52 protein-coding genes (2 of these 52 only partly in view) are annotated in these 57035 nt (G+C 63.4%); 18 read left to right on the plus strand and 34 right to left on the minus strand.

The features are described from left to right. The 7 genes from FH061_RS00515 to mnmC form a co-directional block, all read right to left on the minus strand. On the minus strand, positions 1-1040 hold the 5' portion of the coding sequence (locus tag FH061_RS00515; RefSeq protein ID WP_151631915.1) for an NAD(P)/FAD-dependent oxidoreductase. It extends 619 nt beyond the left edge of the window; 1040 of the gene's 1659 nt are visible here — the first part of the coding sequence; its start codon is at positions 1038-1040; its stop codon lies off the left edge, out of view. A gap of 382 nt (positions 1041-1422) precedes the next feature. After that, positions 1423-1869, minus strand: coding sequence for a PA2169 family four-helix-bundle protein (locus FH061_RS00520; protein ID WP_151631917.1), 447 nt, complete (start codon positions 1867-1869; stop codon positions 1423-1425). 97 nt (positions 1870-1966) lie between these two features. Then, on the minus strand, positions 1967-2746 hold the full coding sequence (locus FH061_RS00525) for a DUF4142 domain-containing protein (protein WP_151631919.1): 780 nt from the start codon (positions 2744-2746) through the stop codon (positions 1967-1969). Positions 2747-3189: 443 nt separating this feature from the next. Continuing rightward, positions 3190-4788, minus strand: coding sequence for a SpoVR family protein (locus FH061_RS00530; protein ID WP_151631921.1), 1599 nt, complete (start codon positions 4786-4788; stop codon positions 3190-3192). Beyond that, complete coding sequence (locus tag FH061_RS00535) at positions 4785-6053, minus strand: YeaH/YhbH family protein (protein WP_151631923.1); 1269 nt, start codon at positions 6051-6053, stop codon at positions 4785-4787. The genes FH061_RS00530 and FH061_RS00535 overlap by 4 nt, the downstream gene beginning before the upstream one ends. Positions 6054-6234: 181 nt before the next feature. Beyond that, positions 6235-8157, minus strand: coding sequence for a PrkA family serine protein kinase (locus FH061_RS00540; protein WP_151631925.1), 1923 nt, complete (start codon positions 8155-8157; stop codon positions 6235-6237). Between the two features lie 726 nt (positions 8158-8883). Further along, positions 8884-10791 (minus strand): bifunctional tRNA (5-methylaminomethyl-2-thiouridine)(34)-methyltransferase MnmD/FAD-dependent 5-carboxymethylaminomethyl-2-thiouridine(34) oxidoreductase MnmC, encoded by a 1908-nt coding sequence (gene mnmC, locus FH061_RS00545; RefSeq protein WP_151631927.1) that lies wholly within the window; start codon positions 10789-10791, stop codon positions 8884-8886. Positions 10792-11112: 321 nt separating this feature from the next. Here mnmC and FH061_RS00550 point away from each other — a divergent pair, with 321 nt between their 5' ends. After that, a complete protein-coding gene (locus FH061_RS00550; protein WP_151631929.1) occupies positions 11113-11610 on the plus strand; it encodes an SET domain-containing protein in 498 nt (165 codons plus the stop codon). A gap of 76 nt (positions 11611-11686) precedes the next feature. On the opposite strand, the gene sugE is transcribed toward FH061_RS00550, so the two are convergent. The 9 genes from sugE to FH061_RS00595 all read right to left on the minus strand — a co-directional run bounded on the left by sugE (position 11687) and on the right by FH061_RS00595 (position 19264). After that, positions 11687-12001, minus strand: coding sequence for a quaternary ammonium compound efflux SMR transporter SugE (gene sugE, locus FH061_RS00555; protein ID WP_151631931.1), 315 nt, complete (start codon positions 11999-12001; stop codon positions 11687-11689). Positions 12002-12182: 181 nt separating this feature from the next. Next, positions 12183-12968, minus strand: a complete 786-nt coding sequence (gene siaD, locus FH061_RS00560) for a biofilm regulation diguanylate cyclase SiaD (RefSeq protein ID WP_151631933.1) — start codon at positions 12966-12968, stop codon at positions 12183-12185. A 2-nt stretch (positions 12969-12970) separates the two neighbouring features. Then, positions 12971-13351 carry a biofilm regulation phosphoprotein SiaC gene (gene siaC, locus FH061_RS00565; RefSeq protein ID WP_151631935.1) on the minus strand — a complete coding sequence of 127 codons (381 nt, stop codon included), beginning with the start codon at positions 13349-13351 and terminating at the stop codon, positions 12971-12973. 18 nt (positions 13352-13369) lie between these two features. Continuing rightward, positions 13370-13909, minus strand: coding sequence for a biofilm regulation protein kinase SiaB (gene siaB, locus FH061_RS00570; protein WP_151631937.1), 540 nt, complete (start codon positions 13907-13909; stop codon positions 13370-13372). 21 nt (positions 13910-13930) lie between these two features. Beyond that, complete coding sequence (gene siaA, locus FH061_RS00575) at positions 13931-15940, minus strand: biofilm regulation protein phosphatase SiaA (protein WP_151631939.1); 2010 nt, start codon at positions 15938-15940, stop codon at positions 13931-13933. Positions 15941-16055: 115 nt separating this feature from the next. After that, positions 16056-16382 (minus strand): AzlD domain-containing protein, encoded by a 327-nt coding sequence (locus FH061_RS00580; RefSeq protein ID WP_151631941.1) that lies wholly within the window; start codon positions 16380-16382, stop codon positions 16056-16058. Beyond that, complete coding sequence (locus FH061_RS00585; RefSeq protein ID WP_151631943.1) at positions 16379-17122, minus strand: AzlC family ABC transporter permease; 744 nt, start codon at positions 17120-17122, stop codon at positions 16379-16381. The genes FH061_RS00580 and FH061_RS00585 overlap by 4 nt, the downstream gene beginning before the upstream one ends. 469 nt (positions 17123-17591) lie before the next feature. Then, positions 17592-18161, minus strand: coding sequence for a hypothetical protein (locus tag FH061_RS00590; protein ID WP_151631945.1), 570 nt, complete (start codon positions 18159-18161; stop codon positions 17592-17594). Between the two features lie 209 nt (positions 18162-18370). Beyond that, positions 18371-19264, minus strand: a complete 894-nt coding sequence (locus tag FH061_RS00595) for a LysR family transcriptional regulator (RefSeq protein WP_151631947.1) — start codon at positions 19262-19264, stop codon at positions 18371-18373. Between the two features lie 74 nt (positions 19265-19338). Between FH061_RS00595 and FH061_RS00600 the strand changes: the two genes are divergently transcribed. The 3 genes from FH061_RS00600 to FH061_RS00610 are packed head-to-tail and all read left to right on the plus strand — an operon-like array spanning position 19339 to position 21214. After that, entirely contained in the window at positions 19339-19764 is a 426-nt protein-coding gene (locus FH061_RS00600) for a DoxX family protein (RefSeq protein ID WP_151631949.1), read from the plus strand. Positions 19765-19815: 51 nt separating this feature from the next. Next, positions 19816-20424, plus strand: a complete 609-nt coding sequence (gstA, locus tag FH061_RS00605; protein ID WP_151631951.1) for a glutathione transferase GstA — start codon at positions 19816-19818, stop codon at positions 20422-20424. A gap of 58 nt (positions 20425-20482) precedes the next feature. Next, complete coding sequence (locus tag FH061_RS00610; protein ID WP_151631953.1) at positions 20483-21214, plus strand: glutathione S-transferase family protein; 732 nt, start codon at positions 20483-20485, stop codon at positions 21212-21214. Here FH061_RS00610 and FH061_RS00615 read toward each other — a convergent pair. The 5 genes from FH061_RS00615 to FH061_RS00635 all read right to left on the minus strand — a co-directional run bounded on the left by FH061_RS00615 (position 21196) and on the right by FH061_RS00635 (position 26232). Next, on the minus strand, positions 21196-21786 hold the full coding sequence (locus FH061_RS00615) for a DNA-3-methyladenine glycosylase I (protein WP_151631955.1): 591 nt from the start codon (positions 21784-21786) through the stop codon (positions 21196-21198). The two genes, FH061_RS00610 and FH061_RS00615, sit on opposite strands and share 19 nt — an antisense overlap. Before the next feature lie 31 nt (positions 21787-21817). Continuing rightward, a complete protein-coding gene (locus tag FH061_RS00620; protein ID WP_225984423.1) occupies positions 21818-22780 on the minus strand; it encodes an NAD(P)H-hydrate dehydratase in 963 nt (320 codons plus the stop codon). 7 nt (positions 22781-22787) lie between these two features. Next, positions 22788-23558: a histidine phosphatase family protein gene (locus FH061_RS00625; RefSeq protein ID WP_151631957.1), complete on the minus strand. Its 771-nt coding sequence runs from the start codon at positions 23556-23558 to the stop codon at positions 22788-22790. A 121-nt stretch (positions 23559-23679) separates the two neighbouring features. Next, complete coding sequence (locus FH061_RS00630; RefSeq protein ID WP_151631959.1) at positions 23680-24930, minus strand: Hsp70 family protein; 1251 nt, start codon at positions 24928-24930, stop codon at positions 23680-23682. Positions 24931-24972: 42 nt separating this feature from the next. Next, a complete protein-coding gene (locus tag FH061_RS00635; RefSeq protein WP_151631961.1) occupies positions 24973-26232 on the minus strand; it encodes a dienelactone hydrolase family protein in 1260 nt (419 codons plus the stop codon). A gap of 346 nt (positions 26233-26578) precedes the next feature. On the opposite strand from FH061_RS00635, the gene FH061_RS00640 reads away from it, so the two are divergent. Then, positions 26579-26830 (plus strand): DUF6139 family protein, encoded by a 252-nt coding sequence (locus tag FH061_RS00640; protein ID WP_151631963.1) that lies wholly within the window; start codon positions 26579-26581, stop codon positions 26828-26830. 258 nt (positions 26831-27088) lie between these two features. On the opposite strand, the gene FH061_RS00645 is transcribed toward FH061_RS00640, so the two are convergent. Further along, the gene (locus tag FH061_RS00645) at positions 27089-27949 is read right to left on the minus strand and encodes a DUF429 domain-containing protein (protein ID WP_225984424.1); all 861 of its coding nucleotides are present in this window, start codon (positions 27947-27949) and stop codon (positions 27089-27091) included. Positions 27950-28037: 88 nt separating this feature from the next. Between FH061_RS00645 and cls the strand changes: the two genes are divergently transcribed. Both cls and FH061_RS00655 read left to right on the plus strand, forming a co-directional pair. Then, positions 28038-29468: a cardiolipin synthase gene (gene cls, locus FH061_RS00650; RefSeq protein ID WP_151631965.1), complete on the plus strand. Its 1431-nt coding sequence runs from the start codon at positions 28038-28040 to the stop codon at positions 29466-29468. Between the two features lie 199 nt (positions 29469-29667). Further along, positions 29668-31071: a PQQ-dependent sugar dehydrogenase gene (locus tag FH061_RS00655; RefSeq protein WP_192804835.1), complete on the plus strand. Its 1404-nt coding sequence runs from the start codon at positions 29668-29670 to the stop codon at positions 31069-31071. Positions 31072-31175: 104 nt separating this feature from the next. Here FH061_RS00655 and FH061_RS00660 read toward each other — a convergent pair whose 3' ends face one another. The 5 genes from FH061_RS00660 to FH061_RS00680 form a co-directional block, all read right to left on the minus strand. After that, positions 31176-31757: a CHRD domain-containing protein gene (locus FH061_RS00660; protein WP_151631969.1), complete on the minus strand. Its 582-nt coding sequence runs from the start codon at positions 31755-31757 to the stop codon at positions 31176-31178. Between the two features lie 156 nt (positions 31758-31913). After that, positions 31914-32348 carry a 4-carboxymuconolactone decarboxylase gene (pcaC, locus tag FH061_RS00665; protein ID WP_151631971.1) on the minus strand — a complete coding sequence of 145 codons (435 nt, stop codon included), beginning with the start codon at positions 32346-32348 and terminating at the stop codon, positions 31914-31916. Positions 32349-32417: 69 nt separating this feature from the next. Further along, positions 32418-33725: a family 1 glycosylhydrolase gene (locus FH061_RS00670; protein WP_225984425.1), complete on the minus strand. Its 1308-nt coding sequence runs from the start codon at positions 33723-33725 to the stop codon at positions 32418-32420. Between the two features lie 61 nt (positions 33726-33786). Next, entirely contained in the window at positions 33787-35025 is a 1239-nt protein-coding gene (locus FH061_RS00675; RefSeq protein ID WP_225984426.1) for an MFS transporter, read from the minus strand. Positions 35026-35092: 67 nt separating this feature from the next. After that, positions 35093-35977: an HTH-type transcriptional regulator ArgP gene (locus tag FH061_RS00680; protein WP_151631973.1), complete on the minus strand. Its 885-nt coding sequence runs from the start codon at positions 35975-35977 to the stop codon at positions 35093-35095. A gap of 148 nt (positions 35978-36125) precedes the next feature. Between FH061_RS00680 and FH061_RS00685 the strand changes: the two genes are divergently transcribed. Continuing rightward, positions 36126-36734: a LysE/ArgO family amino acid transporter gene (locus FH061_RS00685; RefSeq protein WP_151631975.1), complete on the plus strand. Its 609-nt coding sequence runs from the start codon at positions 36126-36128 to the stop codon at positions 36732-36734. A gap of 70 nt (positions 36735-36804) precedes the next feature. Here FH061_RS00685 and nhaR read toward each other — a convergent pair whose 3' ends face one another. Beyond that, positions 36805-37716, minus strand: coding sequence for a transcriptional activator NhaR (nhaR, locus tag FH061_RS00690; RefSeq protein WP_151631977.1), 912 nt, complete (start codon positions 37714-37716; stop codon positions 36805-36807). Between the two features lie 179 nt (positions 37717-37895). On the opposite strand from nhaR, the gene FH061_RS00695 reads away from it, so the two are divergent. The 5 genes from FH061_RS00695 to FH061_RS00715 all read left to right on the plus strand — a co-directional run bounded on the left by FH061_RS00695 (position 37896) and on the right by FH061_RS00715 (position 43214). Continuing rightward, complete coding sequence (locus FH061_RS00695) at positions 37896-38585, plus strand: Bax inhibitor-1/YccA family protein (protein WP_151631979.1); 690 nt, start codon at positions 37896-37898, stop codon at positions 38583-38585. 138 nt (positions 38586-38723) lie between these two features. Continuing rightward, positions 38724-39488, plus strand: coding sequence for a TerC family protein (locus tag FH061_RS00700; RefSeq protein WP_151631981.1), 765 nt, complete (start codon positions 38724-38726; stop codon positions 39486-39488). 227 nt (positions 39489-39715) lie between these two features. Further along, positions 39716-40609, plus strand: coding sequence for a helix-turn-helix transcriptional regulator (locus FH061_RS00705; RefSeq protein ID WP_192804836.1), 894 nt, complete (start codon positions 39716-39718; stop codon positions 40607-40609). A 69-nt stretch (positions 40610-40678) separates the two neighbouring features. Continuing rightward, positions 40679-41929 (plus strand): metal-dependent hydrolase, encoded by a 1251-nt coding sequence (locus FH061_RS00710; protein WP_151631985.1) that lies wholly within the window; start codon positions 40679-40681, stop codon positions 41927-41929. A 127-nt stretch (positions 41930-42056) separates the two neighbouring features. Next, positions 42057-43214, plus strand: coding sequence for a hypothetical protein (locus FH061_RS00715; protein WP_151631987.1), 1158 nt, complete (start codon positions 42057-42059; stop codon positions 43212-43214). A 32-nt stretch (positions 43215-43246) separates the two neighbouring features. Here FH061_RS00715 and pdeM read toward each other — a convergent pair whose 3' ends face one another. The 5 genes from pdeM to FH061_RS00740 form a co-directional block, all read right to left on the minus strand. Next, a complete protein-coding gene (gene pdeM, locus FH061_RS00720) occupies positions 43247-43906 on the minus strand; it encodes a ligase-associated DNA damage response endonuclease PdeM (RefSeq protein WP_151631989.1) in 660 nt (219 codons plus the stop codon). Beyond that, a complete protein-coding gene (locus tag FH061_RS00725) occupies positions 43903-46404 on the minus strand; it encodes a ligase-associated DNA damage response DEXH box helicase (RefSeq protein ID WP_404822414.1) in 2502 nt (833 codons plus the stop codon). Before FH061_RS00725 ends, pdeM begins: the two co-directional genes overlap by 4 nt. Positions 46405-46436: 32 nt before the next feature. After that, positions 46437-48056, minus strand: coding sequence for an ATP-dependent DNA ligase (locus tag FH061_RS00730; RefSeq protein WP_151631991.1), 1620 nt, complete (start codon positions 48054-48056; stop codon positions 46437-46439). After that, a complete protein-coding gene (locus FH061_RS00735) occupies positions 48049-49086 on the minus strand; it encodes a ligase-associated DNA damage response exonuclease (RefSeq protein ID WP_151631993.1) in 1038 nt (345 codons plus the stop codon). The genes FH061_RS00730 and FH061_RS00735 overlap by 8 nt, the downstream gene beginning before the upstream one ends. Before the next feature lie 186 nt (positions 49087-49272). Next, the gene (locus tag FH061_RS00740; protein WP_225984428.1) at positions 49273-49836 is read right to left on the minus strand and encodes a septal ring lytic transglycosylase RlpA family protein; all 564 of its coding nucleotides are present in this window, start codon (positions 49834-49836) and stop codon (positions 49273-49275) included. Between the two features lie 413 nt (positions 49837-50249). Here FH061_RS00740 and FH061_RS00745 point away from each other — a divergent pair, with 413 nt between their 5' ends. From FH061_RS00745 to FH061_RS00755, 3 genes are all read left to right on the plus strand, one after another. Next, positions 50250-51407: a GGDEF domain-containing protein gene (locus FH061_RS00745; RefSeq protein ID WP_151631995.1), complete on the plus strand. Its 1158-nt coding sequence runs from the start codon at positions 50250-50252 to the stop codon at positions 51405-51407. 177 nt (positions 51408-51584) lie between these two features. Continuing rightward, on the plus strand, positions 51585-53474 hold the full coding sequence (locus FH061_RS00750) for a putative bifunctional diguanylate cyclase/phosphodiesterase (RefSeq protein WP_192804837.1): 1890 nt from the start codon (positions 51585-51587) through the stop codon (positions 53472-53474). Between the two features lie 504 nt (positions 53475-53978). Next, a complete protein-coding gene (locus FH061_RS00755; RefSeq protein WP_151632000.1) occupies positions 53979-54395 on the plus strand; it encodes a hypothetical protein in 417 nt (138 codons plus the stop codon). A 126-nt stretch (positions 54396-54521) separates the two neighbouring features. Here FH061_RS00755 and FH061_RS00760 read toward each other — a convergent pair whose 3' ends face one another. Next, positions 54522-55751: an NHL domain-containing protein gene (locus tag FH061_RS00760; protein ID WP_192804838.1), complete on the minus strand. Its 1230-nt coding sequence runs from the start codon at positions 55749-55751 to the stop codon at positions 54522-54524. A 250-nt stretch (positions 55752-56001) separates the two neighbouring features. On the opposite strand from FH061_RS00760, the gene FH061_RS00770 reads away from it, so the two are divergent. Next, entirely contained in the window at positions 56002-57024 is a 1023-nt protein-coding gene (locus FH061_RS00770; protein WP_151632004.1) for a MerR family transcriptional regulator, read from the plus strand. 9 nt (positions 57025-57033) lie between these two features. After that, positions 57034-57035 carry a 2-nt sliver of an MFS transporter gene (locus tag FH061_RS00775; protein ID WP_151632006.1) on the plus strand. It continues 1318 nt past the right edge of the window, so just 2 of its 1320 coding nucleotides fall inside the window; the start codon is cut by the window's right edge — 2 of its three bases fall inside, at positions 57034-57035; its stop codon lies off the right edge, out of view.

Raw genomic sequence — 57035 nt, forward strand, 5'->3', positions numbered from 1 at the left:
GGCTCGGAAGTCGCCGCCACCACGGTGCCGCCCGGGCACATGCAGAAGCTGTAGACCGAGCGGCCGTTCTTCGCATGATGAACCAGCTTGTAATCGGCCGCGCCAAGCAATGGATGGCCGGCGAATTTGCCGAAGCGGGCGCGATCGATCAGCGATTGCGGATGTTCGGCGCGGAAGCCGACCGAGAAGGGCTTGGCTTCGATGTACACGCCGCGGTCGTACAGCATCTGGAAGGTGTCGCGCGCGCTGTGGCCGACCGCCAGCACCACATGGTCGGAAGCCAGGCGCTCGCCGTTTTCCAGGATCACCGCGCGCAATTTGCCGTTGTCGATCTCGAGGTCGGTGACCTTGGCCTCGAAGCGGAATTCGCCGCCGAGCGACTCGATGGTGTCGCGCATGGCTTCGATCATCTTGACCAGGCGGAAGGTGCCGATGTGCGGCTTGCTGACGAACAGGATTTCTTCCGGCGCGTAAGCCTTGACGAACTCGGTGAGCACCTTGCGGCCGTAATGCTTCGGATCCTTGATCTGGCTGTGCAGCTTGCCGTCGGAGAAGGTGCCGGCGCCGCCTTCGCCGAACTGCACGTTGGACTCGGGCTTGAGATCCCTCTTGCGCCACAGGCCCCAGGTGTCCTTGGTGCGTTCCCGCACCACCTTGCCGCGTTCGAGAATGATGGGTCGAAAACCCATCTGCGCCAGGATCAGAGCGGCGAACAGGCCGCAAGGGCCGAAGCCGATGATGACGGGCCGCGTCGGCACGTTGGCCGGCGCCTGCGCAACGAACTTGTAGCTGGTGTCGGGGCTGGGGCCGACGTTCGGCGTGCCCTGCAGGCGGGCCAGCACCGCGGCTTCCTCGGCGACATCCGCATCGAGCGTGTAGACCAGCGTGATGGCGCTGCGCCGGCGCGCATCGTAGCCGCGCCGGAAGACGGTAAACCCCTTCAGGTCGGCATCCGGTATCTGCAGGCGGTCGAGAACGGCGGCCCTGAGGTCGGCTTCGGGATGGTCGAGCGGAAGAATAACGTTGGTCAGTCGCAGCATGCGGGCAATCCGGAAAAATGTGGGTCGGGCTGTCGCAATACATGCAGTTCGCCCGTGGCGTGCAAGGCCTAGAGTCCTTGCAGCGGGTCGACGCGTTGGCAATCTGACAGCAATCCGCTGCCGGCGGGGATGAGAGGGGTTCACCGGCAGGCCGGTATTTTACTCCATGGGGTTGGCGTGAAAGGACTGCGCCATGCAAAAGCGGACAAGCCGGTCGCCGCCGGCTTGTCCGCCTTCCTGATTCCGGAATTTCCTCCGGGCCGCCCGATCATGGGTCCGGCCCGAACATAGGTTGGGCCGTATCCCCTCACCCCGGCCCTCTCCCAGAGGTAGAGGGGGAGATCAGCGACCCGAAAAATGCGCCATTTTTCGGGCCGGATTACTAGCTGCGGTACTGGTCGCGCAGGCTCTTGACCTGGTCGTGGTTCTGCAGCACCCCTTGGTACTGGCGCTCGACCACGGCGCGCACTTCGACCGGCAGGTTCTTTTCGAGCGCGCGGCGATAGCTCGACACCGCCACATCCTCGCCGCGTTCGCATTCCTTGAGCACCGCCTTGTCATCCTTGCCGGTGACCAGCGACTTGATGTCGACCCAGCGGCGGTGCAGCGCGCCGCCCAGCCCGCTGGTGGTCTCGGGGTCGCCGCCATAGGAGCGCACCAGGCTCTGCAATTCGAGCACCGCCGCGGCGCAGCTTTGCGCGCGGTTGGAGAAAAAGGTTTTCAGGGTCGGGTCGCTGGCGTCTTCCGCGCAGGTGCGGAAGCCTTCCTCGCCGTCCTTGCTGGTTTCGATCAGGTCATTGAGGGTGGAGACTACGTCGTCGCTATTCATGCATCACTCCTGTAGGGTGAATTCGGCGGGCCGGTTCGGAAAGCAGGCATGCGCATGCGGCGCCATAGCTGGCCGCATGCGCTGCCGCTCTGACGGATTACTTCGAGCCGGAACCGCTGCCGGAAGACGAGGAGCTGCCGCCGCTGGAGCCGGAGGCCGCGGTGGCGCTGCTCTTGTCGGAGCCGCCGGAGTTGCTGGACTTGCTGGAGCTACCGGAGCTGCCCGAGCTGCTGCCTTTCTTGCCGGTATGTTCCTGCGCCGAGCTCAGGTGAGCGTCGACGGTCGGGGTCATTTTGGCGGCCAGCGCCTTCAGGTCCGGATCCTTGGAGTCCTTCTGCGCCTTGCTCAGCAGGCGGTGAGTGTTCTTGTGATCCAGCACGCCGACCTGGTTCATGTACATCTTGTCGAACTTCTCGCCTTCGAGCGCGCTCAGGGCCTTGGCTGCGGCCTTGTGCTTCATGTCGGTTTCGGTGGGCAGCGTCACGCCCTTCTGCTGGGCCAGCTGCTCAAGTTCCTTCTGCGCCTGGGTGTGATCGTCGATCATCTTCTGCGCATACGCCTTGACCTGGTCGCTCTGCGACTTTTGCAATGCCAGCTTGCCGGTCTCGATTTCGGCGAAATTGGCCTCGGCCAGATTTTTCATCATGCGCTGGTCGGCCTTGCTGACGCTGCTGCTGCTGCTGCTGTTGCCGCTGCCGGAACCGCCCTTGCTGGCGCTGGCCGAAGAACCGGTCGCACTCGATTGAGCGCTGCTGCTGCCGCTGCCCTGGGTAGCCGAGGTGGCGCCGGTCGATTGCGCATAGACGGAGCTGCCGCCGAACAGCATTGCCAGTGCGGCAATCCCGAGCATGCGATTGAGGTTTTTACGTTGTTGCATCTGGAATCTCCTGGAAACGTGATGGCAATAGCCAACGGATGACATCGCCTGATGTGGAAATCTCGTTAACGCAAGGCGCATGCCAATCATCGATGCTTCCCCGTTTGCCCCTTGTTGCATGAATTGAAATGCCGTGGCGAAACGAAAACCTTGGAAGAGAGTACAGAGTAGTGGAAGAAATTACAGATACATAAGAGTTGCCGATTCGAGCCGCCAATCATGGTTGCGCATCGGCATGGCCAGCTTCGTAATGTCAATCGCCCATAAAAAAATGCCAAGGCTTTCACCTTGGCATCAAGTCTTGCCGGATTGCTCCGGCAAGCGCCCATGAAAAGAGCGGCGGTCGCCTGCACCGCGATGCGGGTTCACAACGCAGTGCCTTCATCCCGGAATCCGTCGCAGCGCCAAGCGCCCCCTTTCTTGCGGCGGTCCCGGAACCTGAATCAGCTACCGCGTTGCCTCTTTTCGCATTTGCATTCCATCGTTTCCAAAACCTTGCCTTCAGGATCGACGGTTTCCAGAATCACGTCGAAACCCCAGAGGCGTGCCACATGCTTCATGACCTCGCCGGTCTGGTTGTTGAGCGGACGGCGCAGGTACTGGTTATGGCGCAAGGTCAGCGCGCGGTGTCCGTGCGTATCGACCGACCACACCTGGATGTTCGGCTCGCGGTTGCCGAGGTTGTACTGCCCGGCAAGCTGCTCGCGCAGATAGCGGTAGCCGGCCTCGTCGTGAATCGCGGAGATGGCCAGCTTGTCCTTCTTGTCGTCGTCCAGTACCGAGAAGAAATGGAAATCGCGGATCACCTTCGGCGACAGGTACTGCGAGATGAAGCTTTCATCCTTGAAGTTGCGCATCGCGAAGTCGAGCGTCTTCTTCCAGTCGCTGCCGGCAATGTCCGGGAACCAGTAGCGGTCCTCGTCGGTCGGGTTTTCGCAGATGCGGCGGATGTCCTGCATCATCGCAAAGCCCAGCGCATACGGATTGATGCCGTTGAAATAGCGGCTGGTGACCGGCGGCTGATAGACGACATTGGTATGGCTTTGCAGGAATTCCATCATGAAGCCGTTGCCTACCACGCCTTCGTCGTAGAGCTGGTTCAGGATGGTGTAATGCCAGAACGTCGCCCAGCCTTCGTTCATCACCTGCGTCTGGCGCTGCGGATAGAAATACTGGGAAATCTTGCGCACGATGCGCACGATCTCGCGCTGCCAGGGTTCGAGCAGCGGCGCCGATTTCTCGATGAAGTACAGCAGGTTTTCCTGCGGCTCGGCCGGATAGCGCGACGGCCCGGCTTCCTGCACCACTTCCTGCTTGCGCGGCACGGTGCGCCACAGGTCGTTCACCTGCGACTGCAGATAACGCTCGCGCTCTTCCTGGCGCTCGCGCTCTTCCGCCAGCGACAGCTTGGCCGGACGCTTGTAGCGGTCCACGCCGTAGTTCTGCAGCGCATGGCAGGAATCGAGCAGCAGTTCCACCGCCTCGATGCCGTAGCGCTGCTCGCAGTCGGCGATGTAATTCTTCGCGAACACCATGTAATCGATGATGGCTTCGGCATCGGTCCAGGTGCGGAACAGGTAGTTGTTCTTGAAGAAGGAATTGTGGCCGTAGGAGGCGTGCGCGATCACCAGCGCCTGCATCATCAGGCTGTTCTCTTCCATCAGGTAGGCGATGCAGGGATTGGAGTTGATGACGATTTCATACGCCAGTCCCATCTGCCCGCGCTTGTAGCTCTTCTCGGTCGACAGGAACTGCTTGCCGAACGACCAGTGCGCATAGGACACCGGCATGCCGACCGATGCATAGGCATCCATCATCTGTTCGGCGGTGATGATCTCCAGCTGGTTCGGATAGGTGTCGAGGCCGAAGCCTTCGGCCACGCGTCGGATTTCCTCATGGATCTGCTCGATCAGCTCGAACGTCCACTCGGACTGCTCCGGCAGGCGGAAGGGCTTGGCGGCCTTCTTGCGCGAGCCCCTGGCTGCAGCCTTGCGCGCGGGCTTCCTGATCGTCGGTTCGGTCGCAATGGTCTCGGTAGTCATTTCGGTTGCTTCTTGAACAGTTCACGGAACACCGGATAGATATCGGCCGGCGACTCGATTTTCTGCATGGCGAAGTGCGGACAGAGATCGGGGATCTGGGTGTACTCGTGCCACAGATTCTGCGGCTCGCCGTCGGTGATCTCGACGTAGGCGTAGTACTGCACCAGCGGCATGATCTTGTTGATCAGCAGCTCGCGGCAGGTCACCGAATCGTTGTCCCAGTTGTCGCCGTCGGAGGCTTGCGCGACATACACGTTCCAGTCGCTGCTGGCGTAGCGCTCGCGGATCACCTTGTCGAGCAGCACCAGCGCGGACGACACCACGGTGCCGCCGGATTCGCGCGAGTTGAAGAACTCGTCCTCGGTCACTTCGGTCGCCTGGGTATGGTGGCGGATGAACACGACTTCGATCTTTTCATACGCCCGCTCCAGGAACATGTAGAGCAGGATGAAGAAACGCTTGGCCGCATCCTTCTTGGCCTGGTCCATCGAGCCGGAGACGTCCATCACGCAGAACATCACCGCGCTGCTGGACGGCTTCGGCACCTTGATGCGGTTGCTGTAGCGCAGGTCGATCGGATCGAGGAAGGGAATCGCATGCAGACGGGTGCGCAGGTGATGGATTTCCTTGCGCAGCGCGAGGATGCGATGGTCGTCCTCGAACGCGGTCTTCATCAATGCCTCGAGTTCCTCTTCCGCTTCCTTGAGCCGCTTGCGCGACTTGGCGCCGACGGCGATGCGGCGTCCGAGCGCGCCGCGCAGCGAGCGCAGCACATGGATGTTGGACGGCGTGCCGGACACGGTATAGCCGGCCCGCTGCTGCTTGAACTCGGTGATGGACTTGAGCTGGGTCTTGATCAGGTTGGGCAGTTCGAGGTCTTCGAAGAAATAGTTCATGAACTCTTCGCGCGTCAGTTCGAACGCGAAATCGTCTTCGGTGATTTCCTCGCTGTTGCCCGCCTTGCCCTTGCCGGCGCCACCGCCTCCGCTCTTGGGACGCTGGATCTGGTCGCCCTTCTGGTATTCCTTGTTGCCGGGACGGACAACTTCCCACACGCCGCCATGCGAATGGCCGAACGAGGGTTCGTTGATGTCCTTGACGGGAATGGATACTTTTTCGCCTTTCTCGATATCTTTGATCGAGCGGCCTTTGATGGCGCGTGCTACCGCGTCCTTGATCTGGCCCTTGTAACGCCGAAGAAAGCGTTCGCGATTGCCAGCGGACTTGTTCTTGCCTTGCAGACGCCGGTCGATGAGGTGAGCCAAGATGCCTCCTGAAACTGGTATGGGCGTTTGTTTCTTATGTCCTTCTCCATTATCGAAAGATTCACGGAAGAAGGATTGGGGTGAAGAACGGCGACGGCTAGCCGCATCGTGCGGACGCAGGGCGCCGCGCCGCGTCCCTCACCCCGGCCTCTCCCGCGCCTGCGGGAGAGGTTGCAACCGATTACGACGACTTGCGAACGCGCAGGTACCACTCGCACAGCAGGCGGACCTGCTTGGCGGTGTAACCCTTGGCGACCATGCGGGCGACGAACTCCTGGTGCTTGTTGGCGTCGTCGGCGCTGGCCTTGGCGTTGAACGAGATCACCGGCAGCAGTTCCTCGGTGTTCGAGAACATCTTCTTCTCGATCACGGTGCGCAGCTTTTCATAGCTGGTCCATGCCGGGTTCTTGCCGTTGTTCTGCGCGCGGGCACGCAATACGAAGTTGACGATCTCGTTGCGGAAATCCTTCGGATTGGAAATGCCCGCGGGCTTCTCGATCTTTTCCAGTTCGTTGTTGAGCGAATCGCGGTCGAAGCTCTCGCCGGTGTCCGGATCGCGGAATTCCTGGTCCTGGATCCAGAAGTCGGCGAAGGTCACGTAACGGTCGAAGATGTTCTGGCCGTACTCGGAATAGCTCTCCAGGTAAGCGGTCTGGATCTCCTTGCCGATGAATTCGACGTAACGCTGCGCCAGGTATTCCTTGATGTAGGACATGTAGCGCTGCTCGACTTCCGGCGCGAACTGCTCGCGCTCGATCTGCTGTTCCAGCACGTACAGCAGGTGCACCGGATTGGCCGCGACTTCGGTGTTGTCGAAGTTGAAGACCTTGGACAGGATCTTGTAGGCGAAGCGGGTGGACAGGCCGTTCATGCCTTCGTCGACGCCGGCGTAATCGGTGTACTCCTGGCGCGATTTCGCCTTAGGATCGGTGTCCTTCAGGTTTTCGCCGTCATAGACCTGCATCTTGCTGAAGATGCTGGAGTTTTCCGGATCCTTGATGCGCGACAGCACCGCGAACTGCGCCATCATCTTCAGGGTGCCGGGGGCGCAGGGCGCCTTCGACAGCGAGGAACTCTGGATCAGCTTGTCGTAGATCTTGATCTCTTCCGACACGCGCAGGCAGTACGGCACCTTCACGATGTAGATACGGTCGAGGAACGCTTCATTGTTCTTGTTGTTGCGGAATGCCTTCCACTCGGATTCGTTCGAGTGCGCCAGCACCACGCCGTCGAAGGGAATCGCGCCGAAGCCTTCGGTGCCCTTGTAGTTGCCTTCCTGCGTTGCGGTCAGCAGCGGATGCAGCACCTTGATCGGGGCCTTGAACATCTCGACGAATTCCATCAGGCCCTGGTTCGACAGGCACAGGCCGCCGGAGTAGCTGTAGGCGTCCGGATCATCCTGGGAATAATCCTCGAGCTTGCGGATGTCGACCTTGCCGACCAGCGACGAGATGTCCTGGTTGTTTTCATCGCCCGGCTCGGTCTTGGAAATCGCGACCTGCTTGAGGATCGACGGATAGCGCTTGACCACGCGGAACTGGTTGATGTCGCCGTTGAATTCATGCAGGCGCTTGACTGCCCACGGGCTGGGGATGGTCTTGAGATAGCGGCGCGGGATGCCGTAATCTTCTTCGAGAATGTCGCCATCCTCGAGTTCATTGAACAGGCCGAGCGGCGATTCATTGACGGGCGAACCCTTGATCGCATAGAAGGGCACCTGCTCCATCAGCGACTTGAGCTTTTCCGCGATGGAGGATTTGCCGCCGCCGACGGGACCGAGCAGATAGAGAACCTGCTTGCGTTCTTCAAGGCCCTGAGCCGCATGACGGAAGTAGGACACCACCTGCTCGATCACCTCTTCCATGCCGTAGAACTCACGGAAGGCGGGATAGATCTTGATAACCTTGTTGGCGAAGACGCGTGACAGGCGCGAGTCGTGGCGCGTGTCGATCATTTCCGGCTCGCCGATGGCTTCGAGCATGCGCTCGGCAGCGGTGGCGTAAGCGAGGCGATCTTGCTTGCACAGTTCCAGATATTCCTGCAGGGAGTATTCCTCTTCCCGAGTCCGCTCATACCGTGCTGCGTAGTTGTCAAAGATTTTCATGGGGGTTCCTTTGATATAAATGCCGGTCACTTTGGGGTCGGATTCAAGACTGAATTTCCACTCCGCAATTTCATACTACGCCCGATTTTCACTGGTCGCTAGGAAATTTTCGGCTTTTTTTTGTAAGCGCTGACTCTTAAAAAAATGCCTTTTCAAATACTCTTTTCAAACGATTATTTATCGCGATATTTTTTGATTTTCCGATTCGATTGCACAAAACTTTTTAACGCAGCCATGGTCACGCAAGGCGATTTTTTGATGAATTTTTAAGATTCAGTTGAAGACCCGCGCTGCATAAATGCGACAGCCCTGTACACGCATTGCACAGGCTTTGCGCATGCGGGAAGGGCAATCGATGGAATTGGCGGGCAAAGGCGGCGCAGTTCCCGCCTTGGGCCTGATGGAAAAAGCGCATCATCGAATATGAAGGCGCGATGGCGCTCGATGGCGTTCGTCTTCATGGATTGCCATGCGCATGAATGACCGCAATGAATGACCGCATTTCGGCGTGCAGTAATGACAGGCATGACCATGCGCCGGGCAAATGAACGAAGCCGTTTGATCATTCACTGGTGAAGGCAGACCTGTTTCGTAAGGCGCAGCGCGGGGCGAAGCTTGGAAATGAAGGGGATGGCAAAACCTTCTGCGGCCGATACAGCCGCCCTCACCCCTGCCACTCTCCCGCCTGCGGGAGAGTGGAATGTATGGAAACGTCAGCTTTTCCCCTTACCCCCGCCGATACGCCTTCAATGCGAACCGCGCGGGATCAAGCACATCAAACAGGCTGCGCTCGATCGGCAGAGGCTCGCCCTCCAGCACCGATGCCAGCAGCTCCGCCGCGAACGGCGCCCAGATCAATCCGCGCGAGCCGTATCCCATCAATCCATACAGGCCCGGATGCCGCGGCACATCGCGCAAGCGGCTGCCGGTGATGGGGAGGTCCGCATCCGGCAGCGCGCCCACGAGCGGCATGCGGTCCGGCGTCACGCAGCGAAAGCCAACCCGCCCGCGCAGTTCCGCAGCCGGTGCATCGTCAGCCTGGACGGCCGGCAGCAGCTGCGCCAGCCGCCGCAGGTTTTCCTCCTGGCTGTCACGACGCAGGGCCGTTTCAGCATCGACATCGTAGGTGGCGCCGACCGTGCACAAGCCCTGCACTTCCGGCGTCACGTAACCGTCGCCGCAGATCACCAGCGGCGGAGCGTTTTCGGAGCCAAGATCCAGGTGGGTGACCTGCCCGCGCACCGCATCGAGCGGCAGGTTCCGCGTCTGGTGCAGCCGATGCGCATCAATGCCGCCGGCGACAACCACAACCGGAGCGTTTGCAATTTCTGCGCCAGCCGCATCGCGCACCATCCAGGTGCCATCGCGGCGTTCCAGCGCGGCAGCGCCCCGGCCGAACAGGCGCACAAGGTTCGGTCCGCAGGCAGCCAGCATGGCTTCGCACAGGCTGGCCGGCGTGACCCAGCCACCCCGGGGAAACAGCCATGCTCCCTGCGATGCCGCATTTCCCGTCATCGCGGCCACCTCTTCCGGTTCCACCCAGCGCACGAAATCCCCGGGCAGTCCAAGTTCCTGCAAGGTGGCCTGCTGCACCCTCGCCTGTTCGCCGTCGCGCGCCAGCTGCAGCACCCCGCACTGGCGGCCGGCGAAGGCGGTGCCGATGCCGCCGAGCCGCGCCCACTGGGCGATCGCGAACAGGTAGGCGGCGCGCGCCAGCCGCGAGGCCTGGTTGCCGTCGCGCGACATCATCGGCATGACGATGCCCGCCAGGTTGCCGGAAGCTTCCTGCGCCGGCCGCGCATGCCGCTCGATCAGCGTGACCTGCCAGCCGCGCGCGGCAAGGCGCTCGCAGGCGGCGCTGCCGGCAATGCCGGCGCCGATCACGATGGCGCGGCGGTCCTGCACCGACACGCGCGGCGGCTGTTGCCAGCGAGGTGCGAAACGGCCCACCAGCATCTGCGGCTTGCGGCCGAAACCGGGCGGACGGTCGCAGAGAAAACCGGCCTGCATCAGCGTCCGCCGCACGTTGCCGGTCACGGTATAGGTGGCCAGCGTGGATTCCGGCGCGGCCAGGCGGTTGAGACGCGCGAGGATCTGCGGCGACCACATCTCCGGATTCCGGCTGGGCGCGAAGCCGTCGAGGTAGAAGGCATCGGCGGCGGCCTGGATGTCGGGCAGGCAGTCGGCGATGTCGCCGAACACCAGCGTGAGCACGATGCGTCCCTCATCAAGCATCAGCCGATGGAAACCCGCTACCAGCGGCGGCCAGGCGGCGCACAGCTGCGCCGACAGCGGCTGCAGCTGCGGCCACAGGGAATGCAGCCGTTCCAGATCGGCGGCGGCGAACGGATGTTTTTCGATGGCCACGTAATGCAGCTGCGCGGGGCGCTCCCGATCCTCGCGCCAGGCTTGCCAGGTCGCGAGGAAATTCAGGCCAAGCCCGAAGCCGGTTTCGAGGATGGTGAAACCTCGGCGCCCGCGCCAGCGTTCCGGCAGGCCGTTCCCGCCGAGGAAGACATGGCGAGCCTGCTCCAGGCCGCCCTCGGCGGAATGGTAGATGTCGCCATAGGCATCGGCATAGGGAATGCCGTCTTGCAGCTTCAGGGTGACGGGAGTCAGGCGATGAGCGGGCATGATGAAAAGAGGAGGAAGGACGTTTCATTGTAGCGGCGCACGGGCGCTCGCTCAAAAATCTGCGCCGCCGCATGCATGATGCGGCACGATTGTTTACACTCGCTGTTTGTCCGTACGGAACAAGCCATCGTCAACGATATTCCGGTGATGCGAGTTTAAGAAGGCAAGGATGGCGACATCCTGCCGGGACAAGAAAACCGGCGCTGCAAGGCCGAAGCCTTGCGCGCATTGTCGATGCAGTACCGGCGTGATTTTCGTCCAGCATTTGACCAACAGATTATTCATTCGCACCACCAGGCAGCCATCCACCTTACCGCCCCCATGAAAACAGCCAGCACCGCCGACACCGCAGCAGCAGCCCAACCTTACTATGCCGTGCGCCATTCGAAAATCCATGGCAACGGCGTATTCGCCACCCGCAAGATCCCGGAAGGCACCCGCATCATCGAATACCAGGGCAAGCGCATCAGCTGGAAGGAGGCGGTGCGCCGTGAGAACCTGAAGCCGGCCGACAGCTTCCACACCTTCTTCTTCAGCCTGGAGAGCGGCAGGATCATCGACGGCGGCGACGAGGGCAACGATTCGCGCTGGATCAATCACTCCTGCGAGCCGAACTGCGAGGCGCGCGAAGAGGACGGCAAGGTGTTCATCTACGCGCTGCGCGACATCAAGCGCGGCGAAGAGCTGTATTACGACTATGGCCTGATCATGGAGCAGCGGCACACGCCGGCGCTGAAGAAGGCGTATCAATGCCTGTGCGGCACGCCATCCTGCCGCGGCACCCTGCTGGCACCCAAGCGCAGGAAGAAGGCCGCCTGATCGCCGGAGGCGTTGAGCGCGTCGGATGCGACGTGCCGCGTGGGCGGGCATGCCGGCCCACGCGGCCCTGCCGGTTCTATTCGAAAAACTTCAGCCCGGCCACGCCGCACAGGATGAGCCCGACGCAGGCCAGCTTCGCAGCCGAGGCCGATTCGCCCAGCAGCACGATGCCCAGTATGGCGGTGCCGGCGGTGCCGATGCCGGTCCAGACCGCATAGGAGGTGCCGGCGGGCAAGGTCTTCATCGCCACGCCGAGCAGCACCACGCTCAGGATCATCGATACGATGGTGCCGACGGAAGGCCACAGCCGCGTGAATCCTTCGGTGTATTTCAGGCCGATGGCCCAGCCGATCTCGAGCAGACCGGCGATCAATAGCAGTATCCAGGACATTGTTTTTCTTTCAGGGGGTCCGTGGCCGTCCACGGGATGACAGGGAAAGACGGGTTCGTACCCGTTTTCATGAGGCGGATGCGGGGCCAGCCCGCATTGAGGCGACGGCACAAGAGCTGCAAAGGCCGCCGCGCAGAAAGCAAGTGTAGCCGAAACGGCGGCTTCTTTCAGTTGGCAGAACTCAGGGCGCGATCCTGTAGCAGTTGCGGCCGTCGCGCTTGGCGTCGAACATGGCCGCGTCGGCGCGGTTGATGGTCTCCGACACTGTCTCTCCATGGCGGCGTTCGGCGATGCCGAAACTGGCCGACAGCGCCAGCCGCGTATCCCCGGCCGAGATATCGAGCGCCATGACCGCATGGCGCACCCGTTCGACCATGATGGCGGCTTGCACGGCGCCGATCTCGGGCATGATGATCATGAATTCCTCGCCGCCCCAGCGGCCGCAAAGATCATAGTCGCGCACGCTTGCCACGATGGCATGCGCGATCTCGATGAGCGCCTTGTCGCCGGCTTCATGGCCATGTGCGTCGTTGACCGACTTGAAACGGTCGACATCGAGCATGGCGACCGTCAGCGGCCGGTGCAGCCTGTCGGCGCGCGCCGACTCTGTCTTCATCCGCTCCATCAGCATGCGGCGGTTGCCGATGCCGGTCAGCGCATCGCGGGTGGACGCCTCTTTCAGCGCTTCATTGAGGTCGCGCATCATCGACTGGTAGCGGTCGGAGATGCGGGCGATCTTTTCCAGCTGGCGCAGCTGCTTCTGGTAGCGCTCGGCAAGCGACAGCTTTTCCTCGCGGCTGACATGCTGGTAGCGGTCGGAAATGCGGGTGACGCGGTCGATCTGGTGCAGCAGTCCGCGGAACTCCGCATACAGCTCGTCGAGCGCCGGCCGCAGCGGATTGTCCTGATGGCTCGCATCGGAAAGCAGGCCCTCGACTCTCTGCTCGATGTGTTTGTCGCTGCGCACGCTCAACCTGCCTGGCTGCTGATCATGAAGGGAAAGCTGCAGTCTTCCCTGAACTCCTCCGCCAGTTCGGCCACGCGTTCATTCTGTTCGTCGTAATACCAGTTGACCGCCACGTCGCGCCTTGCGCGGTGCGCCTCCTCGAGCATGTCGAAAATGTCCATCATGGCCTTGACGCTGCTGGTGTTCAGATAAAGCAGATGCAGGTTGAGGACGAGCTTGCGGTCGCCGGCGGCGAAGTAATTGTCTATCCACTGCATCACCGGAGAAAACAGCTCGTAGGAATTCTCGGGATAGGAGTCGCCGCGCATTTCAATGAGGCCGGCCTGGGCATCGGCGGAAATGGAGGGCGTTGACTGGGTACCGTCTATGTGCAGATTATTCATTCCTGTTCCTTACCGGGGTTACATGACGACGCGCAGGCTGAAGAAGGCGCGGCCATCTTCCAGCGTCTGCAGCGAGCAGGAGAGCGGTTCGCTGGCCTTGCGCGCCAGATCGATCAGGCCGAGCCCGGCGCCGCTGGTGCTGCCATCCTCGCGCGGCTTGCGCAGCTGCTCCTTGTAGCGCGCCTTGAGTTCGGTCTTGTCGAGCGCGGCGAGCTGCTGCACGCACCCGGTCAGGCCGGCGCCGTCGGCGCTGTCGACGATATTGCCGGCCAGGACCACGTAGCGCCCTTCGGCATCCCGCGCGATGACCACGGTGGCCGATGCCTCATTGTCGGCCCAGCCCTTGCGCGCCGCATAATGGCGGATGTTCTGCGTCATCTCGATATAGGCGCCGAAGACATCCATGGCCGACGATGGCGTGGCGTTTTCGAGCTTCATGTAGTTGCGCAGCGCATTGCCGATCTCTTCGATCAGGCTTCTGGTCAAAGGACCGTTGAAGCAGAGCATGATGCGCTGCTGGTTGTAGGTTTGCTGCAATGAGAACAAGTCGATCAGCATGGAATATCCGTAACGTCAGTATCAGTTGAATCGAAAACAGACCACCGTGATGTCGTCGCGCTGGGCATGGTCGCCCTGATAGGCGGCCAGTGTGGAGGCAAACGCTTCGCCCTGCTCTGCCAGCGGCCGGCGGGCATGCCGGCGCAGCATGTCGATGAAGCGCGCATTGCCGAAACCGAAGCCCTTGTCGCCGCCGGCCTGGTCGAGGAAGCCGTCGGTGGTGAGATAGAAGGTGCGCGCCGGCAGCAGGTCGACCGTCTGGTTCGCATAGTCGCCCCGCTGGCGGTCGCCGAGCGAACGGCGGCCGCCTTTGGCGCAGTTCACCTCGCCGCTTTCGTCGCTTTCGCCGCCCTCGCTCCAGTAGAGCGAAATCTTGGCGCCGGCGAAGGTCGCGCGGCGGCTTGCGAAATCGACATGCACCAGTCCGGCATCCATGATGGTGGCGATGTCGCGCTGGCCGCCGCGGGCATTGAGCATGGAGCGCACCACTTCGTCGGTGCGGGTCAGTATGGCGGCGGGATCATGGGCTCCGGCCTCGTCGACCGCCTTGTCCACGGCGGCGCGCGCCAGCATGGTCATGAAGGCGCCCGGCACGCCATGGCCGGCGCAGTCGACGACGCCGATCAGGCAACCGCCTTCAACCTCGCGGTAGACATAGAAGTCGCCGCCGACCACATCGCGCGGACGCCACAGCACGAAATGATTGTCGCCCAGCGCGGCGGCCAGTTCACGGTCCGGCAGGATGGCGCGCTGGATCAGGCTGGCGTAGGAGATCGAGTCGCTGATCTTCTTGTGGGCCACGCTCATGTCGCGGTTGGCCTGCACCAGTTCCCGCGTTCTTTCACGCACGGTGTCTTCCAGTTCCTCGGTATGGCGGCGCACCTTGCCGGCCATGGCGGCGAAGGCGGCGGTCAGTTCGCCGATCTCGTCATTGCGGGCCGGCGGCAGGGCCAGCGCGTAATTGCCGGCGGCCATTTCCCGCGCCGACTGCTTGAGCTTGAGCAGCGGCGCCAGCACCAGCCGGTTCATCGCGTACACGAAGCCGGCCATCACCATGCCCACCAGCAGGAATACCGCCAGCGCGATCCATGTCGGCAGGCTGGTATCGATCACTTCGGCGGCATCGAGGTCGACCGCGGTCAGCACATGCCATTTGAGTTCCGGAATATAGGACGCGGCCAGCAGCTGCTTCTTGCCATGCAGCGTGGCGAAGAAGGGCTCGGTGGTGCCGGGATGGCGGGCGGCGCTATCGAGCGCGGCGCGGGCGCGTGCCGCATCGCCCTTGTGCTCGAGCAGGCCGAACAGGGATTTGCCGCGCGCATCCACGCCGGCGCCGGAATTGAAGGCGATGTGCCGGTTGTCGGGATGCGCCTGGATGGCGCCGTTGACATCGACGATCATCGGCGTCACGCCGCGCTCGGAGGTGGCGATGAAGTCGCGCAGGAAGTCCGACAGGTCGAGGCCGGTGCCGCACAGGCCGAGCTTGCGCTCGCCGTCGCGCACCAGCACGTTGAACCATACCTTGGTCAGGCCGAGCTTGGGGTCGGGGTCGACATTGATGTTGAACGGCGCATCGCTCTTGAGCGAATTGAAGAACCAGATGTCATGCGGATCATCGGGCTTGATCGAATAGCGCGGCTCGCCGTTGGTCGGGGTCTTGGTATCGGAAAAGTAATAGTGATATGACAAGGCGGAAGCGAGGAAGAACGACTTGTCGTCGAAGTCGTTGCGGAAGCTTTCCGCTTCCTGCAGCGCCATGGCCTTCTTTTGCGGATCGTTCTCGTCCTTGAGCCACTGCTGGATCGACTGCGAGCGCGCCAGCCGCAGCGACAGCGCCAGCTCGCGGGCCACCGGCGCGAGGATGCGCTCCCGGTTCAGGAGCGTGAAGTTGCGCGTAAACGCCGCACCGAGATGCGAGCGGATGGATTCCACCGCCTGCCAGCCCGCCACGCCGGCCAGCAGCAGTACCAGCATGCAGGTGCCGAACAACGCGAGAACGGATTTGCCGCGCAGTCCGAGAGCGCCTGTCATGTCATCTCCGGTGGAAAAATAATGATTATGGGAAATTCTGACAGCCATCGCGTTGCACTGCAATGTCAAATGGCTATATCCGACCAGGCTGGTACGGCATTTTTGCCGCGACTTGTCAGTTTGGCAGCACCATCCATTGCCAGCCGAAGAACACCAGGAGGGCAATCATGATGGTCAGCAGCTGGCGGCGGGTGGCCGCGCAGACCAGGATGGCGACGATGGCGGCAACCAGCTGCGGATTGCGCCAGCTCAGCTCCAGCCCCTCGCCGCGCGGCGCCAGCACCATCGGCACGATGATGGCGGTGAGCACGGTGACCGGCACGAAGCCCAGCGCCTGCTGCAGCCACGGCGGAAAGGCCACGCGTCCGCCGAGCACGAAGATGGTGGCCTTGATGGCCACCGTGACGGCGGCCATGCCGAGAATCATCAGCGTGTAATTCATGCGGCGTCCTCCTTTGCCTGGCGCTTGGCCTGCCGGCTGAAACCCGCATGACGGCGCGACATGAGCATGCCGACCGCGACGCCGATCAGCACCGCCGACATCAGGCCCAGCTTGTACGGCAGGTCGCGCAGCAGGAAGGCGAAGGCGCCCGCCGCCAGCGCCGCGGCCAGATGCGGCAGCCGGCCCAGCTGCGGCACGACGATGGCAATGAAGGTGGCCACCATCGCGAAATCCAGGCCGAGCGACTGCAGCTGCGGAAACACCGAACCGAAGGACAGCCCGACCAAGGTCCATGCCTGCCAGTTGCCATACATCGCGATGCAGGAGCCGAGGAAATACCAGTGGCCGAGCGGCGCCTGCGGATGGCGGCTGTAATAGCCGTTCATCACGGCGAAGGTTTCGTCGGTCAGGAAGAAACCGAGCGTCCAGCGCCAGCGCGCCGGCAGATGGGCGACATGCGGCAGCAGCGTGGCCGCATACAGCATGTGGCGCAGGTTGACGATGAAGGTGGTCAGCCAGATCACCAGCATGCCGGCATGGCCGGCGACCAGGCCGGTGGCGATGAACTGGCTGGAGCCGGCATAGACGCTGAGCGACATCAGCTGCCCCTGCCAGGCGGCGAGCGGGCCGGCCGTGACCAGCGTGCCGAAAATGATGCCGAACGGCGCGGCGCCGACCAGCATGGGCAGCGTATCGCGGGCGCCGGCGGCGAAACTGGAAAAACGGGTGGAATGCGGCATGAAAAATCCTTTCAACCGCGCATGGTAAACCGGGAAGGCGGCGGCGACTTGTACGAACTTGCGGCGATGCCGCGGCAGTCGACCGCGTTACAAGATCACATCTTTTCCTGCCCGGCTGCGTTGCATTCGATAGTCCCGCCCTGGGCTGGGCCTGCGACATGGCTTGCCGGGCAGGAAATCCGCCGATCCCATGCGTAATGAATCACCTGGAATCGGTACGTGCCTTCCATCGGCCGCCATTGTCCCTTGGCTGCCCGGAAACGAACCTGGAAAAAAATGGAGTGAAGACAAGATGTCTCCACTCCAAACCTCAGGAGACACTGAGGAGAGACTGCATGTGCGCCGCCGCGAGTTGCGGCGACGGCGCGCACGCGATACCAATGCGGCTGCCAATGCAACCACGGGCAGCAATGTATCAGTCCTCAGGCCGGAGAAAATCTTGAAAGTCGCGCCATCCTGCTAAGAAGATTCAGCGCGGCTGCGCGGGCGCGCCTTCGCTCCTGGCCGCCCCTTCCGCCGGGGCGGCGGCTTCGTTCTGCTTGCGCTGCGCCTCGGCAGCCATGGCGAATACCGAGGAGCAGGCCGCTTTCAGTTCCTGCTCGAGCATCGGCGCAAACATGGTTTTCTTCTTCGACTTGGCAAGACGGGCGGACGGCGGCAGCAGGTAGTCGCCCTTCGGGTTTTCCAGCCGGGTCCATTGCAGCGTATTGCCGGCCTTCTTCAGTTCAGCCGGCACGCGCACCGGCGAACGGCCGCTGACCACGGTGATGCGGGCGGCGGCATCGCTGATGTCGCCGGTCAGCGAAGGAGCCGCCCCTTCATCGATGCGCTCCGCGCCGGCGGTGGAAAACAGGTGGGAGCCGCACAGCTTGCCGCCCTGCTGATGCAGTTCGAGCACGAAACTGGAACATTTGCCGCTGTCGCGCTGCACGTCCGGAGGACACAGCGAAGCGACCCAGACGCCGCTGATATCTTCCTCCGCGGCATGGGCGCAGGGAAGCAGCGCAAGGACGGCAAGCGATGCGAAAAGAAACCTCATCTGAAATCTCCCGGAACGGATCTGTCACATCCTCCAGATGTACCAGAGCGCGGCGCCTTGCCCTTGAGAGGCCGCAACGGCAAAGGGCAGCCGCACTGAGCTTGCGCAGCAAACATGCCCGAATGCATGCATGGCGAAAAACGGTGCCCGACACCTGCAGGCCATGTCGGCCCGGACTATTCACGCTCTGCAGGTGATGCGGCGGCCGGTCATGGCAGCACCAGGTTTTCCTTCAGAAAGTCGAACAGCAGCTTCACCCGCTGCAGATGGCGCACATCCGGATGCGCCAGCATCCACAAGTCGGTTTCCAGTTCCGGCACCGGCCCTTCGAGCATGCGCACCGCCGGATTGTCCCTGAGCAGGAACAGCGGCGCCACGCCGGCGCCGATGCCCCAGACCACGCTGCCCGCGATCGACAGCACGCTGTTGCAGCGATAGCGCGGCACCACCTTGGGCAGGCGCTGGCGCCGCCACTTGACCGAAGGATGCTCGGCCAGCGATTCATCGAGTGCGATCCAGTCCAGCCGTTCCAGGGGAGGCGTGTCATCGAAACGCCGCAGATAGCTTTCCGCGGCGAAGACGCCGGACTGCATCGTGCCGAGACGGCTGCCCACGAGATGCTCGGGCGGCTTGCGCGTGGCGCGGATGGCGACATCCGCATCGCGCTGGCTCAGGTTGGCGAGCGTATTGGTGGCGATCAGTTCCAGGTCGATGCCCGGATAGGCGGCGGTGAAGCGCGACAGCAGCGGCAGCAGCAAGCCGTTGAGAACAGTGTCGGTGGTGGTGATGCGCAATACGCCGGACGGCGCCCCGCCGCTCTTCGATGCCGCATCCCGCGCCTCCTGCAGCTGCGACTCGATGCGCTCGGCATAGGCGGCGAGTTCGCGTCCCAGTTCGGTGGGCAGGTAGCCGTTGCGGCTGCGGTCGAACAGCAGTTCGCCCAGGTCCTTTTCCAATCGCTTGATCGAGCGGAATACCGTGGAGGTATCCACCTTCAGCCGCTCGGCCGCGCCGCCGAGCGAGCGCCCGCGCACGAGCGCCAGCACAAGCTCGAGGTCGGCATGGCTGAGCGGGGTTTGCGTTTTTGCATAGATCGGTTTCATGAATGCCTATTTTCCTTGTGTCGGTGCACACGTACATTAACACCACCGCAACCCGACCAGAAAGGAAATTCATCATGATCGACCAACGTCTCGCCCCCTATGCCGCCACCCTGCTGCGCCTCTCGCTCGGCACCATGTGGATCACGCATGCCCTGCTCAAGCTGCTGGTATTCACCATCGCCGGTTTCGAAGCCTTCCTTGCCAGCCACGGCATGCCGGCCTTCATCGCCTGGCCGGTGGTGTTGCTCGAACTTGCCGGCGGCGCGCTGATCCTGCTCGGCTGGCATGGCCGCATCGCCTCGCTCCTGCTGCTGCCGGTCATGGCCGGCGCGATGGCCGCGCATATCGGCAACGGCTGGGTCTTCAGCAATGCCAACGGCGGCTGGGAATATCCGCTGTTCCTGATCGCGATGTCGGTGGTGCACGGCTTGCTGGGCGACGGCGCCTTCGCATTGCGCCCGGCCGCGACGGCCCTGCCCGTGCGGCTGCGGACCGCCTGACATCCTCCCGACGCCTCACCCATTTGCCAACCCGCTCTGAAAGGATCTGCCATGAAACTCTATTACAACCCCGGCGTCTGCTCGCTTGCCCCGCACATCGCCCTGCGCGAAGCCGGCCTCGGCTTCAGCCTGGAAAAGGTCGATCCGGCCGCCGGCCGCACCGCAAGCGGACAGGACTACCTCGCCGTCAATCCGAACGGCTATGTGCCGGCGCTGGAGATCGAGCCCGGCCTGGTGCTGACCGAAGGCCCGGCCATCATGCAGTACATCGCCGACCGCGCGCCGGAAGCGGGATTAGCGCCGGCCAACGGCACGATGGAAAGGTACAAGCTGCAGTCCTGGCTCAATTTCATCACCTCGGAAATCCATAAAGGCTTTTCACCCCTGTTCAAGCCGGGCATGCCGGCCGAGGCCAAGACCCAGTTCAAGGAACTGCTCGGCAAGCGCTTCGATTACGTCGCCCAGCACCTGTCGACGCAGGATCATCTGCTCGACAGCGGCTTCTCGGTGGCCGATGCCTATCTGTTCGTCACCACCGGCTGGTGCGGCTTCGTCGGTATCGAACTGGAAAGATGGCCGGCGCTGGTCGCCTTCCGCAAGCGCATCCAGGCCAGGCCGGCGGTGCAGGCGGCGATGCGGGCCGAGGGCCTGATCAAGTAATTCAAGCATGCCGTGCGGCGGCGCATGCCGCCCTCATCCACCACCGGAGAATCTTGCCATGACCACCACTTCCCATCCTCCCCTGACTCTCATCAGCCACAAGCTCTGCCCTTACGTCCAGCGCGCCGTCATCGCGCTCAAGGAAAAGCAGGTGGATTACCAGCGCATCGACATCGATCTGAACGCCAAGCCGAAATGGTTTCTCGCCCTGTCTCCCCTCGGCAAGACGCCGGTGCTGCGCGTCGGCCATGATGTGGTCTTCGAATCGGCCGTGATCTGCGAATACCTGGAAGACACCGTCGGCCCGGCGCTGCATCCGCAAGATGCGCTGCAGCGCGCCAGGCACCGCGCCTGGATCGAGTTCGCATCGGCCACCCTGAATGCGATCTGGAGCTTCTATACCGCGCAGGACAATACTGCCTACGAGGCGGCAGCCGCCGTGCTGGCCGACCGCTTCCGCCAGCTGGAGAAGGCTGTCGGCGACGGCCCGCATTTTTCCGGCGAGCGCTTCAGCCTGGTGGATGCGGCCTTCGCGCCGGTGTTCCGCTACTTCGACGTGTTTGATGCCGTCAGCGGCATCGACTTCTTCGCCGATGCGCCGAAGCTGCGCGCGTGGCGGGCGGCGCTGGCGCAGCGGCCTTCGGTGCGCTCGGCGGTGACGGAGGAGTATGCATCGCTGCTCGCCGAATTCGTGATCCGCCAGGGCGGCGTGCTCGGCAGGCGCCTGCTGGCGGCGGCGCCCGCGGTGCGGCTCAAGTCCTCCCTGTCGGCTTACTCGGCGGCGGCGTGAGGATGCAGGAAGCAGCCGGCCGCATGGTCGTTGACCAGGCCGGTCGCCTGCATGTAGGCATAGATGATGGTGGAGCCGACGAACTTGAAGCCGCGTTTCGACAGGTCTTTCGAGATGCGGTCCGACAGCGGGGTCTTGGCTGGCGTGTCGCCCTTGCCGGTCCAGGCATTCAGGATCGGCTTGCCGTCGACATAGGCCCACAGATAGGGCGCGAGGCCGCCGGCCTCGTCGCGCAGCCGCAGGTAGGCCTGGGCATTGGTGATGGCGGCGGCGACCTTCAGGCGGTTGCGGATGATGCCGGGATTGGCCAGCAGTTCGGCCACCTTGGCGTCGTCATAGCGGGCGATCTTTTCCGCGTCCCAGCCGTCGAAGGCGATGCGGTAGTTGTCGCGCTTGTTGAGCACGGTTTCCCAGCTCAGGCCGGCCTGCGCGCCTTCCAGGTTGAGCATCTCGAACAGGCGGCGCTCGTCATGGCAGGGCACGCCCCATTCCTCGTCGTGATAGGCGAGATAGCGCGGATTGGCCCAGGAACAGCGTTGGATGGCGGCGGCATCGGCGTCGTGAACGGACATGGGCGGCAGGAAGAATGGCGAAAAGCCGATTCTACTGCGGCCGCAAGCGGTGCATCAACGCCGGAATCTCATCGAGGATTTCGCGCGCCAGGTAGCCGAGCGGACCATGCCGCTGGCACAGCCTTTCGCCGGCGCGCGCATGCAATGCCACGCCCCAGGCGCAGGCCTGTTCCAGCGGCGCGCCGCGCGCCATCAGGCCGGTGACGATGCCGGCGAGCGTGTCGCCGGAACCGGAGGTGGCGAGACCGACGTTGCCGCCTTCATGCCGCCAGAGCCGGCCGTCGGGCGCCGCGATATGCGTGACCGCGCCCTTGAGCGCGATCACCGCATTCCAGCGCCGTGCCGCCTGCAATGCGGCGCCGACCGGATCGGCCTGCACTTCCTCCTTGTCGGCGCCGCTCAGATGCGCCATCTCGCCGGCATGCGGCGTCAGCAGCACCGGAACATCGAAGCGGCTGATGCGGGCCGGCTGATCATTGCCCATGTCGTCGGCCTTGCCGTGGCCCTTGCCGTGGCCGCCCGCCTGGCGCACCACGCTCATCGCGCTCGCATCCAGCAGCAGCGGCCTGCCGTCCAGATGCGGCAACAGGCCGGCGACAAAATCGCAGATCGCATCCTCGTTCTGCATGCCGGGTCCGATCAGCAAGGCGCCGTAGCGCCCGATGATGCCGCCGATCTTGTCCATTGCCGCCGCGCCGGCGAGGTCGCCGGACCGGGTCTCCGGCAGGCCGATCACGCGCGCTTCGGGAATCGCCTGCGCCAGCAGGGGCGCGACGCTGTCCACGGTGGCGATCGCCAGCTTGCCGGCGCCGGCGCGCAGCACGCCGATGCCGGCCAGGATTGCCGCCCCAGCAATTTCCCGGGAGCCGGCGATGACCAGCACCTTGCCGCGCTCTTCCTTGTCGCCCTCCACGCCGGGCATGGGCAGCGGCCACTGCCGCAGCAGCGCATCATCCACCAGCACGGGCTCGGGCCGCGATGTGTCGTTCATCATGTCTCCGTCAGGATTTCGGGGCCGCCGGCACATCCGGCTCGGCGGTGATAGGCGCGCCGGCTTCCCGCAGCGGCGCCACAAAGTTGATCAGGCGCGGCACCAGCTTGCCATTCTTGCCGCGCGAGGGATCGAATTCATAGGAAGTGACGGAACAGTTCGGCACGTCGGCGGCGCGGTCGATTTCCAGTATCTGGCGCTCGTCCATCCGTTCGAACAGGTAGCGGAAGCAGTTGACGATGACCTGGTGGCCGACGATCAGCACACGCTCGCCGCGGTATTCGCGGCTGATGGTGTCGAGCACGTTGCGCAGGCGCAGGATGACGTCGCACCAGCTTTCGCCGCCGGGCGGGCGGAAATAGAACTTGCCGACATGGGCGCGCTGCTCGTGCAGCTCCGGATACTTCTGCACGATGCCGAACTTGGTCAGCCGGTCGAGAATGCCGAATTCCTTTTCACGCAGCCGTTCGTCGGCATTGAAGGTGATGTCGTCGATGGCGATGCCGGCCGATTGCAGCACGATCTCGGCGGTGCGGCGTGCCCGCACATAGGATGAAGACAGGACAACGGTGGGACGCTGCTCCGCAGGCAGCTGGCCGAACCAGTGGCCAAGGGCATCGGCCTGCTGCTCGCCCAGTGCCGACAGCGGCGTGTCGATGTCGCGGGTGGCGATATCGATCAGGGGCAGGCCCGCGGCCTCGGCTTCATCGCGCGCGACATTGCCGGCGCTCTGCCCGTGTCGGACGATCCAGATTGTCTGCGGCCATTTCTGTTCCGGCATCTTGCTTTCCTTTCAGTGAAAGGAAAGACAAGCACACTTGCGCGAAGTTTCGCGCCGCTATCGGCAAGCGGAGCAGCGCTGGCGCTGCATCAATGCCGGCCGAATCTGCCGGCGGGATTTTTCAGCCGAATTTTCGAACGGCATCGAGCGCAAGCCCGGCGCCGATGCTGCCGAACAGATCGCCTTCGACGCGCCTCGCGTTCGGCAGCAGCGCGGAAATGTTCTGGCGCAGCAACTGCACGCCGCTGGAGCCGCCGGTGAAGAAGACGGTGTCGATGCGCTCCGCATTGATGCCGGCATCGCGCAGCAGTCCGCCCAGCGTCTTGCCCACGCTGTCGACCAGATGCCCGATGGCCGCATCGAAGCTGGCCCGATGCACCACCAGGTTGAGATCGGCGGCGAGGCGGTCGAGATGCAGCGAAGTGCGATCCGCACCCGACAAGGCGATCTTGCCCTCCTCCATCTTCAGCGCCAGCCAGTGGCCGTCGCGCTGTTCGATCAGCTTCAGCAGGCGTGCCAGCTTGTCGCGTTCGCGCGCATCGCGATAGACATCCTGCAACTCGCGCCACACTTTTTGCGTATAGGCAAAATTGATGGTGTGCCAGGTCGCGAGGTTGAAGTAATAGCTCGACGGCACTTCATTGTTGTTGCTCATGCGCGTGCCGAGGCCGAGCAGCGGCATCGCGCAGGACAGGTTCAGGTATTTGTCGAAATCGGTGCCGCCCACGTGCACGCCGGCGGTCGCGAGAATGTCATCGCGGCGGTCGCTGCCGCTGGCGCGCTGCGGCGACAGGCGCACCAGGGAGAAGTCGGAGGTGCCGCCGCCGATGTCGACGATGAGCACCAGTTCTTCCCGTGACAGACTGGACTCGTAATCGAAGGCGGCGGCAATCGGCTCATACTGGAAGGCAATGTCGCGATAGCCGACGCTGTGTCCGATCTCGCGCAGGGTGTCTTCCGCAAGCCGGTCGGCCTTGGCGTCGTCATCGATGAAGTGCACCGGCCGGCCGAAGACGGCTTGGGTGAAGCTCCTGCCCGCCGCCTGTTCGGCGCGCGATTTCAGTTCGCGCAGGAATTGGCCGAGCAATTCGCGGAAAGACAGCGCGCGGCCGAGCACTTCGGTCTGGCTGTCGATCAGGCTGGTGCCGAGCAGACTCTTGAGCGAACGCATCAGGCGGCCTTCATAGCCGGCAAGATAATCGGTCAGCGCGGCGCGGCCGAAGCTGACCGCATTGTCTTCGGCATTGAAGAAAACGACCGAGGGGAGAGTGGGCTTGCCATCTTCCAGCGCCAGCAGCGCGGGCTGGCCTGGACGATGGAAGCCAACGGTGGAGTTGGATGTGCCGAAGTCGACACCGCAAGCATTGGTCATGATGGCCGGCCCTCAAAAAAAGCCGACCATCATACGCCACAATCAGGGGCCGGTGATGGCCGAAGTGGTGACCGGAGCCGGTGCCGCCGCGGTTGCCGTGGAAGCGGCAATTCCCTGTTCATCAGACCATACGACACGGTCGTCCACCGCATACAGGCGGCAGGGCTGGCTGCTGTTTTTCTGGCAATCGGCCAGCGCCTGCGCCGCCGGATCGTCGCCGTCCTCGGCCCAGCTCCAGGCGCCGGTCGGCGATACGGCAAAGGCGCGCGGAAGCGACTTGCTCAGGAAAGTCCGGTATTGCTCGCGCGCACTGCCGCGCAGATACGGAATGGCTTCCACGTTGTCGATCGTTGCAAACTCGGTCTTCGGAAACTTGTATTCCTCATTGATGGCATACAAGGTGTCGGTGGGCATGCCGACTTCCCTGAGGAATTTTTCCGTTTCCGGCCACCAGATCTTGACGCCGTCGCGGCTGCCGCTCATGCCGTGCGCATCGCGCTTGAACGCACCATAGGCAATCAGCCTGGCGCGGCCACCGGCCTGCACATAGGCATCGCGCAGGCGCGCCGCCAGCGCCGGGCCGAAGTGGTTGTCGTTCTCGCCATAAAACCACAGGCTGGGCAGCGTGGTCCTGGCGCCATAGCTGGCGAATGCCTGCACCAGCGACTGTTCCCAGCGGCAGTCGCCGCCGTGCATCTTCAGTCCGCCGGCGAAATTGATCAGGCCTTTCACGCCCGGCGAGGCATGCGTGCCGAAGGCCAGCGCGGTCAGGCCGCCGTAGGACTGACCGGCCACCACGATATTGTCATTGTCGGCCCAGCCCTGCGTGCGCAGATAGGCCAGCGTGCTGTCGAGATCTTCCGCCTGCAGCTGGCCGTGGGCGGTCATGTTGCAGCCGGGATCGGCATAGTCGCCGCTGGACTTCGAAAAGCCCTTGCGCATCGGAATTACGACGGCATAGCCGCGCTTGACGAACTCGCGGCTGATGACCAGGAAACGGTCGCGGTTCTGGTTGCGCGGATTGCCGAGGGCCTTGCCGTGATTCATGATCAGCAAGGGAAAGGGGCCGTTGCCGAGGGGTTTGAAAATCGTTGTTTCGAGTTCCACCGTCCTGCCGCCGGAAGCTGCCGGCACCATCACGACCTGTTCGTTGAGGGTCGTGTCGAGGATGACTGCCTGAGCTGTGGACGAAAACGCAAGAAGGCTGGTAGCGAGAGTGAGTGTGGCGAAAACCGTGGAGCGGAATGCGGAGAAAAACCGGGTCTTCTTCTCGGCGCGCTTCTTAAATAGTAGGTCAGGCATAAATCCATACACATCGAAGGGCAAACACACCGGCTCGTCATGCGAACCGCCGAATCCGCTGCACCCCATTGATGGGATGCAACGTTGCCCATTCTAAATACGGACTTTCCAACGTTCAATATTCGTTTATGCAACTCTGAAACATTTATTTACGCAAGTTTTTCAGAACGATAACTATTGTCTTACCTCGACTACGCTTGATCGATATCAAAAGGACAGCGACGCCAGGAACAAGACTGCATGTGATGCCGGAACAAAAACCGGCAGCGGGTTCTTGCGGCAACGCGCAACCTTTTGCCATGCCATAAGGTCAATAGCAAACACCCGTTTTTAAAAGGATGTCACCATGAAAGTTGATGTGTACAAACGCCCCGAACAGGAAGGCAAGTATTCCTACCTCGCCGTACCAGAAGGACGCCCCATTCCGGATGAGGCCACCAATATCGATTGGGAAAGCGCCGAGACCAACGTCGATCTCGACGATGCCGGAAATGAACCGCTGCATGGCATCAGCGCAGAGGATGCCTATCAACAGATCAGCGCAAAGGGATACGCCATTTCCAGTGTCAACAAGGTAAGGATCGGGCCCAGCGTCTGATGCGCATCTGAACCCTCCGCCGCATCGCGGGCGTCATGCCCGGACTGTCTCTCCATGATGCGGCATCCGCATTGCCGAAGCCGCAACGGCAAGGCAATGCGACCACGCGGGATCCACCTCGCATGCCGGCGACCTGTCGCCGGCATGCGATACCGGCGATACGGCAATACCAACAATACGGCGATACCATCGCATCCCGCCTGCATTCTCCCGACATTCCCCGAACACTGCCGTCGCGTTCGATCGCATCGACGATGCTCAGGCGATGCCCTCATGCATCGCGCCGGCAGTCCATCCCTCCACCGGATCGAGCTGCAGCGGCAGGCCGTAATTGGGTCGCTGCACCGCCCATGCCGCCGCCACTGCGCACAGCACCGCGTCCAGCCAGTCGGCCGTACCGTCTTCGATGAGTTCGCGCCGCAGCGCCTTCTTCATCACAACGCGCACGCCGAGCGGATGGGTGCCGTCCTCCAGCGCGGCCACGATGCGTTCGCGCGCCGCGCGCCGCTCCGGCGTCTGCTTGGCGCGTTCGTCGCTTTTGTAGGAGGCGCGGGTGACGGCGCGAGCGACGAGGCCGGGATAGGCTTCCAATGCAATGCGCCGCGGGTCGCCCGCATGCAGGCCGAACACCGTCACGCCGGCATCCAGCAGCCGGCGCGTGCCTTCATGAAACATGTAGGCCACCGGCGGATTCACCCATTTCATCGAAGGACTGGAACCGGCAGGCCCGTCGGTGACGCGATGCGCGAACTTGTTGCCCACCGGCCGCGCATCGCAGAAAGCCTTGAAGGTGGTCCGCAATTCGGCGCGCTCCAGCGTGGCGCAATGCGTCACCAGTTCGGCCCAGGTCTGCGGCCAGCCAAGATGCTCGACCAGTTCACGCGACAGCCCGAAAGGAAAATCGAAGCCGCCTACCCAGGGCCCCGGCTGCGCCAGCCAGTCCTCATAGGAAGCCCAGCCGGCATGGCTGTCGACGCGCGCAATGCGCAGCACCGCGCCGTCGGCCTCGCCGACAGCCACCGTGATCGGTTTGGCGCGCCGCGGCGCCGAGGTGAAATCCACTCCAACAATTTGCATGCCGGCCAGTTTAACGAAAAACAAGTCATGTGAGGGTTGCATGAATTATCCGGCGGCAAAGCGACTCCAAAGAATCAACAGGCCGCATGGCGCCCCGAACCAGAAGCAATAACAAAGAAAGAAGAATTGGATGCGCATACCAGGTGCATCGCCGCTGCCGCTGATTGCCCGGCTCAGGAGCGCCGGAGCGCTGCTTTGCCTCCTTGTTCTTGCCGGCTGCGCAAGCCTGCCGGATGTCCGTTACCTGAGCAACCGCGACCTGGTCGGCAAGGCCGAGCCGACCATTGTCAGCGCCAATGGAAAATTGCCGGACAAGCGCAAGCAGGCCCTGCTCGACGACCTGGCGGCGAAGGCAGGCGACACCGATGTGTTGTCCAAGCATGCGGCGGCCGAGGAAGCCATCAGCGGACAGCCGCTGGTGGCCGGCAACAAGGTCGCGCTGCTCGATGACGGACCCGCCACCATGCGCGCGATGATCAACGCGATCCGCGACGCGCGCGACCATGTCAATCTCGAAACCTATATCTTCGAAGCCGACGAGATCGGCCGCGGACTCGCCGATCTCCTGATCGCCAAGCAGTCGGCCGGCGTGCGCGTCAATCTGATCTATGACAGCGTGGGCAGCCTCAATACGCCGCGTGAATTTTTCGACCGCATGCGTGCCGCCGGCATCGGCGTGGTCGAATTCAATCCGGTCAACCCGCTCGAAGCCAAACGCGGCTGGGACGTCAACCAGCGAGATCACCGCAAGCTGCTGGTGGTCGACGGCCGCATTGCGTTCACCGGCGGCGTCAATATCAGCAAGGTCTACGGCAAGAGTTCCTTCCTCAAGAGCCGGCGCGACGAACCGCCGCCGAAAGACGCCAACGATGCGGCATGGCGCGATACCCATATGCAGATCGAGGGGCCGGTGGTCGCCGATTTCCAGAAGATGTTCCTCGATACCTGGCAGCGCCAGACCGGCCAGGCGCCGCGGGAGGCGAAATATTTTCCGCCGCTCAAGCCGGTGGGCAAGTCGCTGGTGCGTGCCATCGGCAGCACGCCGGACCGGGCCGACTTCGCGGTGTACAAGACGTATATCTCGGCGCTCGCCCACGCCGACAAGTATGCGCATCTGACCACCGCGTACTTCGTGCCGGATCGCCAGATCATCGATGCCATGGTCGACGCCGCACGGCGCGGCGTCGATGTGCGCATCATTTTCCCCAGCTTCACCGACGTCGGTATCCTGCTGTATGCGGGACGCTCGTACTACGATGAACTGCTCAGCGCCGGCATCCGCGTGTATGAACGCAAGACGGCCATGCTGCATGCAAAAACGGCAGTCATCGACGGCGTCTGGTCAACCATAGGATCGACCAATCTCGACATGCGCAGCTTCCTGCACAACGATGAAATCAATGCCGTGATCCTGAGCACGGAATTCGCCGACCGCATGGAAGCCCTGTTCCAGCGCGACCTGCAGGAGTCCACTGAAATCATGCTTGAACAGTGGCGCAAGCGCGGCCTGAGGGAACGCATGCGCGAGATGGGAACACGCCTGCTGGAATACTGGCTGTAGAGCGCTTCGAAGGCGCCGGCAAGTTGATCTTCCAGCTTCGGCTTTTCCCCCCTCTTTCTCTTCCTTCATTTCCATGTTTCCCCGCTACATTGTTCTGCGCCAACTTGCGGCTCGCAATACATGCCTTGATGTATCAGCGTTGAACCAACGTATCGAATTGTTATCCATCGAGCAGTGGAATTATTAATGAAAGCGCAATATGAGATTTTCGATGGAACGGCCGGCACAGCGTGCTTGCGCACGTGTGCTGACAATCATGCTGGGCGGAGCATTTCTCGGTAGTTGTGGAGGCGGCGGAAGCGGGGGAGCGACAGCCGCCTCACCCGTGACTCCAAGCGCTGCGCCGGCGGCGCAGCAGGCGGCTGCGGCATCGGTGGTGCTGCCGCTGGAAGTGCCCGCCGCCCTGGCGCAGGAACCCTTCAACACCGCCAGGAACCTGGTGGTTCCCCCCGGCTTCGGCGTGCGCGTCTGGGCCCGGGTGAACAAGGCGCGTTTCATGGCGCTGGCGCCCAATGGCGACGTGCTGGTGTCGGTGCCGAGCGAAGGCAAGATCGTCCTGCTGCGCGAGCGCGCGGGCGATACGCCGCAGGCCTTCGACTATGCAACCGGCTTGCGCGGTCCGCACGACATGGTGTTCCACGCCATCAACGGCGTCACTTACCTGTATGTGGCCGAAACCAACCGCGTGACACGCTCGGTTTATCAGCCCAACGAAACCGCGACCGGCGCGCGCGAAACCGTGGTCGCCGATCTGCCCGACAGCTCGCTGGCCGAACTGGGCGGCACCTACGGACATGAACTGAAGAATATTGCCCTGTCGCCGGACCACAAGCTCTATGTCTCGGTCGCTTCCGCCTGCAATGCCTGCGCCGAGGATACGGTCAGCGATCCGGTGCGCGGCGCAATCTACCAGTATTCGGCCGACGGCAAAGAGCGCGGACTGTATGCGCGGGGACTGCGCAATGCCGAGGGACTGGACTTCATCCCCGGCACCAACATACTGTGGGTCACCGTCAATAACCGCGATGAGATAAAAGTGGCGGTGAACGGGGATGTCGACGGCGATGGCACCAACGACTATGGCAAGACCTTGCCCGCCTATGTCGATGAATATCCGCCCGAATTGTTTACGTCGGTGCGCAACGGCGGAGACTACGGCTGGCCGTTCTGCAATTCCGCGCCGAACGCCACCATGAGCAATCTGGACGTCATGGCCGACTTCGATCTCAACCGCGATGGCACCGCTCTCAACTGCGCCGCCGTGGACCGTTCCGCGAAAGGCATACGGGCTCACTCCGCGCCTCTGGGATTCAGCTTCCTGCAGGCGAGCGCGGCGCCCGCCGCCTATCGCTCCGGTGCCGCGGTGGCGCAGCACGGCTGCTGGAACTGCACCAGCCTGAGCGCCGGCTACAAGGTGTCCTACTTTCCCTTCGATGCGGCAGGCAACGCCGGCGCCGAATATGATCTCGTCACCGGCTTCGTGACCGACCCGGCGGCGCGCACGGTATGGGGACGCCCGGTCGACGTGATTCCCGATGCCCGGGGCAACCTGCTGATCTCGGACGATTACGCGAACGCAATCTATCAGCTGTATCCGCGTTGACCTGCACGCCTTGCCGCTCTCCGCTCCATCGCGATGCGGCAAGGCCCTTCGCTGACGTAAGCTGTCGAAAGCCGATGCAAGCCGCTGGAAGCCGCTGGAAGCTCTTAGAAGCCGACAGTAAGACCGACGCCGCTGAAGCCCCAGCCGTCTTCCGCTTCTTCGATATCGCGCAGTTGCCGCAATTGCTCTTCCGCCAGCGGCGACTGCTGCCGCACCCGGACCAGCGTCTCCACCTGCTCGAAGGACGGAAAATAATCCAGCAGCTGTCCGCGAATCTCGCCGGCCGGCGCGGCGGGGCTATGCACGTCGATGTAGAAATCGCCGTCCCACAGGGCATCGATCTGCGGCCGGGTGAGCGGAATGCTGAGCGTCCAGAGCGTGGTGCCCGGCACATTGGAGAAGCCGAACGACGGCGGGGCGACCGTGCCGACGCGGCCGATATGCAAGTGCGCCTCGGTGGCGGCGACACCGTTGACGACGACCGTCGCCAGCAGCGTCATGCGGTCGAGATCCACCGTGGCCACGGCGCTGCCGAAACCATTGCTGGCAACCGGAGGCACCACTTCGCGCCCGCTGAGCACGGTGCTGAATGCGACATACGGACTGTCGTCGTGGCCTCCTCCGCAGGCGGTGAGCAGCAGGGAGAGGAAGCCGATGTAAAAACTGCGCACGAAGGAATTTTTCACCGCCGTCTCCTGTCAGGTTGATCGTTCATTCTCCCTGTGCGGCAGAGCGGGCGACGCCATCGCCGCTGCGTTGATTATGATTGCAGGCGATGTTCATGCAGGGATCATGCCTGCATGAACATCGCGCCTGAGCGCGGCAGTCTCAGGCTTTCAGTCTCAGGCTTTCGATTCCTGTGTCCGGGCCGGCTTCCAGTCGGCCACCACTTCCTGCGCAATGCGGAAGGCATCCACCGCCAGCGGCACGCCGCAATAGACGGCGGCATGCAGCAGCACTTCGCGCAGCTCCTCCGGCGTGGCGCCATTGTTGAGCGCGCCGCGCAAGTGTCCTTTCAGCTCTTGGGAGCGGCCGAGCGCGGTCAGCATCGAGACCGTGATCAGGCTGCGGGTTTTCATGTCCAGGCCGTCGCGGCACCAGACCGTACCCCAGGCATTGCGCGTGATGAATTCCTGCAGCGGCATGCTGAAGTCGTCGGCCTTGTTAAAGGCCCGTTCGACATACTCCTCGCCCATCACCTGCTTGCGCTTCTGCAAGCCGCTGTCGTATTGCCGATCGTGCCGGTCGTGCTGGTCGTGCTGGTCGTGCTGATCCATGCCCGAGTCCCCGTCCGTTTGAAAGAGACGATGATATAAAGACCGGAATGCGCCCCACTCTCGCGCTCCTTACTCGGTATTGTCGGGCGCGGCGGTTTCATGCCGCGTCTGGTAGGCATGGGCGCGCTGCCGCCTTGCCCATTCCTGGTCCGCTTCGCTGGGCATGACAACCGGCACCTGCAGGCATACGCTCTGCGTCGGCAGCACCTGCCGCCAGTCGTGGATCAGCTTGGCATAGGCCACGCCGACCGGGCGGATGTTGCGGTCGAGGTCGTACAGGCCGAGCGCATTCGGATGTCCATTGTTTTCGCGCAGCGCGGTATCCCAGTCGACCTGGTCGGTCAGCGAATACCAGGTGAAGCCGACGATCGGCACGCCGTCGTTGCGCACCCGCAAGACATTCGCCCATTGCTTGCGCAGCCAGAACACCGCCTCGTCGCCGTTCGGCCCCTGCACCAGGTTGGTTTCCGTATGCATCACCGGAAGGCGATAGCGGTCGTAATACTGGCCGGTGATCACCGAATAGCCGAAGATCTCGCCGGAGGCCCGCATGCTGCCGTCTTCCATCACCAGGTGCTCATTGGTCATGTAATAGTCATTGCCCATGATGCAGTGGTGCTTGAGATTGTTGCGCATGAAGAAGCGGTACTCGTCGCGGGTCATGCCGTTGTCCATCAGGTACTCGTACATTTCCGAATCGACGCGCCGGCCGTAGTTGAGATCGAGCGACAGGAAGCGGCGCGCATTGGCCAGCTCCGCCGGGCGGATCGCGCGCGGATTCTCGGCATGGAAGTATTCCGACGACTCGCTCTGCACGAACAAGGCGTCCGGCCGCACCTTCAGGATGGCGTTCATCGCCAGCACATTGGCCTTGACCAGGTGCTTGAGCGCGGTAACGAAGGCGCGGTCGCTCGTCTGCTGCTCGTTCCACCAGCCGTACAGCCCGGAGAACACGGCGCAGATGAACATTTCATTGACCGGCGTGTACAGCTGGATCCATGGAAAGCGCTGGGCGAATGCCTGCGCGTAGGCGGCGAAGAGCTGCGGAAAATCCGGATTCTGGAAATTGCCGATCCAGTCCGGCACGCCGAAGTGGCAGAGGTCGACGATCGGGATGAGATCGCGCTCCTTGAGATCGCGGAAAGTTTCATCGGCGAACGACCAGTCGTAGCGTTCCGGGCCGAGCAGCGCGGAATGCAGCGGCGGCCCGTAGCGAAGGAAATGGATGCCGAGTTCCTGGACCAGGGCGAAGTCGGTGCGCCAGTGATGATAATGGCCGCACTTGTCCATTTCATCCATGCGCAGCCGGCCGCCGTCGATCGTGGGAGCGCTGTTCTCGATCCCCGTGGCGAAGATGAATCCGGGTGACATCATCATGCCTCCTTGCGTGTGGCCGGTAGACCGCGGCCGGGCGCATGAAGTTTCGGACGGGAAGTTTCTATCGGACCGCGCCGGCGCGCACGGCCGACAGAAAACAGCCGAGCGACAGCACGGACACCGCCAGCAGGATGCCGAGCAGCCATTCCGGTGCCGGATCGTAAGCGACCAGGGATGCCGCCGCCAGCGGTCCTGCCGCCTTGGAGATGAGCGAGGGCCCGGCCAGCGCGCCGGAAATGGCGCCATAGTTTTCGCGGCCGAACAGCACCTGCGGCACGATGCCGCGCACGATCGTCAGCACGCCGTTGCTCATGCCGTACAGCATGCAGAATGCGGCAACGGCAAGCGGCCGGGTTCCCATGAAGAGGAGCGCCAGCAAAGCCAGCGGCAGCACCGCGAAGGTGGCAATGCCCACCGCCTGCGGCTTGACCTTGCTTGCGAATGCCATTTCGGCGATGCGCCCGGCGACCTGCATCGGACCGATCAGCGCCGCCACCAGCACCGCGGTGCCGGCGGAGTGGCCGAAGCGCTGCAGCAGCGGAATCAGGTGAACCGACAGCGCGGAAAAAATGAAGAGGTTGGCCGAGAAAGCCAGCGCCAGTTTCCAGAACACCGGTTCGCGCAGCGCTTCCCGCAGCGTGAAGCTGCGCGCCTGCCGCGCGTCCCCGCTGGCGTCGGCATGCGCGGCGCCAGCCTGCTTCCTTGCTCCGGCCGCTGCGAGCATGGCATGCATCGGCAGGCACAGCAGCACATGGATTGCGGCATAGAGCAGCAGCGTGTCGCGCCAGCCGATTGCGGTATTGAGCTTGAGCGTCAGGGGCCAGAACACGGTGCTCGCGAGGCCGCCGAACAGGGTCAGCACCGAGATGCCCTTGCGCGCGCCGCGCAGGAACTCCCGGTTGATGGTGGCGAAGGCGGCTTCGTACAGGGTCATTGCCATGGCGATGCCGGTCACGGTCCAGGCGCCGATATACATCGCAGGCGAATTGCTGCAGGCGATACCCGCCATGCCGATGCCCGCCAGCAGGGAGCCGATCGACATCACGGCGCGTCCGCCGGCACGGTCGATCAGCATGCCCGCCGGCGTCGCCGCCAGTCCCGCCACCAGGAGGCTCCAGGAGAAGGCGCCGAACACGACAGGCGTGGAAAGACCGAGATCGCGCTGGATATCATTGGCGACGACGGCGAATGCGTAGTACAGCGAGCCCCACGACACGATCTGGGTAAAGGCGAGCAGGTAGACGATCTTCCAGGGATCCTTGCTTTCCTTGCTCGGCATGTCGGCGCTCGGGTTGGACATTACCGCAGTGTAATCCTTCCTTGCCGCTTGCGCGCCGATGCCGTCGGTACACCAGTCGTCCGGAACATCAGCGCAGCACCTCGCGCGCCGCCTGCAGCAGCGCCGCCGACAGGCGCTCCATGCGCGGCGACTGCACCTTCCATGTATGCCAGAACAGATGGACATCGGTCGGCCTGTGCGGCGCGACATCGACCAGCCGGCCCTGCTCCTGCAGCGCCGCCATCTGCACTTCGGGCAGCATGCCCCAGCCCAGCCCGAGTTCGATGGCGCGCATGAAGGCGTCGGACGCGGGCACGAAATGATTGCGATATCCGCCCGGCATCAAGCCATAGTGCCGCTGAAGGAAGTCGGCCTGCAGCTTGTCCTTGCGATTGAACTCCACGACCGGCGCCTGCTGCACCGCGGCGCGCGTCATGCCTCTGGCGAACCAGCGGTCGCGGAAGGCAGGCGCCGCCATGCAGCGGTAACGCATGCTGCCCAGCGGCCGGGCCTGGCAGCCGCGCATCGGCCTGGCTTCGGCCGAAACGCATCCCAGCGCAAGCCCGGCTTCCAGCAGGGCATAGGTATGTTGCTGATCATCGACCGTCAGATCGAGCAGGATGCGCTCCTCGATGATGAAGCCGGCAAGCGCCGGCAGCAGCCAGCTGGCGAGGGTATCGGCATTGACGGCGATGGAGACTACGAGCGAATCCGGGCCGCTGGCGAGATCGGCGTGCAGGTCGTCTTCCAGCGATTTCACCCGGCGCAGGTATTGCAGCAGCCGCTGTCCGGCGGGCGTGGCGCGGCAGGGCCGGGTGCGCACTACCAGCGGCGTGCCGAGCACGGTTTCCAGCGCGCGAATGCGCTGCGATACCGCCGACGCCGTCAGATGCAGCGCCGCTGCAGCCTGTTCGAAGCTTCCGGTATCGATGACGGCGAGCAGGGCTTGCGCCTGGCGCGGATCGAGCTGCATGTCGGATGAAGAGAAATTAAGGAAGCCGTAATTGTATTAAGTTTTGTTCAGCTTTTACCCCGCATCCGCAACAATCGCTGCCATTGCGGCTGAAGTCGTTGCACGACGCCGTCACGCAGCGAATGAAACCGCCGGAAAAGGAATCGACATGCTTGCTTATTACCTGAAGGGTCTTGGCCTCGGCGCCGGCCTGATCGTCGCCATCGGATCGCAGAATGCGCATGTGCTGCGCATGGGCCTGCAGCGCCAGCATGTCGGCCTGACCGTGCTGGTATGCATCGTTTGCGAGACGCTGCTGATCGCCGCGGGCATCGCGGGCATCGGCACGCTGATCGAGCGCTCGCCGCTGCTGCTGAATGCGGCGCGCTGGGGCGGCGCGGTCTTTCTTGCCTGGTACGGCTTGCGCGCCTGGCGGTCGGCATTCGGCGCCGGCAGCCTGCGGGCGGCGTCAGGCGAACAATTGACGCAGCGGCAAGCCTTGCTGACGGTGCTGGCGGTGACCCTGCTGAATCCGCATGTCTATCTCGATACGGTGGTGCTGCTGGGCGCGGTGGGCGGCCAGCAGGGCGCCGACGGCAAGTGGTGGTTCGCGCTTGGCGCAATGAGCGCCGCCTGCACCTGGTTCAGCCTGGTCGGCTTCGGCGCGCGGCTGCTGTCGCCCTGGTTCGCACGGCCGTCGGCATGGCGCCTGCTGGACGGCGCCATCGGTACGATCATGCTGGCGCTGGCGGTGACGCTGGCATTGCAGGCGAGCTGACCCGGCGGAGCGGCGGCGCGGCTTGCACCGCTCTCGTGCCGCGTCGTTTCCCGCACCCGCGCGAAGCCGCTCAATGCTTGACGAACAGCCCGCCATGCACCGCCGTCAGGATGGCATCAACCGCCGGATGCTGGATCTTGCGCTCGTTGGAAATCGCATAGAACTGTTCCCGCAATTGCGTCAGTTCTCCCACCGGCACCGCACCGAGTTCTTCGCGCACATCGTCCGCCAGCGCGGATGGCCCCGGGAACAGTCCGTGTCCGTGGCGGGCGAAAGTATTGAGCAGCGCATTGTCATCGAATTCCGCCACGATGTCGGGACGAACGTCATGCGACTCGAACCAGTGGTCGAAGCGCCCGCGGATCGCATGATTGCGCGTGGGCAGCAGCATCGGCGCCCCGTGCAGGCTCTTCGGGAAATCGGCGCGGTACTTCTCCGCCATGTCGGGCAGGCCGAACAGCATCAGTTCGCTTTCGCCGATGAGATGGCTGAACACCCGCAGCGTCGTGCCTGATGGCACCGGCCGGTCGGTGAGGATGACATCGAGCTTGTGCACGGAAAGGTCGCCAAGCAGCGACTCGAAGTCATCCTCGTGGCAGACCAGCTTGACCTTCTGCGGCAATTTCAATGCCGCTTCCAGCAAACGGGAAGCAATCAGTTTCGGCAGGGAATCGGACAGCCCGACCGTCAGGCGCATGGTCTGGCCGATGTCGGATTCGGCCAGCACCTCCTGCATCTGTTCGCCGAGCATGAAAATCTGGTCCGCATAGCGCAGGGCCACGCGGCCGGCTTCGGTAAGCACCAGCCTCCTTCCCTGCGGTGCGAGCAACGCCTTGCCGACCGCCTGTTCCAGCAGCGCCAGCTGGGCGCTGATGGTCTGGATGGCAACATCGAGCCGCTCGGCGGCACGCGTGACGCTGCCTTCCTTGGCGACGACCCAGAAATAGTACAGATGGCGAAAATTGATTCCGGTATTTTTCATGTTCCAGTTTTCCCGAAGCGACGTTTCTTTTATCTTCGCTTTTTATCATAGATAAGAACTTTTAACATCACCTTCGTGATCAGCACGGCACTTGCATGCCTGAGTGACAACGGTTTGCATGTCTGGCCGGTTCCTTGCTGATCTTCGTGTCGTTTGAACCGTCTTGAAAGGACTGCATCATGAATGACCGCTTCACATCGCTGCGCCGTCCTGCGCCCGGCGCTTATGCCGCAACCAGCGTGTTGGATGTGGCCTCCCACAAAGTCTTGCGCAATACCTACATGCTGCTGGCCATGACCCTGGCTTTCAGTGCGCTGGCGGCCGGGGTGTCGGTCGCACTGCGCCTGCCCCACCCGGGCATCCTGCTCACCATGGTCGGCTATTTCGGACTGCTGTTTCTGGTCAACAAGTATCGTGACCGCGGCCTTGGCGTGGCGCTGGTATTTGCCCTGACCGGTTTCATGGGATACACGCTCGGCCCCGTACTGACGCATTACCTCAACATGCCGAACGGCACGCAGACGGTGATGCTGGCCATGGGCGGCACCGCGGCGGCTTTCGTCGGCCTGTCGGCCTATGCGCTGGTCACCAAGCGGGACCTGTCCTTCATGGGCGGCTTCCTCATGGTGGGCATCATCGTGGCCTTCCTTGCCAGCCTGGCCGCTGTCTTCCTGCAGATCCCGGCGCTGTCGCTGACGGTATCCGCGGTGGTCGTGCTGCTGATGTCGGGCATGATCCTGTATGAAACCAACCAGATCGTGCGCGGCGGTGAAACCAACTATGTGATGGCGACGCTGAGCCTGTTCGTCTCCATCTTCAACCTGTTCACCAGCCTGCTGCACCTGCTGGGCTTCAGCAGCAATGACTGACAGCCTTTAACAGCAGTGAAAGGCTGAAAAGGGAACAGGTCCACCCTGCGGTGGATCGAACGGAGGGCGCGCCCCTGCGAAGCAAGGCGCGCCCTCCGTTATTGCTGATAACAATAATCATCAACCAAGGAAATCAACATGATTGAACTACTCTCCGATCCACAGATATGGATGGCCTTTCTGACCCTCACCGCGCTGGAACTGGTGCTGGGCATCGACAACATCATCTTCATCTCGATCCTGGTCGACAAGCTTCCCAAGGAAAAGCAGGAATTCACCCGCCGCCTCGGCCTTTTCCTTGCGATGTTCATGCGTATCGGCCTGCTGCTGACACTGTCCTGGATCGTTGGCATGACCCAGCCGCTGTTCTCCATCTTCGGACAAGGCTTCTCCGGCCGCGACCTGGTGCTGCTGGCTGGCGGCCTGTTCCTGCTCTACAAGAGCGTGGGGGAGATTCATGAATCCTTCGAAGGCGCGGAACCCGGCGTAGGCACCGTGGTGAAGAGCACCTTCGCCGGCATTGTGATGCAGATCATGGTGATCGACCTGGTGTTCTCGCTGGATTCCATCATCACCGCCGTCGGCATGGTGGACGAGATCGCCGTCATGGTCGCCGCAGTGATCGTCTCGGTCGGCCTGATGATGTTCTTCGCCGGTCCGATCGGCCGTTTCGTATCGGCGCATCCGACCATCAAGATGCTCGCGCTGTCCTTCCTGGTCGTGGTCGCCGTGGTGCTGATCGCGGAAGGCTTCGGTCACCATGTTCCGAAGGGCTACATCTACAGTGCGATGGCCTTCTCGCTGGGAGTGGAAATGCTCAACATCCGCCTGCGCCGCCATTCGACCCGGGCCGAGCTGGATGCAACCCGCTATACACCGGAAGAAGCCGGCAAGTCCAACTAAACAAGTCTCACCTCCCGTCAACCTCCGTAAGCAGTCAGCGACGACTGCAGCGTTAGCCGGCAGGGAAACTCAGGTTTCCCGCCGGCTTTTTTTATTTCCGGCGCGCCCTTGCAGATTACCTCCGGCGTAATCGACCGGCCGCGGCATGGTGCCCACAATACCGTTCATGAATGAATGGCATGAGACGGCTACACTGCAAGCATCATCAGGGAAAAGAGGGAGCAAGCATGACGGCAACAGCACAGGCAAGTACTACGACGCTCACGACAGGCGCGCCCGCCCCGCATGAGCGCTATTTCCACGATTTCGCCTCTGCGCTGCGTTACTGGCGCGAGAAGCGCGGACTGACGCAGCTGAAGCTGTCGGTGGAGAGCGACATTTCGCAGCGGCACATCAGCTTCCTGGAAAGCGGCCGTTCCCAGCCGAGCAAGGAAATGGTCCTGAAACTCGGCATGGTGCTCGACGTGCCGCTGCGCCAGCGCAACGTGATGCTGCTTGCCGCAGGCTTCGCGCCCGCCTATCAGGAACGCAATCTGTCCGATCCGGAGCTGCGCGCCGTCAAGCAGGCGCTGGACTTCATGCTGCAGCAGCAGGCACCGTATCCGGCGCTGGTGGTCGATCGCCTGTGGAACTTGGTAATGCCCAACGAGCCCGCGGCGCGCATGATGAAATGGCTGCTCGGCATGCCCGACCATGCCCCGATTCCCCGTGACGGCGAGATCAATGTCGCACGCCTGATGCTCGACCCGGCCGGCCTGCGCCCTTTCATTCCGAACTGGAGGGATGTTTGCGGCGACATGCTGCACTGGATACAGCGCGAGGCGATGAGCGACGGCCCGGGCAGCGAAGCCACCCGCCTTCTCGACGAGCTTGCCGCGTTCGACGGCATTGCCGGCGCCATCCGCACGCCCAATCTGGATGCGCGTGCGCTGCCCTTCCTGCCTGTCATCCTGAAGAAGGAGGCGGTATCGCTCAACCTGTTCACCACCATCGCCACGCTGGGAACGCCGCATGACGTTACCGTGCATGAGCTGCGGGTGGAATCCTTTTTCCCCGCCGATGAAGCGACCGCGCACTGGTTCAAAGCCATGGCGGCGCAGGGCCGGCCGCCCAATACATAAGATGGGCAGGCACCGAGAACTGATGACAGGATAAGGGGGCAAGATAAAAAGCCGTTACTATCTTGCCTCATGGACAATCTCAGCCACTCTGTCGCCAGCCTCGCGGCCGGCGCGCTGCTGCATCGCAGCCTTCCTCCCGAAACCGACAGCCAGCGCCAGCGCATCCGCCACAGGCTGATGCTGATCGCATGCTGGCTGGCCGGCAATTTCCCCGATCTTGACCTGGTGCTGACGCCACTGCTGCCGGAACCGCTCGGTTATCTGCTGCACCACCGCGGCCACACCCACACCATCCTGTATGCGTTGCCGCAGGCATTGTTGCTCGCCCTGCTGCTGATGCTGTGGCCTTCGGCCCGCCGCCTGCTGCTGCAAAGCGCAACGGCACGCCTCGGCCTGCTGCTCAGCATCGCCGCCGGTTTCGCCCTGCACCTGCTGATGGATTATCTGAATTCCTACGGCATCCATCCGTTTTACCCGGTCGACGCCCGCTGGCTTTACGGCGACATGGTGTTCATCCTGGAACCGGTGTTCTGGATCGCCTTCGGCCTGCCGCTTGCCTGGATGGTGCGCTCGCGGCCCTTGAAAATCCTGCTGGCGGCCCTGCTGCTGGGAGTGCCGCTGTATTTCACCACGCGCGGCTTCCTGTCGTGGCCATCGTTTGCCGCATTGCTTGCCATGGGAATCGTGCTCGTCCTGGTGCAGCACCTGGTGCAGCAGCGCAGCGACGAAAGCGGAAAAGCCGGCCGCGGCGGATTGCTGCTGTCCTTCGCCTTCGCGCTGGCATTCGTCGGCGTGCAGCATCAGGCGTCGCAGCGCAGCAAGGACATGCTGGCGGCGCAGCTGCGCGCCGCCGATCCTGCGACGCGGGTGCTCGACATGTCGATGTCGGCGTTTCCGGCCAATCCGCTGTGCTGGGCTTTCGCCTCGGTGGAAAGCAATGAGGCGGCCGGCACCTATGGGCTCAAGCGCGGTATTGTCAGCATTGCGCCGGAGCTCGTGCCGGCCTCCGACTGCCCGGCCGCACTGGCGGATGCCGCCTCGCAGCGGCCTGTCGCTCCGGGCATCGCGCTGTTTTCACAAGAGCAGGGCGATTTGCCTGCCCTGCGCCGGCTGCGCAACGAGAATTGCCACTTCGACGCCTGGATGCGCTTTGCGCGCATCCCGTCCGTCAATACGGAGCAGGCCACCGATATCCGCTTTGCCACCACCCCGCGCGGCAACTTCTCGACACTGCGCTTTGCCGATTTTGCAAGCCGCTCCTGCCTGTCGAACGTGCCGGCGTGGGCCTATCCGCGCCACGACCTGCTGACGCCCCGCTGATCTCCCCTGATTTCCGCAAGGACATTTCCTTGCGGAACCTCTTTCCTGCAGGCTAGTCCTACACGGCATTCGCGCATGCCGGCTTGTCCGCATGCGCTTTCAATAACATCAACACGCGAAAACAATAATGTCCCTGTCAACATCCCAACGCGCGATGTTGCCCTTCATTGCCCTGCAAGGTTCCATCGGCACCATGATCGGTTTCATCGGCTATTTCGTCATGGCGGCGCATGACGTGCATGCCATGTTCGGCTTCACCGCAGCCATGCTGACTTCCGCAATGGGCGCGACCGCCCTGGCGTATGTCTTCGGCCCGCTCCTGCAGTTGAGCGCCGCGCATGTCATGCGACTGGCCTTCCTTGCGCCCGGATTCCTGCTGCTGCTGGGCGACCATTCAAGATGGACGCTGGCCCTGGCCTACGGCTGCTTTCTCGGCTTGTCATGGGGAGCCCGCCACTGGCTGGAAATGTCACTGATCAAGGATGGCGAGCGCGACAGCTATGCCGCCCGCGCGGGCACCGCGACGGTCCTGTTCAGCGTCGGCACCACGCTGACCATGACCAGCCTGCTGGCGGTCTTCGCCGAGCGCAGCGACCTGGTCTACCAGGTCTACGGCGCGATCTGCCTGCTCGGCGCGGTCCTGTTCGGACGAGGACTGCCGCATGCGCCGCTGGCTCCGCTGCGGCAACCGGCGGCCATCCTGCGCCAGCCGCAATTCATCGCCTGCCTGCCGCTGTTCTTCCTCGAATCCGGCCTGTTCGGCATCAGCCAGGCGCTGGCCTCGGCCGGCGCCTCGGAAGCGCTCGGCTCGGCCAGCCGCTTCGGCTGGGTGGCGACGCTTGCCGGACTGGCGGGCGGCATCGCGCTCTATATCACCCGGCGCAACCGCGATGTCGGCAACCGTGCAGGCTGGCTGGGCGCTTCCTGCCTGGTGGTCGGCACCGCCTTCCTGCTGCTGGGCGCCAGCGTCTGGATTCCCGCGCTCTACATTGTCTACTCGGTGCTCAAGGCGGTCGGCAGCCCTTTCCTGATCGCCAGCGAACAGGTGCTGAACCAGCAGACGCTGGATATCGAGGGCGCGCTGTCGGACCGCATCTTCGCGCGCGAACTGGTGCTGTGGATACTGCGCATGCTGTCGCTCGGCATGTTCTGGATGCTGGCGGAGACGCTGGCGCCGCGCCAGGTGCTGATTGCCGGCTCGATGGTGCTGGCCATTGCCACCGGACTGGAATACCTGATCGGCCGCGCGCGCTTCGCCGCAGCGGGAAGCGGCCAGCCGGCCTGAGCCGAAACCGGGCCCAGGCTCAAGGCTCAAGCTCAGGGCTGCGGCACCTCGAACACCGCATCGTCCGCGGCGACGAACAGCCGCTCCCCTTCCTTCGGCGTCACCGGATATCCGCCGGTGAATGCGCCGAAGGATGGCAGCACCGCACAGCGCTGGCCGAACAGGAAGCACGGCAGCCGCAGGCTGTCGCCGCCGGCCGATAGACGAAAGACAGGATGCACGTGGCCGGCCAGCACATAGGCATCGGCACGGGGTTCGGGATGATGGCAGCAGGCGAACGGCCCGATGCGGAACGGCTCGTCGACGACTTCCATCCGCAATGCCGCCGGCGGATCGCCGGCATGCGCATCATGATTGCCGCGCACCAGCGTCAGCTGCAATGCCGCATGGGCGGCGCGCCATTGCAGCATGGCCTGCAGGCTGGCCGAGCCCTGCACCGCGCGCGAATGCAGGAAATCACCGAGGAAGACGATGTGCTCCACCGCATGCGCCTGCAGCAGCGATTCGATCAGCGCCAGGTTCTGCGCGGTGGTCCCGTGCGGCACCGGTACGCCCCGGGCGCGAAAGGCAGCGGCCTTGCCGAAATGGATGTCGGCGATCATCAGCATGCGCCGGGCGGGCCAATAGAGCGCGCGCTGGGGCAGCAGCTGCAGGGTTTCGCCTGCAATGTCGATGGTCAGCGCCGCGCTCATTTTTCCGCCGCCTTCTGCAACTCGCGCAGCATGCGGGCAACACGGTCGGACAGCTTTTCATTGCTGAGCTTTTCCCGCAGCCGCTCCACCATCAGCGGAAAGGCGAACGGCGTCGGCTTGCGCGTGACGTGGAAGTCGAGCCGGCGCTGCCGCATTGTCACCAGCGCCTCGCGCAGCCGCGACAATTCCAGTTCCTGTTCCAGCACTTCGCGCTGGGCCTGCGTCAGCAGCAGGTTGCCGGCGTCATGCTTGCGAAAGACTTCGAAGAACAGGCTGGACGAGGCCTGCAGTTGCCTCGCGCTCTTTTTCTGCCCCGGCATGCCCTGAAAAATCAGTCCGGCGATACGGGCGATTTCCCGGAAGCGGCGCTGCGCCAGTTCGGTGGCATTCAGGCTGGCCAATACATCCTCCAGCAGATGTTCGGGCGACAGCAGTTCTTCGCCGAGCAGGCTGCGCCACTCCACCGGCTGCAGCGACAGCAGTTCGAAGCCGTAATCATTGACGGCCATCGAAAAGGTGGCCGGCATCGTCTTCGCGACCCGCCATGCGAGCAGGGAAGCCAGCCCGATATGCACCGAACGGCCGGCGAACGGATACAGGAACAGGTGATGTCCTTCGCGGCTCTCGGTCTGCTCCGCCAGCAGCACCTGCGCGGTCGGCAGGCCGGACCAGCGCTGCTGCACCTCCAGCAGCGGCCTGATGGCCTGCATCTCGGGGCCGTCGTAGCGATGCTGGGCAGCCTCCTGCAGGCAGTCGAGCGCGGCCTGCGCCAGTTCGGAGGACAGCGGCATCTTGCCGCCCTGCCAGCGCGGCACCGCCGCCTTGCCGCCGCCGCCGCGCCGGACATAGGCGGTCATTTCATGCACCCGGACGAACTCCAGCACGCGGCCGCCGAACAGGAAATGGTCGCCTTTGCGCAAGCGCGAAATGAAGGATTCCTCCACCGTGCCGAGCTTGGTCCCGGACAGGAATTTCACCTGCATCGCGGCATCCGAGACGATGGTGCCGATGCTCATCCGGTGGCGCCGGGCGAGCGCCGCATCGGGCACGCGGTACACGCCCTGCTCGTCGGGCAGCACGCGCCGGTATTCCGGATAGACGGCGAGGCTCTGTCCGCCGCTGGCAACGAACTCCAGCGCCCATTGCCATTCTTCCTTGCTCAGCTTGCGGTAGGCATAGGCGGTTTTCACTTCCTCGAACAAGGCATCGGAAGTGAAGCCGCCGCCGAGGGCGATGGTGACCATGTGCTGCACCAGCACGTCGAGCGGCTTCTCCGGCACCGGGCGCGATTCGATGCGGCGGCGCGCCACGGCGCGTCTGGCGGCGGCGGCTTCCAGCAATTCCAGGCTATGCGTCGGCACCAGCGTCACGCGCGACACGCGGCCGGGCGCATGGCCACTGCGGCCGGCGCGCTGGATCAGCCGCGCCACGCCTTTCGGACTGCCGATCTGCAGCACCCGCTCCACCGGCAGGAAATCGACGCCAAGGTCAAGACTCGAGGTGCACACCACCGCCTTGAGTTCGCCCTGCTTCACCGCCTGCTCCACCCAGTCGCGCACGGCCTTGTCGAGCGAGCCGTGGTGCAGCGCGATCAGGCCCGCCCAGTCGGGACGCGCCTCGATCAATTGCTGGTACCAGAGTTCGGCCTGCGCCCGCGTGTTGGTGAACACCAGCGTGGCGGCATGCGCGTCGATTTCCTCGATGACCGGCTGCAGCATGCGCATGCCGAGATGGCCGGCCCAGGGAAAGATCGCGGGATCGGGCGGGATCAGCGTATCGACCGCGATCTCCTTGTCGAGGCGGCCTTCGACCAGTTCGCCATTGTCTGCGCCTTCGCCCAGCAAGGCGTCCTGGGCGATGCGCAGGTTGCCAAGCGTGGCCGACAGGCCCCATACCACGAGCTCCGGGCGCCACAGGCGCAATCGCGCCAGGGCGAGCTGCGTCTGCGCGCCGCGCTTGCTGCCCATCAGTTCATGCCATTCATCGACGATCACCATGTCCAGCATGCCCATCTGCGCCTCGCCGTCGGCGCGGCTGAGCATCAGCGACAGGCTTTCCGGCGTGGTGATCAGCGTCTGCGGCAGGGCCTTTGCCTGGCGGCTGCGTTCCGAGGACGAGGTATCGCCGGTGCGCAGGCCGACCCGCCATGCGGGCAGCAGTTCTTCCAGCGGCGCCTGCAGTGCGCGCGCGGTGTCGGCGGCCAGCGCCCGCATCGGCGTGATCCACAGCACGCGCAGTCCGGTCTTCGACGGCGGCTGGCGCAATGCGCGCAACACGGCGGCGAACCAGACCGCATAAGTCTTGCCCGACCCCGTCGTCGCATGCAGCAGGCCCGACCTGCCTTCGCCGGCGGCCTGCCAGACCGCGCGCTGGAAAGGAAAGACCTGCCAGCCGCGCCGCTCGAACCAGCGATCGACGTCCTCGCCCGCTGCTTGCGGCGGCTTGTCCTTCGGCGCCGTCGGCCGCTTCGGGCGGCGTACGGACCCAGGCACAGGCACGCCAGCGAGACTGGCATCGATCGGCGCGGCGCTCACGCCAGCATTCCCTTCAGGGTATCGAGCGTGTCGGCTTCCTCGATGGTCTTGTCGTCGCGCTTGCGCAGGATGCGCGGAAAGCGCACCGCGATGCCGGCCTTGTGGCGCGGCGAGGCGGCGATGCCTTCAAAGCCGATCTCGAACACCATGGTCGGCTCGACGCTGCGCACCGGGCCGAAGCGTTCTATCGTGGTGCGCCGGATCGCCGCATCCACCTTGGCGATCTCGGCATCGGTCAGGCCGGAATAGGCCTTGGCGAAGGGCACCAGCCGGCGCGTGCCGTCCGGCTCGCTGTCCCAGACCGCGAAGGTATAGTCGGTATAGAGCGAGGCGCGCCGGCCATTGCCGGTCTGGGCATAGATCAGCACCGCGTCCACCGCATAGGGATCGATCTTCCATTTCCACCACGTGCCGCTGTCCTTGGTGCGTCCGACGCCGTAGCGCGAGGCCGCCGCCTTGAGCATCAGGCCTTCGACGGAGCGCGAGCGGGATGTCTCGCGCAGCTGCGCCAGTTCTTCCCAGGAGGCGGCCCGCACCAGGGGCGACAGCTTCAGCGACGGGTGATCGATCGCCGCCGCCATGCTCTCGAGCAGGGCACGCCGCTCGGCCTGGACAGTGTTGCGGATGTCCGCGCCTTCGACTTCGAGCAGGTCGTAGGCGATCAGCGCCGCCGGCAGTTCGGCGCGCATCTTGGCCGACAGCGTCTTGCGGCCGATGCGCTGCTGCAGCGCGGCGAACGGCGCCGGCGCATCTTCCTTCCAGATGACGATCTCGCCATCGATCACCGTGCCTTCCGGCAGGGCGATGCCGCTGATTTCGGGGAAGCGTTCGGTGATCAGGTCCTCGCCGCGCGACCACAGCCAGGTCTGTCCCTCGCGCCGTATCAGCTGGGCGCGGATGCCGTCGTACTTCCATTCCGCGATCCAGTCGCCGACCGGCCCCAGCGTGGCGGGATCGGCCTGCAGCGCATGCGCGAGAAAGAAGGGATAAGGCTGTCCGCCGCGCGACTGGTGCTCATGCTCATGATGGCCGGCGACAAGCCGCAGATACTGCTCGGCGGTGGGCTGCACCGTGCCGTCGGTCCAGCCCATCAGGCGCTGCGCGATGCGCTTGCCGTCGACACCGGCCACTTCGGCCAGCGCGCGCGTGACCAGGAGGCGCGACACGCCGACGCGGAAGCTGCCGCTGATGAGCTTCTGCAGCACGAAGCGCTCCTGCGCCGCCAGCTGGTCCCAGAAGGAGAACATGGCGCTGCGGATGGTTTCCGGCGCGGCGCCGCGCAGTGGCGCGATGCGCTCGGTCATCCATTCCGCCAGGCCGACATCGGAGGCGTCGCGCGGCGGCGGCAGCAGATGGGCAATGGTTTCGGCGAAATCGCCGACCGCGTGATAGCACTCGTCGAACAGCCAGTCGTCGATGCCGGCATGTTCTATCGCGAACTGCCGCAGCAGCTTGGTCGGCACGATCTGGCGCGGCTTGCCGCCGGAGAGGAAATAGACGGCCCATGCCGCATTGGCCGGCGCCGCATGGCTGAAGTACTGCTTGAGCGCCGCCAGCTTGCGGCTGGTGGCGGTGGTGCTGTCGAGTTCCGCATAGAGGCGGGCGAACTCACGCATCGGCAAGCCTTTCGCCGGCAGGCTCTTCCGCCGTGCTGCCGTTGTCTTCCTCGTCGCCGTATTCGGTGTCGAAGGCGCCGGCATCGAGTCCGTTCTGCCGCAGCCAGCGCACCATCACCGGCACCTGTCCATGGGTGACGATCACCCGCTCCGCGCCGGTGGCGCCGATGGCCTGCATCAGGCCCGGCCAGTCGGCATGATCGGAAAGGATGAAACCGCGATCGACGGCGCGCCTCCTGCGCGCGCCGCGCAGCAGCATCCAGCCGCTGGCGAAGGCGTCGCTGTATTCACCGAAGCGCTTCATCCACGGCGAAGCGCCGGCGGAAGGCGGTGCAATGACCAGCGCCCGCCGCAGTTCGGTCTTGTCGGCGATGTCGGTGACCATGCGGGTTTCCGGCAGGCGCACGCCGGAAGCGCGGTAGGCGCGGTTGAGCGGCTCGACCGCGCCATGGCAGATGATGGGACCGATGCCGGCATCAATGCCGGCGAGAATGCGCTGCGCCTTGCCGAAGGCATAGCAGAACAGCACGCTGGCGCGGCCTGCCTGCGCATTGGCGCGCCACCAGTCGTCGATGTCGCTGAAGATGCTCGTCTGCGGCTGCCAGCGGTAGATCGGCAGGCCGAACGTGGATTCGGTGATGAAGGTATCGCAGCGCACCGGCTCGAAGCCGGCGCAGGTGGCATCGGCTTCGACCTTGTAGTCGCCGGAAGCGACCCAGACTTCGCCGCGGTATTCCATGCGCACCTGGGCCGAGCCGAGCACATGGCCGGCCGGATGCAGCGAGACGGTGACGCCGTTGCGCGCCACAGACTCGCCATAGGGCAGCGTCTCCAGATGGATATCGCCTAGGCGCGAGCGCAGCACGCCTTCGCCTTCGGCGGACGCAAGATAATGACCGTGGCCGACGCGCGCATGATCGGCATGCGCATGGGTGATGACCGCCCGGTCCACCGGCAGCCAGGGGTCGATGTAGAAATCCCCGGGTACGCAATAGAGGCCTTCCTTGCGTGCAACCACCATGTCTGTCATGCGGGATTCCTCATCGATGTCGATAGCCGGTTGTCTTTCCTTCAGCCAGTGGAATGGTTTGGAAATTTGGCGAGGACGAATGCGGCGACATTATGGATAGACGTCTTCCGACAAATTTCCAATTCACCCCATTAGGACAATGCAATGCGCCATTGGTGCTCGGGGCGGCCAACGGCGCACCAGCGTCTATCGCTCGGCGGTCTTGATATCCCGGTCCGCTGCCGCGCCCGGCTTGATCGAGCCGTCGGGTTGCGGCACTTCGATCGGCGTTACCACCACCGGCACCACGCCCTTCTCGTCCATGTCGAGCTTCTTTGCGGTCTGGGGAGTGAGATCGACGATGCGTCCGTCGATGTAGGGACCGCGATCGCGGATTTCCACCACTTCGGTCTTGCCGTTGTCGAGGTTCTTGACTTCGGCCTTGGTGCCGATCGGCAAGGTGCGGCTGGCCGCGATATTGGAGTTCGGGTCCATCGGCGTGCCGTCGGCCATCTTGCGTCCGGCAAAGAAGTCGGCGTAGTAAGAGGCCTTGCCATGGCGCGGCTCGCCGGAGTGGTCGAGTTTGGGCTTGCCCGGCTTCAGCCTTTTTGGCGCGGAAGCGGTCTTGTCCTGGGTTGCCTCGGCTTTGGCGGCGGGTTTGGAGGAAGACGATGAAGACTTGGATGATGTTTCCGCGAGGGCCGCGCCGGCAGCCAGGCTGGAAGCAATCAACAACGTACTGAAACGCAAAGCGAACGGCATCGTAACCATGTCGGTACTCCTTGCAACGTTAACGGATAGGAAGGCGCGCGATAATGACTTGTTGATGCGGGGGTTTGCGCGCGTACGGCCCGGGATGAAACAGCCCGGGCTTCAGAGCTCCCGAAATGCCGCAGGAGGGAACTGCGCGGCAATAAATGCATGCGGGAACTCTATCGGGTTTCAAGTTCGATAGCCTGCAGCGGTTAAAGTTTCGACATGATCGCAACCGCTTCGATCTGCGTGGAACTGCCTTTGATCGTGCGCACAAAAACACGCAGAACTTCCACTTTCATCGCGGAACATTCACGCCGGGGCGCGCATCATATCTTCTGTCGTTCGATCCGGGGACTGCCGGACTCTTCAATCCGTAAAGCATCTTTCAGGCATGGCCTTTAATTTTTCGCGGACCTGATTGGCATACCATGCCCAGCGCATTCAACATCCTCGTTATCGGCGCCCTGTTCTGCGTCGTCATGCTGCTCGTCCTGATTTCGTTATTGCGCAGCGGCATCCCGGGCGTACGCGAATGGTCGATTGCCAACGGCATAGGCTTTTTCGCACTGGTGCTGTATGCATGTGGCAGGGAACTGCCGGAGCTTGCGGCGTATGAACTGGCCAATGGCACCTATGCCGGGGCCAGCGCCGCGATCCTTGTCGGGTTTCGCCGCTTCTTCAGCCGCCGTGCGCATCTCCGACCTCTGATGATCAGCGTGGTGGCGGTAACCGGCCTGATTGCCGTGTTTCACTACGCCATCGACTCCTTCGCCCTGCGCACCGTCACGGTGGCGCTGTACCAGGGCGGCATCTGTTCTCTCATCGCCATCACGATCTGGCGCTCCCGCCAAGCCTGGCGCTCGCACTATCCCTATGTGTTTACGGTGGGCATGGCCGGCCTGATTACTGTCGGACATGCGGCGCGGGCGCTGATTTATCTTTCCAATCCGGCGGAACTGACTTCGCTGCTGCAGCCGTCGCCGTGGAATCTGTTGTTCCTGTCGGCGGGCACCTTCGTGCTGCCGGTGCTCACCATCGGCGCGGTGATGATGGTGCATGACACCATGATGGCCAAGGCGGAGCATGCGGCCAACCGCGACTTCCTGACCGGGGCCTGGTCGCGCCGGGCGCTGTTCGAACTGGCCGAGCGCGAGCTGTCGCTGGCGCGGCGCACCAACCGGCCAATGGCCCTGCTCATGCTCGACATCGACAACTTCAAGTCGATCAACGACACCTGGGGCCACACCACCGGCGACCGGGTGTTGATGGATGCGGTGTTGCGGGCGGAAACGGCGATCCGCGGCATCGACTATTTCGCCCGCGTCGGCGGCGAGGAATTCGCGGTGCTGCTGCCCGAAACCGGCCGCACCGCCGGCGTGAAGGTCGCCGAACGCATCCGCGTGACCATGGAAGGCAGCGCCAATGCCTTCCACCTGGAAGGCCAGCCGGACACGCCGGCCTATACCGTGAGCATCGGCCTGGCCATGCTGCGCGATTCCGACTCTTTCCAGGAACTGATGCGCCGCGCCGATGCCGCCTTGTATGCGGCGAAGGCGTCCGGGCGCAACCGGGTGGCCTGCGACTAAGCTGGTGCCGCAACTGTTGGTGCTGCAACTGCCGGCACCGCACCTGCGTGAGTGAGCACCGACAAACACCGGAACTATCAACCTTGAAACCTTCCTAATTGTTCATATCGTCTTCGCAGGCGACATGCCGGCATGTGCCGCGCCGCCCGCGGAGAATCATCAAGGAGGGTTACGATCATGACGCAGTCGATCGATTTGCCATCCGCCATGCACGCGGCGACCGAGGGACGGCTGCTGCTCTCGCCCGACCTGCGCATCGTCGATGCCAACGAGGCCTTTCTGCGGGCGCATGCGCTGCGCAAGTCCGATATCATCGGCCGGCCGATCCATGAATTGTTTCCGGCACACCAGCCCGCGCCGCCTGCCTCCGGGCCCGAAGTCCAGGTCATCCGCAATGAATCGCAAGCCGGTGAAACGCGCCTGCGCCTTGCGCTGGAAGCCGCGGGCGACGGCGTCTGGGAATGGGATATCGCCAGCGATCACTTCACCCTGTCGCGTCGCGGTCGCCAGATGCTCGGCTATGACGAATCGGAAATCGGGGCCCGCCTGCAGGACTGGACCGCCATCACGCATCCCAAGGACAGGGAACGCCTGCACGAGGAATTGATGACTTGCCTGCAGGGACGCAGCCGCTTTCTCGCCTGTGAATACCGGGTACGCTGCAAGGATGGCACATGGAAGTGGGTCATGGCGCGCGGCGCCGTGATCGCGCGTGGCGGCGACGGCTTGGCCGTGCGCATGGCAGGCACCACGGTCGACATTTCGACGGAGCAGGAAACCCTGCGCCGCGCCAACTTCGATGCGCTCACGGGACTGCCCAACCGCGCCCTGTTCCGCGACCGGCTCGACTATGAAGTGGTCAATTCGCGCCGCAGCGGCAAGCTGCTCGCGCTGATGTTCATCGACCTCGATCGTTTCAAGGAAGTCAACGACCTGCTCGGCCATGATGCCGGCGATGATCTGCTCAAGCAGACCGCGACGCGCATCCGTTCCTGCGTGCGTGAAACGGATACGGTGGCCCGCCTCGGCGGCGACGAGTTCACGGTCATCCTGACCGATCTCGACGGCCGCGCGCACGTGGAAACGATTGCCGAAAAAATCCTGGATGCGCTGGGACGTCCCTATCTGCTCGGACAGGAAGAGATCCATGTGTCGGGCAGCATCGGCATCACCCTGCACCCGGGCGATGCGCAGGAGCCCGAGCGTCTGGTGCGCAACGCCGACCAGGCCATGTATGTCGCCAAGAATGCCGGCCGCAACCAGTTCAGTTTCTTCACCCGGTCGATGCAGGAGCAGGCCTGGCAGCGGCTCAAGCTCATCGGTGAATTGCGCAACGCGCTGCCGCAGCATCAGCTGTCCTTGTATTTCCAGCCGGTGGTGGAGCTGCGCACCGGCAAGGTGGTCAAGGCCGAGGCGCTGCTGCGCTGGATCCATCCGTCGCGCGGAATGGTGTGCCCGAATCAATTCATCTGCCTGGCGGAAGAGACCGGCCTCATCAATGAAATCGGCAACTGGGTGTTCATGCAGGCCGCCGTCTGGGCCAAGCGCTGGAGCAAGATGTGCAACGGCGTGTTCCAGGTCAGCGTCAACAAGTCGCCGGTGCAGTTTCTCGCCAACGCCAAGACGCTAGACTGGGGCGCCTACCTGGACTCGCTCGGCCTGGGCTGGAACAGCATGTCGGTCGAGATCACCGAAGGCTTGCTGCTCAACGCCAGCGAAACCACCGCCGAAAAACTGTTCAGCCTGCGCGACGCCGGCGTGCAGGTCGCCATCGACGATTTCGGCACCGGCTATTCATCGATGGCTTACCTGAAGAAATTCGATGTCGATTACCTGAAGGTCGACCAGTCCTTCATCCGCGACACGACCCGGGAAAGCACCAGCCGCACGATTGCCGAAACCATCATCGTCATGGCCCACAAGCTTGGCCTGCAGGTGATTGCCGAAGGCGTGGAAACCGACGAGCAGCGCGAGTGGCTGCTGGAGGCGGGCTGCGATTATGCGCAGGGATTCCTGTTCTCCGAACCCTTGCCGCCGGAGCAGTTCGAGCGCCTGCTGTCGCTTTGACATGCCAGGCGAACATCGATCCGGGCCTTATGCTGCAAGGGTGATATCAAAGTTGGCAAATTGGATTTGCGCTTTGTTATCGGTAAACATCGCAATGTAAAAACAGGTAAAAACGCATTGAACTGCGGAAACGAAATCCGGTCTAGGTCAGGTATCTGCCATCCTGGAAGGATTAAATGTCACTTCGCGCGACCCCCGAGCGTATTGCCATTGTTGTACTCGTGCTGGCTGCAGCGCTGGCTGCATGCGAAAGACAATCCAAATCGACCGCTGCCGAACCTTCTATCGGACCTCCTGCGAACCCCTCTGTAAAACCGTCCCAGCGAAGCTGGAATGCCGTTCCGGTGCTCGGCATCCGGGGTTGAAGTGTTGCGACCACATGTGTTGCGACTACAATAGAGCGCTTTCATCCTAACATCCTGCACCGCTCACGCCATTCACGTCATTCACGCCATGGCGGGATCGGCAGGATGAACCGCTGTAACGCATCCCGGCCCGACCATCATGGATAGCCCAGAAGACAACAAACCCGCAGAACCGGCAGAGCGCCCCTGGATCGTGCTGAGCACGACTTACGATGTCGAAGCATGGATCGACAATTACAACCGGGAGCTCCAGCTCCATGTGGACGCCAGGAAGCAGCCTCATGGTCACGGCATCTGTTTCGGTCTGGCGCATGGAGGCGAAATCTACCTGCACACCACGCAGGATGGGGATGTCGTGCTCGATGTCACGCCGGAAGCGGAATGGGTCGCGCCGCTGATCACGGCCGCCACGCAGGTGGCGGCGCCGCCCTCGCAAATCTGGTCGCTGCCCGGCGACAGGATGACGCAGCTGATTCTCGGCCTGAGCCCCCTGATCGCCACCACCCGCATCGTCATCAGCCACGATTACCGCATCCGCAAATCCTGGCAGTTGTGACTTCGCGTTCGCTTTAGCCTTTGCTTTCATCCGCGCCCGCGGACCGTCGCCGTCCGCCGGGCGCCGTCTTGCCGGAACACCTGGCAAGACGATCCGCTCCCCGATGATTTCTTCGCGCGTCTGGCATCAAGGCACGTCGGTGCTGCCGGCTTCACCCTGCCTGCCTGCAACGACCGTTACCGTGCCCGCCTGCGTCACGCGGCTGATGGCATGCCCGGGCGTATCGGCGACGTACAGGTTGCCGTCCGCATCGATGCTGATGCCTTCCAGCGACTGGTAACCGATGATCGGTCCGGCCACCGTCGATACCGTGCCGGCGGCGCTGATGCGCTGCACGCTGTTGAATGCCGAGACATAGGCATTGCCCGCATTGTCAGCGGTGATGGCGAAGGTGTCGCGGAATTGCGCCGGTCCGGTTTCGCCGCCGAAGCTGCCTGCCATCGTGGTCACCGCGCCGTCAGCCGCGATCCTGCGGATGAAGGTGCTGGATTCCCTCAGCATTGGCGCCGGCGGTCCGTACCAGTCGGTGACGTACAGGTTGCCGGCGCCATCCCGTGCGATGCCTTTCGGCCCGAGGAAAGTCGCGCTGGCGGTCGTGCCGTTCGCCGTGCCCCGGCTGCCCGGCGTCCCGGCGAACGTGCTCACGCTGCCGTCGCTTGCCACGCGGCGGATCACGTAGTTGTCGGTATCGGCGACATAGGCCACGCCGGACGGATCCACCGCGATGCCCCATGGCTGCGCAAAACGGGCTGCGGCACCTGCGCCGTTGGCGTTGCCCGCGATATTCACGGACCCCGCCAGCGTCGTGACCGCGCCGCTCGGCGAGATGCGGCGCACCGCATGGCCGTCAACCACATACACATTGCCGGCGCCATCCACGCTCAGTCCCTTGAGGAAGCTGAAACGCGCGGCAGCACCGGTGCCGTCGGCACTGCCGCTGCTGCCCGCGCTGCCGGCCAGGGTGCTGACATTGCCGGCGGGGGTGATCTTGCGGATCGTGTAATTGCCCGAATCGGCGACATACATGTTGCCCGCCGCGTCGCGTGCGATGCCGATCGGCCGGTTGAAGCGCGCATCGGTGGCGCTCGCGGTGCTGCCCGAAGGCGGAGAGCTCTGCGGCGTCGATCCCGTGCCGGTGGTGCCCTGGGACGGCGTTGCCGCCGCGTTGCCAGTGCCTTCGCTCACGCCCGTTGCACCCGTGCCGGTGCCGGTGGCCCCCGTCGTACCGGTCGTACCGGTCGTACCGCTTCCCGACGCCGGGCTGACCGAGCCATCACCGCCGCCACCGCCGCATGCTGTCAATGCGATAAAAACCAGACCTGCCGTCAGCCGGCTCACCAAAGTTACTGTAGCCACATTTCACCTCAACAATCTTTCTTAACTCCCTGATTACTTATTTGTTTTCAGACATCATCACCGAGTGGAAACATGCTTCCCTTGAGAACTCTCAACTGGAAAACAAAGCGTGGCCGGGTTGTTGTATCCAGGTGTATCTGCCTATTTTTTAAGCAAATGCAGGGTTGGCGGCAATATTTTTCCTGACAAAAACACTTGACCCTGACGTTGCGTCAGCCTTTATCGTGGCGGTATTCGAAGGAGGCATTGCATGCTGTTAAAAGTTGGCGAACTGGCAAAGCGCACCGGCCTGACGGTACGTACCCTGCATCATTACGATGCGATCGGCCTGCTGCGGCCGTCGGCACGTTCGGAAGCGGGCTATCGCCTGTACCACCGCGGCGATGTGGAACGGCTTTATCGCATTCAGGCGCTGCGCCGCCTCGATCTTCCCTTGTCCGAAGTCGCCGTGCTGCTCGAAGGGGATGCGCGCGATCTTGAAAGCGTGATCGATGAGCAGGTAACGGCGCTGGAACGGCAGATCGAGCGCGCCGCCGCGCTGCGCAACCGCCTTCAGGACCTGCGCCGTCTGCTGGGTGAACAGGAACAGCCGGAGCTCAATGAATGGCTGTCGACGCTGGAGATGATGGCCATCTACGACCGCTACTTCACGCGGGAAGAATATGCGCGGATGCGCAAGGGTTCCCGGGGCATGAAGGAGCTCAACGCCACCGTCGTGGCAGTGCGCTCCTTGATGGAGCGTGGCGTGGCGCCGGATGCGCCCGAGGCCATCGCGCTGGCCGAACCATGGTCGAGGCTGTCGCTGGAACACATGGATGGCGATCCCCGGCTGATGCTCAAGCTCGATGCATTGCACCGCAATGAGCCCGGTGCGCAGGCGCTGACCGGCGTCGATACCGCGCTGCTCGAATACATGACGCAGGTAACCGCGGAATACCGCTTGAGCTTGTATGCGCGTCACCTGGGCAGCGAGGAGATCGCACGGGTACGCAATGCCTACCTGGCCAATTACCGCCGCTGGCCGGCGATGTTCGCGGAGGCGCGGGAACTGATGGAAGGCGGCGCCGCGGCCGACAGCCCGGAAATGCAGGCATTCTGCGCGCGCTGGATTGCGCTCTTCCGCGCCGTCTGGGGCAATGATCCGGCCATGCGCGCGCGCATCCTGGACATCCATGCGCGAGAACCGGGCATGATGACCGGCAGCGGCGTGCAGGGCGAAGTCATGGCGCTGATCAGCCAGGGCCTGGCCCATCTCCAGAACAACCCGACATAGGAACACGACAT

The organism is Noviherbaspirillum aerium (assembly GCF_008929045.1).
Classification (GTDB): domain Bacteria; phylum Pseudomonadota; class Gammaproteobacteria; order Burkholderiales; family Burkholderiaceae_D; genus Noviherbaspirillum; species Noviherbaspirillum aerium.

Coding starts and splice junctions, on each gene's coding strand:
- cls (WP_151631965.1), top strand. CDS start 28,038: ATGCGCATACCAGGTGCATCGCCGCTGCCGCTGATTGCCCGGCTCAGG.
- siaA (WP_151631939.1), bottom strand. CDS start 15,940: ATGACAGGCGCTCTCGGACTGCGCGGCAAATCCGTTCTCGCGTTGTTC.
- FH061_RS00745 (WP_151631995.1), top strand. CDS start 50,250: ATGCCCAGCGCATTCAACATCCTCGTTATCGGCGCCCTGTTCTGCGTC.
- FH061_RS00600 (WP_151631949.1), top strand. CDS start 19,339: ATGATCGACCAACGTCTCGCCCCCTATGCCGCCACCCTGCTGCGCCTC.
- FH061_RS00640 (WP_151631963.1), top strand. CDS start 26,579: ATGAAAGTTGATGTGTACAAACGCCCCGAACAGGAAGGCAAGTATTCC.
- FH061_RS00590 (WP_151631945.1), bottom strand. CDS start 18,161: ATGAGGTTTCTTTTCGCATCGCTTGCCGTCCTTGCGCTGCTTCCCTGC.
- FH061_RS00550 (WP_151631929.1), top strand. CDS start 11,113: ATGAAAACAGCCAGCACCGCCGACACCGCAGCAGCAGCCCAACCTTAC.
- FH061_RS00695 (WP_151631979.1), top strand. CDS start 37,896: ATGAATGACCGCTTCACATCGCTGCGCCGTCCTGCGCCCGGCGCTTAT.
- FH061_RS00525 (WP_151631919.1), bottom strand. CDS start 2,746: ATGCAACAACGTAAAAACCTCAATCGCATGCTCGGGATTGCCGCACTG.
- FH061_RS00580 (WP_151631941.1), bottom strand. CDS start 16,382: ATGAATTACACGCTGATGATTCTCGGCATGGCCGCCGTCACGGTGGCC.
- FH061_RS00620 (WP_225984423.1), bottom strand. CDS start 22,780: ATGATGAACGACACATCGCGGCCCGAGCCCGTGCTGGTGGATGATGCG.
- FH061_RS00675 (WP_225984426.1), bottom strand. CDS start 35,025: ATGTCCAACCCGAGCGCCGACATGCCGAGCAAGGAAAGCAAGGATCCC.
- FH061_RS00730 (WP_151631991.1), bottom strand. CDS start 48,056: ATGCGTGAGTTCGCCCGCCTCTATGCGGAACTCGACAGCACCACCGCC.
- sugE (WP_151631931.1), bottom strand. CDS start 12,001: ATGTCCTGGATACTGCTATTGATCGCCGGTCTGCTCGAGATCGGCTGG.
- nhaR (WP_151631977.1), bottom strand. CDS start 37,716: ATGAAAAATACCGGAATCAATTTTCGCCATCTGTACTATTTCTGGGTC.
- FH061_RS00680 (WP_151631973.1), bottom strand. CDS start 35,977: ATGCAGCTCGATCCGCGCCAGGCGCAAGCCCTGCTCGCCGTCATCGAT.
- gstA (WP_151631951.1), top strand. CDS start 19,816: ATGAAACTCTATTACAACCCCGGCGTCTGCTCGCTTGCCCCGCACATC.
- FH061_RS00655 (WP_192804835.1), top strand. CDS start 29,668: ATGAGATTTTCGATGGAACGGCCGGCACAGCGTGCTTGCGCACGTGTG.
- pdeM (WP_151631989.1), bottom strand. CDS start 43,906: ATGAGCGCGGCGCTGACCATCGACATTGCAGGCGAAACCCTGCAGCTG.
- FH061_RS00670 (WP_225984425.1), bottom strand. CDS start 33,725: ATGATGATGTCACCCGGATTCATCTTCGCCACGGGGATCGAGAACAGC.
- FH061_RS00755 (WP_151632000.1), top strand. CDS start 53,979: ATGGATAGCCCAGAAGACAACAAACCCGCAGAACCGGCAGAGCGCCCC.
- FH061_RS00585 (WP_151631943.1), bottom strand. CDS start 17,122: ATGCCGCATTCCACCCGTTTTTCCAGTTTCGCCGCCGGCGCCCGCGAT.
- siaB (WP_151631937.1), bottom strand. CDS start 13,909: ATGCTGATCGACTTGTTCTCATTGCAGCAAACCTACAACCAGCAGCGC.
- FH061_RS00685 (WP_151631975.1), top strand. CDS start 36,126: ATGCTTGCTTATTACCTGAAGGGTCTTGGCCTCGGCGCCGGCCTGATC.
- FH061_RS00610 (WP_151631953.1), top strand. CDS start 20,483: ATGACCACCACTTCCCATCCTCCCCTGACTCTCATCAGCCACAAGCTC.
- FH061_RS00530 (WP_151631921.1), bottom strand. CDS start 4,788: ATGACTACCGAGACCATTGCGACCGAACCGACGATCAGGAAGCCCGCG.
- FH061_RS00710 (WP_151631985.1), top strand. CDS start 40,679: ATGGACAATCTCAGCCACTCTGTCGCCAGCCTCGCGGCCGGCGCGCTG.
- FH061_RS00735 (WP_151631993.1), bottom strand. CDS start 49,086: ATGACAGACATGGTGGTTGCACGCAAGGAAGGCCTCTATTGCGTACCC.
- FH061_RS00540 (WP_151631925.1), bottom strand. CDS start 8,157: ATGAAAATCTTTGACAACTACGCAGCACGGTATGAGCGGACTCGGGAA.
- FH061_RS00615 (WP_151631955.1), bottom strand. CDS start 21,786: ATGTCCGTTCACGACGCCGATGCCGCCGCCATCCAACGCTGTTCCTGG.
- FH061_RS00645 (WP_225984424.1), bottom strand. CDS start 27,949: ATGCAACCCTCACATGACTTGTTTTTCGTTAAACTGGCCGGCATGCAA.
- FH061_RS00740 (WP_225984428.1), bottom strand. CDS start 49,836: ATGGTTACGATGCCGTTCGCTTTGCGTTTCAGTACGTTGTTGATTGCT.
- FH061_RS00700 (WP_151631981.1), top strand. CDS start 38,724: ATGATTGAACTACTCTCCGATCCACAGATATGGATGGCCTTTCTGACC.
- mnmC (WP_151631927.1), bottom strand. CDS start 10,791: ATGCCCGCTCATCGCCTGACTCCCGTCACCCTGAAGCTGCAAGACGGC.
- FH061_RS00750 (WP_192804837.1), top strand. CDS start 51,585: ATGACGCAGTCGATCGATTTGCCATCCGCCATGCACGCGGCGACCGAG.
- FH061_RS00770 (WP_151632004.1), top strand. CDS start 56,002: ATGCTGTTAAAAGTTGGCGAACTGGCAAAGCGCACCGGCCTGACGGTA.
- FH061_RS00625 (WP_151631957.1), bottom strand. CDS start 23,558: ATGCCGGAACAGAAATGGCCGCAGACAATCTGGATCGTCCGACACGGG.
- siaC (WP_151631935.1), bottom strand. CDS start 13,351: ATGAATAATCTGCACATAGACGGTACCCAGTCAACGCCCTCCATTTCC.
- FH061_RS00595 (WP_151631947.1), bottom strand. CDS start 19,264: ATGAAACCGATCTATGCAAAAACGCAAACCCCGCTCAGCCATGCCGAC.
- FH061_RS00705 (WP_192804836.1), top strand. CDS start 39,716: ATGACGGCAACAGCACAGGCAAGTACTACGACGCTCACGACAGGCGCG.
- FH061_RS00630 (WP_151631959.1), bottom strand. CDS start 24,930: ATGACCAATGCTTGCGGTGTCGACTTCGGCACATCCAACTCCACCGTT.
- FH061_RS00520 (WP_151631917.1), bottom strand. CDS start 1,869: ATGAATAGCGACGACGTAGTCTCCACCCTCAATGACCTGATCGAAACC.
- FH061_RS00715 (WP_151631987.1), top strand. CDS start 42,057: ATGTCCCTGTCAACATCCCAACGCGCGATGTTGCCCTTCATTGCCCTG.
- FH061_RS00635 (WP_151631961.1), bottom strand. CDS start 26,232: ATGCCTGACCTACTATTTAAGAAGCGCGCCGAGAAGAAGACCCGGTTT.
- pcaC (WP_151631971.1), bottom strand. CDS start 32,348: ATGGATCAGCACGACCAGCACGACCAGCACGACCGGCACGATCGGCAA.